Genomic DNA, 53,171 nt, shown 5'->3' with positions numbered 1-53,171 from the left:
CGACGGTGCTGCTGCCGCACTCATTGTGACTGATTGGGAGGAAATCACTGAGCTTGACGCAGAATTCGATGCGATGACAACGCCCGTTGTGATTGACGGTCGGCGTGCTATCGATCGCCGTGACGGAATTGTCTACGAAGGCCTGACCTGGTAATACCTCGAATGTATCTACGGGTACCACTCTGTCTGCTCCGAGTCTGAGACTAGTTGACGATCTTAACCAACGTCAGCGCGATTGTATCCCCCAAACGTTGGTTAATATATTTTGAATTAGCAATAAGTTATGATATTAACTGGTCGCCAGAAGACACTTACCTGTCTTCCAGCTATCGCGCCCATATGTACCGGGGCGCAGCCGGTACATCACCACCCCGCACATATGATCACACGGGCAGTCACCATCGAAGACATCGATGACCTGTACCTGACGTGGAACGGCCATATCAACGGCTCTGCCCTCTATCGCCGCGCCCTCCGAGAAGAGATGGAGCTTCGCGACGTCGACCCGAACGAGCTTCGTGACCTCTTCGAACGGGCTCGCGAACAGGGCTACACGAAAGACGAGATCGTCGACGAGACCAACCGCTACGCTGATCTCAAAGCACTCGTCGACGACGCAGAGGAGTAACCCGCTATGTCACAGGACAATACGCCCTCCGATTCCACGAGCGACGCACCGACACCTGAATCACCCGCCACTGACGACCAGGCGTCCCAGTCCCTGATCAGCCGTCATCTCAAACCGACGCTCAGTCGTATCCCACCGCGAGTGCTCTCCCTCGGTATGGGGCTCGCGTTCCTCGTCGTCGCCGTCGGCCCAGCTGCTGCCCAAAGTCAGGTCGGCGACGTCTACTGTGACACGGGCGTCGCGACCGGCATCGACCTGGTCTTCGGCGCGGTCGCTGGCCTTGGCCTGCCTGCAACCGGCTTCTATACGGGGAAGGCTGGCCTCTCGTACATGCGCGCCGGCGGCAATCCAGAGAAAAAGAACGATGCGAAGGAGAAGCTCGTCATGTCCGGCATCGGCTTCGGCATCGTCGTCCTGGCGCTCATCTCGCCGACGCTTATCGACAAGGTCGGCAGCCAGATGGGGTTCGGCTTCTCAGATTGTGTCAAGCCATTTTGATAGTATTTCGAATAGATAGCGAACTGTCCCCGCGATCCCCCTCCATACACTATGTCCGCCCGCCGCTCGATGGCCACCGTGTGTGCCCTTCTCCTCGTGAGTGCCACCGCTGGCATCGTCGCTGCAGGAGGATTCAACGCCACCACCACACCAGAGGCAGGTGACGCTGTGCCCGACGATGGTCCCGCCTACGGCGTGAACAATAGCACCTTCCAGCGACTCTGGTCGGAAGACATCGACAACAACAATCTGTCAGTCGATGATTTCGACGACGCCAACGTTTCATCCCGCGCCGAGTTCGCTCATCGACTGGCTCGGTCGACGGATATCCCGTTTGCTCGCCCACCGCAGGCGGCCGACGACTGGAACAGCGGGGATTTCGGCGATTACACGCCCGGTGGCCGAAGCAAGTCAGTCCATCCGGCTGGTGCCTCACTTGTGGACGGTGTCTACATCAAAGACGCGTACGTCAGCATCTTCGCCACGCAGCCGTCGACGATCCTCCACCACGCGAACGGAACGACTCGGTACGTTGCTCCGGACGGCCATGTCCGAACGATCAGTGACTACCGCGTTGCCGTCCCCCAGGATGATCGCAATGGGTCACATCGTGAACGCTGGTCGGTCGACCGAACGCGTATCAAGTCTGTAAATCTCTCCGCAGCAGGACGAACGCTTGATTCGGGGAGTGGTCATCAGGCCACACTCCAGTACACCAATCTCTCAGGCGATCCACAGTTGACCGCCGAAGCCACCATCACGGTGACGCTTCGTCACGTCACGCTGGACTGTCCGGATTGGAACTCCTCGATATCGAGTTGTGACGGCGACTGGACGCGCACCGTCGAAACGCCCGAAGCGTCGCAAACGGTCTCGACGTCACAACGTGTCGTCGTCAACCGCCTGTCGGATATTGCTGGCAAACGTGTCCGATTCGACGCCACCGAAGATCGGGTCGGCGCTGCCGTCCATCCGAACACCGAGTGGTCGACGATTACCGTCGACGGCGACGTTCGCGCGCGGAGCACTTGGTGGTTCTACACAGCCGGTCGAGCCGGCTGGCAGACGATGGTCACGAGCACCGCAACTGACACAGTCCATTCCACGTCGTCGGTGCGGCCGGTCCAGATTCACGCGTTCCCGAGTCAGCAAACACCATACGTTCCGACCGACCTGACCGACGATGGTGAGCGTCCACTCACTATTGCAGAAACGTGGGGTAGCGAACAGGCAGGTCCGTCACTGCCGCCGAACATCGACCTCGAGTCTGCTGACCCGTACGTGAACGCCGACTCGATTGCAGTGACGTCCACAACCCTCGACAAGACCGCCTTCCGTGATGTCACCGTGCATGGGATCGTTCGCGGGCAATCGCGGACAGTCACCCTCTCCGAGCAGCAGACCGTCCGCGAGACGGATCTCACTCTCACGGTCACCGACGCCAACTCGACCCACGCGGTCGTCCGTGCGACAGTCACCGGAAATTCGACCGACGCATCTGTGACAAGCGGTCGCGTGACGATCCGCAACCAGACCACGGCGCTCAACAGCAGTGGGATGGCCACGCTCACGATTTCGAACCCTGGGACACTCGTACACGGTCAGTACCAGCCGCCCGCGTGGTGGCGGACTGACCGTCCCTACGCAGCGTCCACGGACATTGCAAAGACGCCGGCGAACTACCCCGACCTCCAGACACTGATCCAACTCGTCGTCGTAACGATCCTCTGGTTCATTCCGCTCGCAGTCCTGATCTTCGGATTCGACTACATGTCCGATGGCGCACTACTCGGTCTCTCAAATCGAACATGAACGACACCACAGACCCATCCAGCCACGACAGGCGTATTGGCCGTCGAACAGTTCTCACTGGGCTCAGCGGAACGCTCGTCGCACTCGCCGGCTGTACAGACAACTCTGAAACTGGCGACACCCCCACGAACAGTACTGATACGACAACTGAGCCGCCTGCAGCACAGTCAGACGCGTTCGCCGGCGTTAGCGTTGACGCCGGCCAACTCGTCGTCACACTTGCTCGTGATACGTCCGCCGGGTGGGTGCATCGCTTTGGACCAGATGGGGATCTTGCGGAGAAGGCAAAGGTAGCACCGGACGGCCGGGAAGCGCAGTTCGATCTCGTCGGGCAGAGCGTCGACGGCTATACACCTGGAGAGCATCGCCTCGCAGCCGTCAAGAACGACAAGTCAGTCGGCGAAGTGACGCTCACTCTCGAGCCCGAAGTGACACTGACCAACTTCCGGTGGGCGGAAAACTACCCGGATATGGAGTGGGACAAGTCAGCGAACAACTGGGAGACACACGCCGCATTCCGCTTGGAAAACACAGGCAGTGGACCTGCTATGCTCACTCGCACCCGGTGGCGGAATGCACCGTTCGTCCTTCGCACTGATGAAGACGAACAAACGTTCGACCATCCAAAGGTGCTTCCACCAAGTGAAACGACGACAATCTATGCGATTCCGCCGGTTTACGAGACCAGCGGTGGTCTCGTCGGTGCGTCGTCCGTCGAATGCGGGAAGATCGACACGAAAACGCTACATCTGGAGGCTATCGTCGAACCGGGTGCCGACTCATCGTTCTCACAGATGATTGAGTACGGAGGCGAGGAGGGCGCTTGCGAACTCACTATCGTCGATAGCGAGACTACCGGCTCTCCACAAACTGCAAGCAACGGGAGTGGTTCCTGAATATGGGGTGGCTGGAAAAACAGGTTGAGAACGCCATCAACGATGTCCTCACCCGGATAAAGGAGGGGCTGCTTGGGTTAGCAGAAGACATCTTCCAAGCTCTCTTAGAGCCGATTGTCGGTGTTCCGGCTCCGGAATCCGATTCTCGGTACATCGTCGTTGGAACGCCATCGAACGATCCGTGGCAGTCCATCTACCAAGATTTCTATCTCCCGTATATCCTGCCACTGACGGTTATGCTGTTAGTCATCGCCCTCGCATTCGTCGGACTTCGAGCGGGGTCAATTAGCGAGTATCGGCGGAAGCGACTCCTCCGTCGTATCGGCATCGTGTTCATGGGATCGTTCGTCTGGTTCCCGCTCATCTCGATTCCCCTCCAGTTCGTGAACGCGATCGGGATGACGCTCGCACCCATCGAGGAGATGTCCGCCGGGTTTGGCGGATTGGCGAAAGCGGGACTCGGAGGGCTAATCGCGGCACTAGTCATGGTGTTCGTAGAGAACATCCTCCTACTCGCAGCCGCGTTCGTCTATGGCCTCCGATGGCTAGGTGTGATCGTATTGACGCCGCTGATGCCGTTACTCGGCGTTTTGTGGGCTGTCGACGTCTGGCCCCTCAATTCGATGTCGAACATCGCCCGGCGCGGAGCGAGTATCTATCCAGGGCTCATCATCGCAGGGATTCCAGCGGCGGTTCTGTTCCGACTTGGATGGCAGACCGACCCGGCTAGCGGGTTGAGTGCGCTGTTCGCGTTGGTACTTGGTTTATCGCTCATCCCGGCAGCCTGCATCGCGAGTATTCTAACCGTCTACTGGAGTGCCCCCACACTACAGCGGATAGCCAGCTCAGGCGCAGGTGCAACCGCGAAGGGCGCACCGAAAGCGAAGAACGCCGCCAAGCGAGGCACCGGGAAAGCCGCCCGTGGTGCCCGGAACGTGCATCGAGGATACGCTCAGAACAAAGCTGGCCCGGTGACGAAAAGCGGACAATCCCAGCTCGGGAGTGGCGACTCGAACGCATACACACTTGGGTCCTCCGCGCAGTCGGCGAAGGGGCATGCAGGCCGCTACAACAACCTGCGGCAGTCGAAAACCGGCCGGATGCGCGACAAGGCCAAAGTCGACGCGAGTCACGCCACGCAGGCAGCCAAAGCCCGGTCGAAGCAGGCGTTCAGGAATACGAAAGAGAAAGTCTCACGGTGGTAATCAACGATGAGTACGAATACTGACGATCACGAGTACAGCGCCCGACGAATCCATCAGTCACTCGGCGGGACAACTGCGTTCTTCCAGGGGTACACGATCAGCGAGCTCATGCTGTTCGTCGGCGTGGCGTTCATCACGCTCGTCGGCGCAGCACTCGTTCCAGCTACCTTGACGATCCCTATTCTCGGGTTCGGCCTCATGCTCGGACTCCTCCTTGGAATCCTCCACAAGGTCAAACCCTCCTACCTGTGGCTCACCGAGTGGCTCGCGGCCCGTCTCGGCTGGGCAGTCAAGAACAAGGAATACACCCACGGCGAAGACAACAGCGAAGTCCGCTACCTGACCCGTGTTGGCCAGGTCTTTCCGCACGCTATCGAGCGCTCTGACGGCGCGCTCGTCGGCGCGATGAAGGTCGAACCGGCGAACATGGCCCTCGAGGACGACGACGCATGGGCGAAAGCCGTGGACTCGCTCTCCGAGTTCGTCAACGCGACCGTCGACTTCCCCGTGAAGTTCTACATCACCAGCCGCGAAGTCGACCAGGACGACGTCGTCCGCGACCACCAGCGTCGTCTCGGCGACGCCGACGTCCGCTCTCGGCCAGTCCTCAAACGGCTGCTCGACGAGTACATCACCACGAACACGGACCAGAACGGCGATATCGACTCCGAGACCACGACCATCCGCGAGTACTACATCATCACCGCAGTTCGCGACGAGGATGTCGAACAGCTCAACGAAACCGGCGATAGCGTCCTCACCTACCTCGCCAACATTCCTGTGCTGGGACGTGTATTTGGCCGGTTCCAGTCTGACGGTCTCTCCGAGGCCGAACGCGACCGCCTCAAGGAAGACAAGCTGGAGTCCCGGCTCGGCCAGCTCCGCCGCGGTGGGTCGTCGCTCTATCGCTGTTCGATGAGTCCCGTCGACGCCTACGACCTCACCCGAGTGACAAAGGAATACTGGACAGGACACACCGAAGAGTACGGGGAGATCACTGATGCAATCGGCACGTTCCCGGTCGTCGCACACGGCATCAGTGACGACGTGCCAGCAACGCCCGACCCGGACGACGTCGTCGACGCGATGGACGACAGCCAGTCCAGGAGGCAGACTGCGACGACCAACAGCCAAGATCAGGAGAGCGACGAGTGGGACGTCTCCGTCGACGACCTCGAAGGGGATACCGACAGAGCAGAATCCCCCGGCAAAGCCGATGTGTCCGCCGAGGATCGCCTCGACGATACGTCGACGCAGCACCAGTCGGTGATCGCGCCGTCGACGGTCGATTGGGAAACGACCCACGCCGTCATCAACGACGACACGTACGTTCGGACGTTCTGGATCGAGCAGTTCCCCGAAGAGCCAGCCGACGGCATATTCGAGCGCTTACTCCTAGAGACCGACCTGCAGACGGACATCAGCATCCATCTCGATCCCTTCGACAGCCAATCGGCTGAGGACATGATGGCTGACTGGATTTCGGATCTGAAGGTCAACCAGCACGACTCGAACAGCCTCAAAGCCGAAGACCTCCAAGAGGATATCGACCGTGGGAAGTTCATGCGGTCGCTCGTCCGGGCGAACAAGGCGTCGTTCTACCGAGGTGGCGTCTTCATCCGCCTCTCTGCCGAGAGCAAGCAAGAACTCGACACCCAGACCACCCGCCTGCGCTCAATCGTAAAGGACGCGCCGGCGAACTGTACGCTCAAAGTTGCGAACCGCTGGCAGGAGAAGGGATTGGCGACGGTCTCACCGCTCGGTGCGAACGAACTCGGTCGCGACCGCATGTCGACGCTGACGAATCAGGCGGTCGGCGCGATGTTCCCCTTCAGTTCGAACTACATGATGATGGACGACGGCGTCGAATACGGCTACCACGGCCACAACGGCTCACCCGTCCAGATCAATCCCTGGAACCTCGAAACTGGCCATAGCGAACTCGTCGTCGGGATGCCCGGCGCCGGGAAGACGTTCGGCGATATCATGCGCCACTTGCGGATGATGAAACGCCAGCAGGACACGATGCTCGTGATGATCGACCCGGTCGGTGGGTTCAGGGGTATCGCCGACGCCCTGGATGCGAAGACGATCACGGTGGGTGGCGATACACAGCTGAATCCGCTGGAGATCCGGGAGACACCGCAGGAAGTCCTCGATGCCGATGACGGTATCTCACCGCTGTCGGCGAAGAAAGACGAGGTCTACGCGGTCCTCGAGAACTTCCTGACCGCTCGCGACATCGACCTCGGGACGGAGACGGGTGTGCTCTCGTACGTCATCGACGAGACCTACCGCCAAGCAGGCGTCGTCGAGGACGATATCTCGACGCACACGCCCGAGAACTCGCCGACGATGACCGATGTCCATCGGATTCTCGCCGATATCGCGGAGAACCCCGACGAACACAATATCGCTGCGTCCGAATCGGCCCGCGAACGCGCCGCCCAGTACGCCGATGAACTTGCGATCGCATTCCAGCCGTTCCGCGAGGGCGGGTCGTACGACAACCTCGCGGAGCGCTCGGAAGTCGACATCCTCGAGGGCGATAACAAGGTCGTCTACATCGACCTCGGTCAGATCGAAGGCAGTGCGTCGGGGATCGACCGCCAGACGTTCCTGATGCAGCTACTCCTGTCGACGGTCTACCAGCAGGCGAAAAAGACCGACCGGAACGTCGAACTCGCCATCGACGAAGCCCACTACCTCTTCGAGGATCAGGCGAATCTCGATTTCCTCGAAACGGCGTTCCGCCACCAGCGCCACGCCGGCCTTCGGATGGTGCTGCTCTCCCAGACCGCCCAGGAGTTCTACGAGACCGACCAGGCCGAGAAGATCCTCGGCATGTGTCCGATCAAGGTCTTCCACAAACTTCCCGACCTGGACGACGAGACGGCCGACAAGATCGGATTGACGCGCGAGCAACGCCAGTACGTCCGTGGTGCCGACGCCGGCAAGGAGGACCTCGGCTACAGTCAGGCGCTCGTCCGCGTCGAAGAACACGGCACGTATCCACTGCACATCGTTGCAGACCCGTTCGAGAAACGGGTCATCGACTACGAACCAGCGGATCAGGAGTTCATCCAGCAAGCCATCAGCGAGCAGTCCGAGGAACTGGTCGATTTCGAGGCGTTCGTGGAGGACGAAGCGGGGATGAACGCCCTCACTAACCGCTACGACCTTAGCGAGGACGAGGCCACGCGACTTCTCGACGGCGAACTCTCCGAAGCGGACATCATCGACGCAGTCGTTTCGAACGCACAGCGGAACGGTACGGTAGAGGGGTCAGCCCGTGCCGACGGTGGCGAGAACGCCAGCGAAGCCGACGAGGAGGTGAGCGACGATGCTTGACGGACTCTTGGGTGGCAACCCGCAGTACGACGCCACACAGCTACCGATCGAAGAACCACTCGTCCAGGACGCTGCGGATGCGCCGGGTATCTTGCTCCGGATTCGCCCGTTCAAGGAGAATCGGGGCGTCGTCGACGGCGCCGGGCTGCTCCAGTCAGTCCACGACGTGACGACGAACTTCCGAGGGAAGAACACGAGCGACCACCACTCATTCGAAGTCTGGTTCGACGAGGGCAAGGTCAAATTCTTCATGCACGCCGCGACCGAGGCGGCCGCCGACAAGTTCCGTCGCCGCGTCGGGAACAACTACGCCAACAGCGAAGTGTTCCCCGTCGACGGTGGGACTGCCTTCCCCGTCATCGACCCCGACGAGTACGTCGCTGGCGCGTCCCTAGAGATGCAGAAAATCCCGTACTACCCGATTCGCAATCACAACAGCGAGGAATGGGCGACGGATCCGTACGGCGAAATCACGAGCGAGATGCTCTCGCTCGATGATAGCAAAGTCATCACGCAAGTCGTGTTTCGCCCGGCGAAGCAGTCCTGGACGGACGGCGACCGCTTCAAGCACAACAGCGTCGACGACCTCGCCCACGCGCTTCGGCAGGGAACGTCGGTCGGATGGCTGAATCCCCGGACGCGGCCAGCGAGCGAGAAGGACAAGCAGGCCGCCAAGACTATCGAACAGCAGCGCGGCCAGCAGGCGTTCCACGTCAACATCCGCGTCCTCGCAGTCTCTACGGACAAAGACGAAGCCGAGGCGCGTGCCCGTGGGGTCGCCGGGATGTTCAGGAAGTACTACAACGCCATCACCGAGCAGGGCCTCGACGATACGCCAGTGTGGCACCGCAAGGACAGCAAGCGTGCGAGACAGCTCCGCCAGCACGTCTCTCAGATGGCTGACCGCGAGTGGACCGACCGACGCATGATCATGACCGTCGACGAACTCGCCGGCGTCGCCCACATCCCGAACAACGATATCGAGACGCCGAACATCGACTGGCGCTACACCCAGCGTGGCGACCGCGTCCCTGCCGATACCGACCAGTACGAAGACACAGCAGCCAGGCAACGTTCTGGCGATCGTCCCACCGAACTGGGAGGGGAGGATCGTGTTTGATCGCTTCTTCGGTCGCGACGAGGACCAGGACACTGCGACGGATGCAGACGCATCTAACGCATCACCCGACACGGATTCCCCGACGGAAACGGGGGGAAACGGGAACGGTGCAACCAACGGGGATACCGCATTCGAGAATAGCCTAGGTCCGCAGTCACTACTTGGCGAATCGTACGATATCACTGAACAGGACACGGACTACGTCGGGAGCAAGCCCGTTATCACTGAGACGCTGAACGAGGGCACCGTTGCTGGCGCTCACGTTCGTGAGATGCTCGAATCGGGCGTCGATACCGCACCATCGCCGCTCTGGATCGGCTACGACGAGGACGCCCAACGTGGGTTCCGCGAAGCCCCGCTCCAGTTCGAGTCGCTCTTCCGCCATATCTGGATCACCGGCACCACCGGCTACGGGAAGACGACGGAGCTGCTGAATATGATGATCCAGTGGGCGTATTCAGGGTACGGATTCGTATACTTCGACCCGAAGGGCCGTGACTCTCGCGAACTGCTGCGGATGCTCCCCGAGGACCGGCTCGACGACGTCGTCTGGATCGAACCCGGCTCATCCGAGCACGACAAGACGGTCGGGCTGAACTTCCTCGAAGTCCCCGACTGCGAGACTGAAGAGGAGCGTGAAAACGAGATCGAGAATCGCATTGAGAACCTCAAGGCGATTTTCGATACGGACGAGTACTGGGGGATCAACATGGAGTCGATCACCGAATCGATGGGCCGGGCGATGATGCAGTCCGACCAGCCGTTCTCGGTGATCGATATGTACTTCACGCTACTGCACGCCGAGCGCCGCGAGGAGTTTGCCTACGATGTCGACGATCCGTACGTCAGAGAGTTCTGTCTCGAAATTGCACGGATGGACGACGAGACAATCCGCCCGCTGCTCAAACGCATCAAGTCGTGGGTCGAAAACTCGGTCATCCGGCGCATCATCTCACACCGCGAGAGCACCATCGACTTCCGCGACATCATCGACAACGACCGGATCGTCATCGTCCGCACGCCCGTCGAGAACACGGACATCAAAAAGATGGTCACGCTCGGCGTGATGCGGAACCTCTGGAGCGCCATCCAACAACGGTCCTACGAACGCGATACTGATCCAGAGCCGTACTTCGTCCTCTGTGACGAGTTCGACGACATCGCAAGCGAAAACCTCGATATCGAATCGATGCTCGCTCGCGCCCGGTCGATGCGCCTCTCCGTGACCTTGTCGTCCCAGTATCCCTCACAGTTCGGTGAGGACACGCGCAAGGCGATGCAGAACAACTGCGATAACCTCATCGCCTTCTCCGTGAACGACGTCGACGACGCCCAGCTCCTGATGAAGCGGTTCCGTGACTATACGGCGGAGGACCTGATTTCGACCGACCAGTACCAAGCATGGACAAAGCTCCCGTTAGAGGGCGGTCGGTACTCCGAACCGGTCCTCCTCCGAACGTTCCCGCCGTATCCCCCGCTCCGGTCAGCGGATGCCGTAGACGACATCATCGAGACGAGTTTAGATCGCTACGGGACTGACCCGTTGACCGACGCGGAGATCATGCAGAACCTCATCTACAGCGACGCCAACGAGGCAGCCAACCCGACACAGATACTGGGCGAGACGATGGCCGAAGCGGTTCGAGCGGTGCAGCTACGGGAGGGCGTTCGGGAAGCGAATAGGTGGGTGGACGTCGTCGATGTCGACGAAGAACTCTCGACGCGTCTTGAGAACAGCCATCCCGATGTTGAGTATGCGGACGACGACTTGCCGGGGGTGCGTGACGCGTCGCCGTTGATCGACGTCGAGTTACAGGACAGCGATATCGTGGCGCGACTGTCCGAGGAGGGCGAAGCGGAGGTTCAGCCTGAGACAGGCGGGGTTGAGTCGGCAGGCGGGTCCGACCACGATGCGGTGCTCATGGATACCGAGCGGGCACTCACCGAGCGCGGATTCAGTGTCGATGTTCTCGAACAGGACGGGAGCGAACAACCTGACGCCACCGCGACGCACCCAGATCATGATGTCGTGTTCAACATCGAGGCCGAGACGACGACGCCTGACCGGCCTGCGAAAGTCTTGCAGAACCTCACACGAGCGCACGACGCAGACCGCGTCCCGCTCTTTGTCGTCCGCCCTGGCGACCCCGAGACGGAGTGGGCGACGCGACTCGAGAATATTCTCTCGGTGCCGCTGCAAGAGCGGGCGGACGGTACCGAGCAGTTCTACAACTGTGACGAGGTCGTGACCTTCGGCGGTGGTGCTATGGCCCACGGCGGGGTAACTGCCGTTCGACCCCGCACATCCGAGACGAATCGGACAGTCTGGACGCGTGACGACGGTGAACGTGTGCTATCAGATGGTGAGACGGAATTCACTCGCGTTCCAGACGAGGGAACACTCTCGAAAGACGGCGTCCCGGCCTACTACAGCTACGACCACGAAACCGGACAGTACACAGTGCATAAACCCGGTGAGACGCAGGCGTATGGCTCGAAAGACGAGTTCGAGGCGGAGTGGACGCCGATCAAGCGACCATTCATTCCCGATGTCGAACTCCCAGATCCGGACTATTCGCGCGACAGCTACATCGTGTTGCTGCTGCCGGAGGACGATGCTCCCACGATATTCCAGCAGGGAAAATCGTATACACTCTCCGAGAGCCCAGACGAGGAGGACTTGTGGCCGGATGCTATCACCAGTGAGAACGCGCAGGCCACCATATCGATGGATGCCGGTGAGGAGACGCCATCGACGGAGTCTACCGCACCATCAGATGAGTCGGGGGAGATCGACCCGAGTGGTGACGGCATCGAGGCGTTCGCAGCGATGTACATCAGAGAAGCTGAGGGAGCACAAGTACCAAAGGAAACGCTGTTTCAGGCGTACTCGGCCTGGACTGATCAGCACGATATTGATGGGACAAACGCGAGTTGGTTCGGTCGAAAGCTCGCGAACGTCGTCGAGTATGAAAATGATCGGGTCAGAGATGGCGACGATCTGGTGACGGTCTACAGCGGTGTCGACCTCACGCCAGACGGCTCGAAGTTCCTTGAATAATGAGAGATATCAGATATATGGATGAAATCCAGGTGGATGGTGTTCAGGTCAATCATACCCAATCACCGAAATCTCAATTGTCGCGATATGTCCGTTTTATCCCCGGATATCGAGTTCATACCATAGATTGTTCAGGGCAAAATTACTGTTCAGGTCAAGATATTGATGAATGTTCAGGGGAAAACCGCATTACGGGAGCAGTGTTCAGGGCAAAACCCGGGTCAAAACCAACTAGTATACAACGGGTAGCACCCGTTGGACAGGGGACTGGACAAGCCACCGGTCGCGAGGACTTCTATCAGGATAGTGAGAAAGAGAGTGAGATGACTCACTGGAGACTCATCGAGAGGGATGCCGATGGAATCTGAGCCGCCACTTGTAGTCTCGGAGTGTCCCGAGAAGCTACGCGAGCGCGAGCAGTGGGTGTGCTGGCGGGAAGAGGAACGGGACGACAAACTGACGAAGATCCCGGTGATACCAGCGACAGGCGGGTTCGCGTCGTCGACGGACCCTGAGACGTGGGACAGCCTCGAAACGGCACTCGAATACACCGAGACGGAGCACGCCGATGGCGTCGGGTTCGTGTTTACCGACAACGACCCCATCGTCGGCGTCGATCTGGACGACTGCCGCGATCCCGAAACCGGCGACGTCGACGACGTGGCGCTGGACATCATCGAGCGACTTGACTCCTACACGGAGGTGTCGCCCTCTGGAACCGGCTACCACGTCCTCATCAAGGGTGACCTCCCAGACGGCCGGAACCGTCGCGGGAGCATCGAGCTGTACGATACGGCGCGGTTCTTCACCGTCACTGGCGACCACGTCGGGCGAACGCCCACACGTGTTGCACGCCGACAGGACGCGCTCGACGCGATTCACCGCGAGTACGTCCAGAACATCGAGCGTGACACGACTCCCGAATCCAGGCAGCGTGGTGACGCTGACGGCCAATCAGCGACGAATGATGCAGACGACGTCGACCTTGAGGACGAGGACCTCCTGGAGAAAGCAACGAATGCGTCGAACGGTGAGAAGTTCGGGCGCCTCTGGAACGGGAACACCGTCGGGTACGACAGCCAGTCGGAGGCCGATATGGCGTTGTGTTGTCTGCTGGCGTTCTGGACCGGCGGCGACCGGACGCAGATGGAGCACCTGTTCCGGCAGTCGGGGCTCCATCGCGAGAAGTGGGACGAGGTTCACTACGCCGATGGGTCGACGTACGGGGAGAAGACCATCGAGCGTGCGATTGCGACCACCTCGGAGTTCTACGACCCGGACGCCGGCGACGATACCGAAGGCCGCGACACCACCTCTGCCGAATCGTCTGCCGACGCCCGTGACGATTCAGAGCGGAGTCGCGCGTACCTGACCGAGAAGAACCGGCTCTTGAGCGAGCGCGTCGACGAACTCGAGGCGACACTCGCAGAGAAAACCAAGCGAATCGACACCCTCGAAGCAGAGATTGAGCGGCTCACCGACGAACTTGCCACCCGTGACCAGCAGGATGGGCAGTCCCAGGGCGAGCAAGTCACTACTGCGAGTGAGAACAGTGGTGAGTCAGAGCCATCCTCCATGTTGAGTCGGTTATTCAGCGGTCGGTCCGAGTAGCGTCGCGACCGCAACGTCACGTCTATCACCCCGGTAGGGGTGCGGGGTAATTGAATTCTCCCCAGGACCAACGCATGTATTCTGAGCGACAGCGCAACCGAAACCGTCGTATCGACCACCATTCAGCCGAATCCGACGGAGCAACCTCGCCTTGGGATGACCTCCGGCTTGACGTGTCAACGACCGGAGTGACGAGTCGATAGTGGCATTCGTCGAGTGTGTCCTCGTCGAACTCACTCACGAGAATGTCGGTACCGAGTACCGGTCCTCGAACGTGTGGGGTGCAACAATCGATCAGTACGTCGCCACCGGTGGGACAGAACAGCGGTTCAGGGAGCGTCGGTATGATGAACCCCTCGACTGGGACGAGAATCAAATCACTCGTGCCGATGTTCGCGAAAAGCTGGTCTGTCGGCTCTCACAGTCGGCGTCAGTGGCAACGAACCGAATCCACGCGGACCCGGTCACCGAACCCGATACATTCGTTGTGAAGCCCATGCAGCAACTGCGAACGGATTTAGGATACGAGGAGAGTTAACCAACAAATGCGATAGAGTTCGGCGATTGTTGGTTAGTCATAGTGAGAGCCCGAGTCAGTAACTTACCTGTCGGCTCTCTTCAATTGCTAGTGTCATAGAATTCTTCCCAGGATATTGATTATATCCGCTTCTACAATGAATTGGCTGGTAAGTGTGTATGAAAGTCAAGCAACGTAACCGAGGTCTCGCAGATCCTCCGTAACACGCGAGTCGGCGACCGACTCCGTTTCAACCGGCGGTTCGGCGACAATGCGACGACGCGACCCACTCTCATACGTAAGCCACGGGACTTTGACGAGTTTGTCAACGTAGATACCTCGGGGGTGTCCATAGCGACGGTTTGGAATCGGAGCTTCGCGTTCCCCGAATAGCTCGCCGTGATCTGCTGAGACGACAAACCGGCCCTGTAATTCTTTGAACAGACGTGTTACTTCGCCAGTCACGAGGTCTAAGTTGTCGAGATAAGCGTCCCACATTTCAGAGCGGGTGACATCAGTCTCGCGGAACGTTGTCTGGAGATCGCCGCCGGTATGGAACTTGTCGGCGTCGGCGCGAAGATATGGGAAATGGGGCTGCATATAGTGGACGAGAATCCGTTTGTTCGGATACTCCTCTGCGGCATCAAGCACGGCACTCGTCACATTATCTGGCTCGAAGTCGCAATAGATGTGGCCGTGAACGCTCGCATTGATTGAGTCTACGAGGCGTTCAAACCACGGATTGGCAGTGACGTAGACTACATCGTGCAGTTCGCGGTCGGCGAAATTCCCGTGAATGAACTCCACACTTGAACTGCCTTTTGATGTTTGGGATTCGAGTTCCCCTGGAAGGTCAACGTGTTCACTAAATGCATCGTAGCGGCATGCATCAAGCAGAATAAGATAATCCCAGTCCTTGCTGAAGATGTCGACCCCGTCTTTGTTGTGTGAGTTGAGATTACCTCGACGGTTAATGAGGCGGTTCACTTCAGTGATGATCCGAATGGGGTCTTTCACAGCACGATGCAGTCCAGACAAATCATACATGTTCCCGTTATTTATCCCATACAATATATTTTTTCGGTGTTTCTGTCTTATGCTGGTGTAATCGTGTCGCCGGACGCGGAGTACCAAGTGCCATTGTATCAGACGAACTCTTCGGGGTTTGTGCTGGTGGTGTTTGTTCCATCGTCGATTCTCGTTTCGCCGTTCATCGTCCCGTTGTAGAGTGATAGGTCGGCCGGTGGGATGGCCGGGTTAACCTACTCAGTAGCAAAGTTGTACGGATTACCGCTGTTGTTCGTCCCTGCGGCACGGTCGTGCCCTGTGTGTGAAGATGACGTTCCAATCTCCTGCTCCACTCCCCCATTCCCATACCGTAGTAGCACCGCCAGTATCGGCAAACTTCCCCTGTGAGGATATACGAACAGTTCTCTGACACCCACTATCTCCAGTCTGTACGTTTGTCTGCGCCGGATGGCGTGAGGCGTGCTCGAAGCGCGTCCCAGCGTGAGTTCCCATGACTGGACCTGATATCCTCGACGACACGACAGACGATTACGAACGACTCGAAACCGAACTCGTTGCACAAGACCGGGATGCGGCCCGGGTCGCGACGGCGGACATCGACGAGCGGAGTGCCCGTCGTCTCGTGAATGATCTCCTCGAGGACGATATGGTGAGGCCGATCCCTGACCAGCGAGTCCTCGTTCACGAGCCCAGTAGTGAGGCGTTCGACTCGATCACCCAGCTCGCCGTGTTCCATCGCGGCTGGCGGGCCGCCAGAGACGCGGAGGACGACTGATGCAACAGACGCTCGCTGGGTGTGTCTTCTGCGATTCATCACCAGGAACAGAGATGGGCGAGGCGCATACCTGGAGGAAAGACGAACGGGTGACGCACCCGATCTGCGTCGACTGTGCGCTCCAAGAGCGGCCTGATCCCGAGGAGCGCGATCACCACGCCTGCGACGGGTGTGGCCTCGTCGTCGACGCCCTCGCGGCGCTCACGCGCTTTCGCGTCGAACTCGGGCATCTCGAGGGGCCGCTCCAGCTGTGTGCGCGATGTAGTCTTGGCGGGCCCGCGACGTACTGGACGCGAGATTTCGAGTCACACGTTGTCGAGTAGCCGTTTAATTCGGTGGAACGTCCCTCGGCGTCCGTTCACATAAGCCAGTAGCGCGTCACTCGCCGCACCGATAGTGTGAAGTACACAGACTTCGGACTATCTACCATGGCTCCTGATCACGATCACGTTCGTCCGGATGGTGGGATCGATACGCTGGACCCACCACCGATCGACGTCCTCACCGAAGACACACTCGAGCCGGAGACGCTGGCCGAGAACGCGCCCCGGCTCGAAACAGTCGTGGAACTGCTCAACCGCCCAGCACTCGCCCGCGTCTACGTCTACATCTGCTACTGGGGCCCGGTCACCCCACCGGAAGCTATGGAGGCGCTCGAGCTCTCGAAATCGACGGCCTACGAGTACGTCGACCGACTGGTTGATCTCGGCCTCGTCGACCGCGACGACTCGACACGCCCCCAGCAGCTGACCGCCGACCCGATCATCATCGTCGAGCAGTACGTCCCGATCGTCATCACGCCGACCGTCCTCCACGCCCTCGGGCTCCAGGAGGTCGACGAGGACATCGAGTACTTCGTAGACCGGTACGGTCTCGGGAAGCTCATCGCCGCGTTGCGCGGCGCCGGGCTCCACTTCGCGGGCAAGACGACTCAGCGGATGGTCGCCAGCGACATCGACGTGCGCGAGACGGAAGCGATGATGATCATCTACGCGCTCAAACCGGCACTAGCCGTCGGCCGGGAGCACGATCCGTTCTTCGAGTACCTCTTCCCGGACGTGCATGACGAGATGGACCTCCCCGATCTCGATGACGTGGCTGACGCTCCGACGGACTCGTCGGACCCCGATAGGTGAGTTCATCGGATGGGTCGAGACACGCCATTATCCGCTGACCAGGACGTCCTCGTCGACGCGAACATCTTCTACGCGATCGGCCAGTCCTCGAATCCGCAGTACCAACGATTTCGCCGAGCCATCCAGTACGCCGGCGTCGTCTGCAAACTCCCCCGGCGCGTGATCGGCGAACTCGGCGGCTCAGAGACGGATCGTGTCCGGACGGCGCTCGACGAAGGATGGGCCGAGATCATCGATGCGCCATCACCAACGGACGGGGACGCTGTCGCGGCAAGCGATATCGCCAGACGGACCATCGCGAGTGAAACGACTAAAGCCGAACACGACGTCGAAAAGACCGATGCAATTCTTGCGGGCCTAGTCATTCAGTATGTGAGAGACCGCTCCACAACGGGTGTTGTTGTACTCACAGACGATCAACCAGCTAAGAAGGGTATCGAGAACGCCGTTCGAGCGCAGGGATACACGGACGCGATCACGGTCTACGGCTTGGCGGACATCATCGGCGACGACCCGGGCGACTCGATGCGGCTGATCTAGACCGAGTAGTGACCCTCATTCCGAAAGCCCTCGGCCGCTCGGCATCCCGCGCCCCACGCTGCGCGCCTCGTCCCTCGGTGCTTGCGGAGTCGGGGGACGACCGAGGCGGCCTCGCCCTTTCTGAGTCCACCAGGACATCGACTGCGTCACTGAGCGTCGAGAGTGGATGGCCAGGTGATTCGTAACGGCTCGCCCCGCTCGCCGCTGCCGCCCTCCGCGTCGCTCGCGACCGACCATTCCGGGCATGCGGGCGCTCTCCGCACCGCCCGCGCCCGTTCCGGGCTAAAATGAATCTGGTCTCGACGCCAGCGCTTCACCCGTCCGGGTCCTGCGGACCTCGGCTCCGCCGACCGCGACGGACGGTGGTTGCGTCGCGGCGAACGGGGAATGCGCTGGCCGCTCGCTCCGGGCGGGTCGGCGCGCGCGGCTGGATGGTTGGCCGCCTCGGGCGCGCTCTCGCTCGCGCCCAAGAGGGCGCTCGCGAAGGCGCGAGCGAGAGCGCGCAGACGAGTCTATTGGCCGTTGTCGTCGTAGAGAAATCCGCGATGTAGCAGCATCGCGGAGTCGGGCGCGTGAGCGCCTTCAGGAACAGGTAAGTTCCAATGTCTAGTACAAACTCGAGTCGCAAGGTCGTTTCGGTCGATGAACAGGCGTTCGAACAAGCGGACAAGCAGGCAGTCGATGAAGAGGGCTTCCCGATCGTCGACGAGACGCCGGAGTTCGAGGCGACGGTCGAAGAGGAAACGCAGGCAAAAGTGGATGCGAATCACCCGGACGGAATCGCGGACACGAGCGAGGACCGAATTCACGGCGTCACCCTCGAACAGGAGGAGCGCATTCAGGCGCGGGAAGCCGAACTGGAGCGCATCAGTGCCCAGGCCGAGCTAGGAACGCAGGACGGTCGCGAGGAGCGCACGCGGGAGGTCGTCGTCGAGCAGTGTGGCCGTGACGAGCCCGAGCCGGTGGAGCGCACGGATCCACGGGAGAAACTGACGCAGGAGAACCTCGCGGCCGTGAACAAGCAGGCGATGCGGATCAAGGAGGAAGTCGATGGCGGGTGGTCACGGGCGGTCGTCGCGAAGCAGCTGGCCGAGAAGGTGCAGCGCGGCCAGGACGTGACGAAGGCGGTGCTGGAGACGCTGGAAGAACTGAAGGCGGTGCCGGGTGCAATCGTGCCCATCGCGGATGTGCCGGACGTCCCGGTTGGGGAGGTGGCGGTCGAAGGAGAAATCACTGAGCTCTGGTCTCCCTCGGCCTCAAACATCCAACAAGTCGGGTTGATCGAAGACGAGAGCGGCCGAACGAAATTCACGGTCTGGGAGAAGAGCCGGAAAACGATGGTTCGAGAAGGGCAGACGGTTAGATTCAGGGCTGTGAAAAAGAATTGGTATCAGGGTCGTTGCAGTCTCGCTATCACGGGCTGGAGTCAGATCGAATTCCCAGAGCGCGGCCGCTGGTGGGAATAGCCGGAGCGGAGCCCCCTTTTTTGCTGGTGTGTACGCGGTCACCGCCACCTCCCACCACCTCCACGGTCCGGGCTGCTCACGGCGCTGCGCGCCGTTGCACTGCCGGGCTTTCGCCACCGCAGCCCATCGGTGTCGGCGCCGTCCCGCGGAGGTGTATATGTGCCCCGTAGTGGGTGAGGGGCATTCCGAGAGACGCGATCCGCGTGAGTCCCCTCGTGCGTATTCATGGCAACCAGAAACATCTACGAGACGGCGTTCGACGAAGACGTCCAGACCGAGAGCGACTCGAATCAGTGTCCCGAGTGCGATGGCCGAGTCACTACCAATGCGGTCGAAACCGTCTGCGAGGACTGTGGGCTCGTCATCGACGAGCAGCGGATCGACCACGGGCCCGAGTGGCGAGGCTTCGATGACGACGAGCGCGAGCGGACAGGCGCTCCGCTCACGGCGGCGCGGCACGACCGGGGATTGTCGACGGAGATCGGGCGCGGGACTGACGCGAACGGGAACGCACTTTCCGGGCAAAAGCAACGGCGGCTGTCCCGGATGCGGCGTGAACAGACGCGTGGACGGTTCCAGTCGAAAGCCGAACGCAACCTCGCACATGGGTTGGGCGAGGTCCGCCGGATCGTGAGCGCGCTCGAGCTGTCCGAGACGATCCGTGACCAGGCGTGCCAGCTCTTCCGCAGTGCTCAGAACGAGGATCTCCTGCGGGGACGCTCGATCGAGGCGATGGCCGCCGCGAGCGTCTATGGCGCGTGTCGGTGTAACGGGCGGCCGCGAACGCTCGACGACGTCACCGAGTCGGCCCGCGTCGAGCAGTCGCGGATTACGAACGCGTACACGACGCTGAACACGGAGCTTGGCCTGCCAGCCCAGCCCGTGACGCCCAGTGCGTTCGTTCCGCGGTTGGCGTCGGAGCTCGATGTCTCCGATCAGATCCGACAGCGGGCCCGGCGATTGGCGGAAGCGTCCGAATCAACCGGAGCCACCACGGGGGTTCGGCCGTCCGGGTTCGCCGCAGCCTGCCTGTACAAGGCCGGGCGCGAACAGGGGCGGTGGATCACCCAGTCGGACGTCGCTGAAGTTGCGAGCGTCTCGGCGGTCACCGTGCGGACCCACCGCGACGCGCTGGACGAACTGGCTGTGTAACGTCCCCACTGTTGATTCTCGGTTGTCTGTAGAGGGTGTCATAGAACGCTTCTAACAGAGTGATTTCATCTACCTCTACAGTGAACACGCCGGTAAGTAGGTCTGCGAACGGCTAGCCCTAGCTACATTAAGCGAAAGAACCGTTAGAACTCTGGAAGTGAACCAAGGTTGTCCTCCTTTACTCTGTTGCCGTCCGTTCGAATAAATTTCTCCCCATCAATAGGTATCACCTCCACACTATCCCCCCAAGTGTATCCTCCGTCTCCATCTGGGGGCACAGTATAATAGTCGTCTCCAGACTCAATTGAATCTACCACAGACTGTCTAGATGTCTTCGAGGGCGTACTGAACTCAGTCTCCGAGTTGTCATACCCCCCTCGTTTGACATCAGTAATTCGACTGTGGTCACTATCATATGAAACCTTAGTAATCACATAGTCCGGATTGGGCATATATTCTCTTATATTCCCATTCCGTCATAAAACCCTAGTGAGGATGAAGATATCTAGTTACAATCTCTTCTCGATATGATCTGAGCCTTTCCATAACCTATCCTCCGGATAGTGGACTCGCTGTACTTATCGATCGTCGGAGAGTCGCGAAGAACGTATGCGAATCGTTCTACGACACCCTCTGTCTGTAGGCTAATTGATGTGGGAGCTATTGTTTAAACCTGAAAACGAAGCATGCTACGGCTAGACCACTCTATGACCGACCAGTACACCGACTACGAAGCTCTTCGGCCACTCGGCGAAGCCACCCACGTTCCCGACGATCAACTCGCCAGTGGTAGCGACCCCCGGCGGCAGCGATCTAGTGACGTCGACGCGAGCTATCCAGATGACCCGATAGCGGCTGTCCCCGAGTGCGAGTCCTGTGGAGCATCGATTCCCACGGGGCAGTCGAAATGTCGGTTCTGCCTGACGAATCATCTCGGTGCCGACGTCACCAGGACGGACGAGTCAATGAAGACGGCGCTTCTCGGCATCGTCCACCTTGTCGTCGAGTCGGCCACGTTCTACGGCGCCGTCGCGAAGGGCGGAGCCGCCGCGAACCTCCTCACCTCGAACAACGCGGAGCTGGCCGTCGACGAATACACCCTGGTCTACGATCTCGACGAGCCACCTGCGCGCCAACTGGCCGACCGATGGCCCTCGCTCCCCGCTGCGGTACAGCGTGACTCAGCCGAGGGTGAGCAGCTGCTCGCAGCCGCCCGCGACCGAACAGGATGGCACGGGCAGGAAGCGGTCGAGCACCAGCAGCAAGCACCGACACGGCTCTACGACCAGCGAGGGAACGGCATCCGTGACGAGGCGAGCCTCAGAGAAATCGTCGACGACGCCAACGACGAGATTTGGCTGGTCCCAGCGATCGCCCTCACCGCGACAACAGCCAAGCGTGACTCGGACAGCCGACCGTCGTCGATTCCGACGACGGCCCGTCTCGACTGTCAGGACTGTGGGAGAGCGACCGATCATCAGTTCGAGACCCACGAATCGATCCCTGACGAGACGTGGACGGGACAGCCGATCTGGGAGTGCCAGGTGTGTGGAACGGCTCGCTACGGCCCCGCCCCCGAGTAGCGCAGCAACCAGACGAGTTAACCAACACAGACCGGGCGTCTTCGAGGTTTGTTGGTTAACGGATTGCCCGCCGTCGAGACCGGCGAGAGTGGCAGCGTGGCGTCTATCTGCGCCGGCGAGCCGTGAGGCGCTTCCGATGGATCAACAGTTCAAACAGGGCTACCGGATGCATTGCGTGCTCAGCAACCTCAATCGATTGGATATCGACCAACTGGACGATGCAGATCAGGAACGAGTCGAGACAGCGAGGGACCTCCTAAAAGAGGTGAGTCTCCTCACTCGACCGGCCAACGGTAACGGGGAAGACGCCCGAGCAGACTCCTAACCGACGTCTCCGTCCCCGGTCACAGGGGGTACTCCTGAACGTGTTTTTTCGCCCCCGAAAGGGGGTGCGGGGGCTACCCCGTGAGGTCCAGACATGGCGACACTACAAGCGGCGACAACGTCGACCGGCGCGATCGTGTCGGATCCGCAGGCAGTTCGTGAGCTCTGCGAGACCTACTGCTTCGGGACGCTCAACTGGGAGGTCACCGAGGAGGGCGATCTCACCATCTGGGGACACGACGACTTCGAGGTGTACGAGACCAGGGAGAACGGTCTCCCGGACTACGAGGGCGGAATCGTGACCTACGAGTTCCTACAGGCACTAGCCGACTACCTCGAAGCTGACGAGGAACTCGATATTCAGACGGCTGGGTTCACGAAGTGCCGGTTCCCGGTCCTGGCGAAACGGTACGTCGTTCGCGACGGTGAGGTCCTTCACGCGGACCTCAGCAGCCCCGAGCCGATCACCGAGTAGCTGCTGGCCAGCCTCCGCCTGTGTCCAGGAGGGTTTATCGGGGGCCGAAGGGCTGAGCCCCCTCGCGGGGGCCGGTCGTAAAACCATGTCCGAACAATCTACCGACGACCCGTTCGAGGACTGTGAGCTAAGCCCCGAGGCGATCCTCGGGACCCAAACCTACGAAGACGTCCTGTTCACCGACGGCACAGAGACACCCGTGAACGTCCTGACCGGTGAGACGCCCAAGCATTCGCAGGCCACCGTCGACGAGGCTCGAGCCTTCGCATCGAGTATCGACAACGACACGCCGCAGATCGCCTTGCCGGCATCGGTCGAGACACAGATCGAGACCGCGAGCAAACCGTACACGGCAGCGGCGTTCTTCCACTTCAAGGCGACGGGGTCACTCCAACGCCACCGCGCCTACCACGCCGCCGAAGAGTCGGATGGGTTCGTGGTTTCGTTCGAGGCGGACTACGAAACCGGCGACCTGACGATCACCGTCGAGGAAGTGAGTGAATCGGAGCGAGACAACCGCTAGCGAGCGCTGCTTCTGGTGGCGTTTGTCAAGCGCCGGCGATGGGTGCCGGCGCACCCGAGAGTGAGGCAGGGTACAGTCAGGGGGCGTCGGCAGCCCAAGGTGAGACCCAATGCACATGGTCATTTACACGCTCGTAGAGGCATCGACAGAAGACGACGCACTCGCCACCGGAAAGACGGTGTTCGATCGACTCGTCGGCGCCGTGCCACACGCCAGCGCCGTCTTCGACTACTACGTCGCGTTCGATGAAGAAGGGACATCGGTCGCTGGCACGGCTCGGTGGGGCGACTTGCCGGTAGCTGCGCCCGTGGAATCGGACGAGGGTGAGGAGCTACTCGAACGCGGGTGGGAGGCGACCGAGGAGGAGTTCCAGCGGAATCTCGACCGCGTGAAGGAGGCGCTCGACGAACTCAGCGATGAAGAGATTATGCGCGACGAGGATCTCGCCCGGCACGCCTTCCACCAGGTCGGCGCGTACGACGGCCCCTCGGTCTTCCTGTACGATGAACACGGGAGCGGCATTCGGCATCGCGGCCAGCTAGACCGAATCCTCGACGAGAGTGACGACCTCTGGATCGTGCCCGCAGACGTCCACTTCTAACAACAACCCCCGATTCACAACAGGTAGTGCGAGAACCACCCACCCACACTCAAACTCAAGTACCCGAATACTGGGACAGAAGCACGAACGGTTCTACACCGCACCACCGACAGAGTTTTTAGGTTTCCGCGAAAATTGAAATGTATGGCAGAATCCGCTGTCTCACATTCACATCCCCTTGATACGATGCTGGCCGTCTCCGACGTGATTCGGAACGACCGGCTTGCCCAGCTCTATAGCCGTGTCCTCGAACACGACTCTCCAACTGTCGAGGAACTGGCCGAGGGCATCGAGAGCTCGACGACAACCGTCTACGAGGATGTCAAGCATCTCGTGGAGATTGGCCTTCTGGAGCGTGTCACGGAGACGCAGCCCCACCGCTATCGAGCGAGCCGCGTCGATATGACGATCCAGGCCGGCGGGGAGACCTTCCAGATCACGCCGACGCTTCTGGTCGCCCTCGCCGACCGCCAGTCGAACGAGAATATTAGCCTCTACATCGACCGCCACGGTGTCAGCGGCCTCGCAACGGCGATCGAATACGCTCGAGCGTATACGCAGTCGGAAATGAACGCCCGGATCATGGCCCGTGAACAGGATATCCCTGTTCTCGAAGCGGAAACCATCCTCCAAGAACTCCAGGAAATCATTCTGGAGACCGAGCCCGATACCGCTACGAGCCTCGATATCGAGGAGCTTGATGCTGCCGTCGATGAACGCTTGGACAAGTAGTAACCGTGTCAGCGCAACTTTTTCCATCTGTCGAGAGTCATATCATCGACGCAAATCTCTTCATCCGGTTCGAACGCCACGACACCGTCAATCTGCTTGAACGTGCTGTTACTGAGCGTGATGTCGTCCTCCTCCTGCCCACACGAGTATACGAAGAACTCACGCCCGAATCCTATCCCCACGGGACTCCTCCAATAGAGGATGCAATCGAAGCTGGCTGGGTACAGCTTCTTGAGGAGGTTGACTATTCTAATCCGGTCGTTTCAGCGACGATGGATATGGTTCGCCAGTATATTGCTGCCGCCACCGACCGTCCCGAGCACACGATCGAGCAAGCAGATGCGGAAGTTGGTGGGGCGGCAGCAACACTCCTCGAACAAGGGCAGACAGAATCGATCGCCATCTACACGAACGATTTACCGGCGTTCCGCGGGATTGAGCGGGCACTCTCACAGCACGGCTACGAGGACCCGGTTCAGCTCGTCAAAGCCTTCGACTTCGTCAAGTCTGTCGAAAATCGGTACCAGTTCTCTGGGTGATCGGTTCTCGCTATACTTCGCAATTGAACTGCGATAAATCACTCTGTAGCGGTTTTGCAAAAGCGGCCTCGGGACGCTAAGCATCAAGAAAATCCGTAGTTTGGTTTTCCATCCGTGTCGACATATGATTCCTCATCGCATCAAGATTCGCTAGAGTTGGCTCAAAGAACACGACATATCGTCGGCCCATCTATACGAACAGCAAGCAAACAGGAGTATAAAACCGAGTGTTAGAATTCGGCCTTGAATTCGTCTTCGTCAGGCAGCATCTCAAGTGCCTCCTCAGCTGAAACAGCTTCAGGAGACTCCTTACCGTCTTCGTCTCCGGCCGTGGGAGCGGACATACAAAACCGCACACAGTGTAGTCTGATAAACTTTTACCGGCAGTACAGCACTAAGCAACATCCCTGACGACGAAATTCCTGAAAAGTGCGTACACTCACCCAGACCAACGCTCAGTACAACACAGTCGTGATAGTCAGCAACTGAGAGGTGGATCTATTTTCAGCGTCACTGCGGTGACGTCTATTTTGGGCCGGGAGGGGTGGCCCGTCTCAATCGGGCCAGATCCACAGATGAGTCTGGAAGTCATCGACCGTCACAGTGAGGCATTGTTCGAGTTCCTCTGGTGCCCCGTTTGCGGGCACGAGGTCTTCACCCACATCCCATTCGAGGGCGTGTTCTGCAAGAACTGTAACACGCAGGTCGAACTCCAGGAGTCCCAAGAGACCCGCGGCTACGAGGAGGCCGTCCTCGCCTGCTTCGACACCCACTCAACGTGGAACCTCCACGTCGACGAGAAACTGCGTCGCGACCTGCCCGACGGATCGGCACGAGTGAAGATTCTCGGCGCACCGGGCGCCTACGACGTCGACTGGTGGAGTCCAGAACCTGGCGACGATTGGGAGCCAGTCGAACGAGGCGAGTTCGACGACATCAACGAACCGGCAGAGATCTCCCACCTCGCGTAGGGAGAACGCAATCACCGTGGCTGTTTGTTGCCCCCAGAGGGGTGCGGGGGTGCTCGACCGAGCATCGCCCGAACAGACCAATGAGTCGAACCAACAACACGCACTCGATCGAACAGATACGCCCACCGAGCGACCGCGATGTCATCTATGTCGGGTATCGACATCGAGGAAACGCCGTCGTGGAGAAACGCCCCGGCCAGGAACGGCTCACGCCAGACCGGAGTCTTGAGCTGGTGAATCACAGTCCCTCGGGCTTCGAATGGGGATACGGCGGCAGTGGGCCGGCGCAACTCGCGCTCGCTCTCCTCCTCGACTACACGGGAGACGAGGCGTTCGCCCTTGACCACTACCAGGAGTTCAAAACCGAGGTCGTGAGCCAGCTGGACTGTACTGGGTCCGACGAGTACTGGCGACTCACCGCCAGCGAGATCGACGCAGCTCTGGACATAACACCCGACGAGCCGGTCGCACCGACCATCTAAGCACCAATCATCGAGAGCAATCCATGTCAGAACACACCCAGCCATCTCGTGCGGATGTCGAATCGGCCAAATCCAGTGAGCAGCCGAAACAAACGGAGTACGTCGAGCGCAGTGATGTCGGCGTCTCACTTACTGTGAAGCTCACTCGTGGCACCGGCACCCGTGACCAGGACAAGATCGTCGCGAAGGCGAAAGGTAAGACCCTCGAAGACGCCCGCGAGGACATGGAAATCCTCCGAGGGTACATCCACGATCTCGCCGAGGACGCCCGTCAGATCCAACCCAAGGAAGCAGACGAGTAGCGGGCGCGCTGTTTTTCGTCGCCTCAGCAGTGACGGAGGCGATCATCAGTGAGCAACCCTGACGTCCAATCGACAGACGCAAGCGAGCTTTCGCCAGAACAACGCCTCAAACCCGCGAATACGCGACTCATCAACGCCGGCATCGTGACGATTCACGATATGGAGATGCTGCGAGCGTGCGTCGCCTACGAGAACGCGAACCAGCAGCGCGTCCCGATCCTCCGCCGACTCGAAGAGCGGGCCAGCGAAATCCGCTCACAAGACGACTGACGCGACAGCAGGGGGCTGTTTGTCGGAGCCTCAGTGGGTGGAGGCTCAATCCAGATGAGCGATCGACCCGAAATCGATATTCAGCGACAGACCGCGTTCGGAGACGATGGCCAACTCGAAGTGACCGAAACAAGCGTCGAAACCTCACTCGAGGACTTCGGTGCCGACGTGGATCATCGCGACCGTGATTCACGGCTCGATCGACCGGAAGCGAGTGAGTTCGGCGTCGACGACCGGCCAGAAGTCGAACGATCGTCTGAGAGCGATCAGGCCAGTCTCTTCGCTGATACGGCCGAGGACCAGCAAACGCTCGCCGGCGACGATGCGGCCGCTCGCTGTCTCTTCGAAGAGTAACTATGACACGACTCACCAATTGGACGCGAAAGAGCCGCACACCGGCCCTGGCGTACCGACATATAGAGACCGACGCGCGAGCAGTCCTGCATCGAGCACCAGATTCGTACGTGCACAAGTGGCGGGCCGCCATTCTCGTCGAGGGCTATCCGGTGTGGTCGCGCGGCTTCGCGACGAAGGAAGCTAAATCGCTTCGCGACGAACTCCGAAAGCGTCCCGAGCCTGCACTTCCTTGTCCAGAGTGTCCGAACGACGAGGTCGTCGTCGGACAGAAGAGTGCTGACGGTGCGAAGGTACAACGATGGTTCGAGTGCCGGGAATGCGGCTACGAAAGCCGCTCAGCAATTATCTACGGTCCTGAGCGCTGAACGGACAATCGGAGCCTGCGCGTGCTCGCTAGTGTGGATTCCGCGGGTATACTCCGGCGATGAGCAGCTATTCAGCCACCACTGGCGAAGCACGAGGTAGTTTTTGAGCGCCCGAGAAGGGCGCGGGCGCAGGTAACTGTGCCCGTGAGGGAATTCAGAATGAACGATGCAAATCAGACGGCAGCGTACAGGCTGACGATCACCGTCGACGGCGCCGATCTTCCCATCGACGAAGACGGACGCCATGCGCTCCTCGAAGATCTTCGCACAGCGATCCGAAACCGGCTTGGGGAGCGCCACGGCGTTGAGACCGACCAAGACGACATCACGGTTGCTACGGGCTACCGCTACGCGCAGGTGCCGGCAGACTGTCCACTCTGCAGTGAACGACTCGACCTCCTGAGCGTCCATCTCGACGAGGAGAACGGCGCGTACGCACACGCTAGTTGTTCCAGCGAGGACTGTGACTGGAGCGGTGACGCCGTCTACCGAATCGTCGACCTCGAGGGCAGCGAGACCGATGCCATCGAGAGTAGCGTTCTGACCGGCGATATCGCGCCGACCTATTCCTCGTACTGAGGTGAAATCAATGACCGACACACCGACATTCACGCGTATTGAGCCGAGTTGTCCCCGCGACGACTGTGACTCCCAGCTGGGTATTGGCAACCCCGTGTACGCTGGCGAGCAGACCGACATCGCCTATGCCGACGTGTGGTGTCTCGATGACGAGTGTTCGTTCACTGCCTGCGGGCAGTTCGCGCTCGTCGATCTACTCACTGGCGACGGAGATACCCAGACGAGTCTCGTCCACGCAGGACAGATCGAGCCACGAGTGGCACGATACCACCGCTGAGGTAGCGGTGAACGCGGTCGCGACGTTCTGAGCGACACGATTGTACTGTTCTGATTTGATTAACCAACAATAGAAGCAGCTACACTGCTATTGTTGGTTAATTGTGCCGCTGTCAGGGGTTTGTCGCGCCCCGAGAGCGGGCGCGGGGCGAGAGATTCCGCGTGCTCCGGGGTGATTCGACATGTCGTTCACAGCGAGTACGACCTCCAGCAGCATCGCTACCGAAATTATCGCCGCTCGGCAGGCTGACCATATAGCGTTCCTCCATCGCGTTCCCTTCGCGCTAGAGGCGTTCCGACTCGGCTTTCTCACGGGCTTTCGCGAGGACTGTAGCTACCAACAACAGCAGTATACGGAGTTCGATCTTCCGGTCGGGATGCTCGACAACGACTTTCGCAATCCTGACCTCGAGCGGTACGTCGCACGCTTTTTCGAGTGCGAACCACGGGTCGGCGTGATCGGCGACGCCTACGACGTCGACGAAGTCGAAGATTACGTTGCTGCTGCCCGCGAGATTCAGGGCAGTTACCCAGAGGCGGACCTCATCATCGTCCCGAAGTGCCGCGCGGTGATCGACTCGATTCCCGACGACATCGTGCTCGGCTACTCGCGGGGGTACGCCGACCGGTTGGCTCACGAGTTCTCGGAGCCGACCGATTGGCGTGGCCGTCGCGTTCACATCCTCGGCGGAAGCCCACCGAAACAGCTGAACGTCATCGAGCAGCTGACCCGGCCGACGCTCACAGGTGAGCCACCGGCCGACATCGTCGGTCTCGACTGGAACGGGCTGCATCGCGGCGCGCAGTTCGGGGAGTTCTGGACAGCTGAGGGGTGGGACGACAGCGGTCGCGACGCCGACCACGTCACTATTCGGAAGACGGTCCGCCACAGTCTCGCCCGGGTCAAGGAATTCTGGCAGTCCCACGGCGTCTGGCCCGAGTCGACACCGCAGGACGACTCCTTGGAGGTCGAGTATGAGGGCCCATCACCGAGCGGTATCGATGGTGCCGCTTGTACCGAATGCGGAGCGAACGTCTGGACGACTCGCCGCGGTCCCTTCGTCGCCGAATACGACACGGGCGCCGTCTGTGGCTACTGCAGTTACGACTGCTACTTCACCCATCGCCATCGAAACAACCTCGAGGAAATCGGCGGCGAGCAGAGCGTCTACATCCCGCCGACGTAACGCAGCGTGCTGTTTTTCGTGCCCCCGGAAAGGGCGGGGGCTCGATCCAGAGAGTCCTCCAAGAAGGTGATTTTCCGTGAGTCAACAACAGCATCCGAACGACGTCTCGATCGACGACATCCCAGTCGACGTAGCGAATACCCAATCAGAAGAAGTCGATCCCGCTGAGGTACCCGAAGAGATCGAATCGATCACCCGGGGGCTCGCCGGTGAGCATCCACCGACAAATCCACTCGTCGTGCTGAAGGCAGCCCGCTGGTGGTACATCCATGGAAAGGGCGGGTCGGATCCCGCCTTCCGGTGGGCCATCGAGTGGGCGCGGCACCTCGCGACCGACACGCCCAGCGACGTTGAACGCTTCGACGACTTCCTCGAGTACCTCGTCACGGTCGGCTTCGCTGACGAGACCCACGACCTCCGGTAACCGCGAGAGCGGTTTTTTATGCGCCCCTGAGGGGTGCGGCGCGTCCTGCACTGCCGCAGTCGCGGTGAACTCGATTTGGTGACTACGATGGCTACAACCAGTGACTCGTCGGTGTCCTTCGAGGAGACCGACACCCGATCGGACGAGATGAACAGTACGATCGAACAGTGGATCGACGACCTCGTCGCCGGCGTCGACGACGCGCAGGCCAGTGAGGAGTTCCAGGAGTGGCTCGACGTCCAGTCCCGGTTCCACGACTACTCACATCGAAACACACTCCTCATCAAACTCCAGTGTCCCGAGGCGACGAAGGTCGCGGGCTACAACACTTGGCGAAATGAATTCGACCGGCACGTCCAAGAGGGCGAACAGGCGATCTGGATCTGGGCACCGATCATCGCCAAGCAGTGTCCGGAGTGCGAGAACTCGCCGAGCTACCACGAGCAGAGCGACTGTGACTACGACGAGACACCGTCGGAGGAGTGGTCCAAAGGCCTGGTCGGCTTCAAGCCCACAGCTGTCTTCGACGTCTCCCAGACCGAAGGCGAGCCGCTTCCCGAGCTCGAAACCGAGGCCACTGGGGACGGCGACGGGGTGGTGCCCGCACTCACAGATGCCGCTGATGACCTCGGCGTGACTGTGGAGATCGTCGACGCTGTCGAATGGGAGCATGGCGACGCGAAGGGTATCTGTAGACATCGGAATACAGACAACGACCGGCCTGTCGTCGAGGCGAAAGCCCGTGAGAATCAGGCCGACCTTGCGGTGACACTCGTTCATGAGTACGCTCACGCGCTGCTTCATGACGATGTCGACGACGCGACTGAGCGCGCGAAACGGGAGGTAGAAGCCGAAGCTGTGGGATACATTGTCGGGCGGTATTTCGGCCTTGATACGAGCGGATCAGCGTTCTACCTTGCCGCGTGGCAGGACGACGACTCGGAAGTCCTCCAGGAGCGTCTCGGTCGAATCAGTTCGTCCGCACAGGAGATCATTGGAGTAGTTGCTGAGGACTGATCTAACATTTCTGATTTAACCAACAGTCGGAGACAATCACTGCTCTTCGTTGGTTAAGTCTATCTGCGCCCGCCGAGGGGCGGAGGCGCAATCCTGTCTCCACGAATTATGAGTGACCCGTATCTGTCCGCTATCCTCGACGAGGCGGAACGAGTTGCAGAACAGCACGACCAAATCGCTCGCTCGACGGATCATCCAACACACGAGTACCTGCGGTACGCCGTTCTCCGGCTGCTCGAAGGCGAGGCTGACGAGACCACTGCGAACATCCCCGAGATCGACGGCGTGACTGTTGGGTATGGAGAGGACGAAGCGATGTTCGACAGCTGGGGTGACGACGTCGAGTGGTGGGAGACGGTGCCGACCCGAGAGGAGTGTACCCGTTTCCGGATCTTCTACCCTGACGAGTACAAAATCGTCCCCCGGGTGATCGTCGACGTGATGGCTGTCCTCGGCGCGTGGCGCGTGTGGGCTGGGAACGCCGCAGCCTGTGGCTCCTACGACCATCGCGAGCGCCGCGAAGTTCACTACCTCTGGCCAGAAGGCCATCCGGTCGAGGAACGACTCCACGAACGGCTCGCTGGCCCTGCCGCCGCCGTCGCGCCGGACGGTGGCCGAACGGGCGACATTCGTGATCGAATGGTTGTCACGGAGGACTCGAGCCAACTTGCGGACCTCGAACCGCGAACCCGACGCGCCGTCGACGAAGCAATGGCAGTTTCGCTGCTGGAAAAGGGCGGTCGCTACGAGGTGCAGTCAGCCTCGGGGAGCTGGTACGAAGTCGACGTGATCAGCGAATCCTGTACCTGTCCGGACTGGCAGCAACGGGCGCCCGAGGGCGGCTGTAAACACATCCGCCGGGTGGACCACGAAATCAAGCAGGGACGAGTTCCCCGCCCGGATGGGCGACTCCCGACCGGGTTGAATCAGACATAATTAACCAACAGAACTATGAATTAATGGCTTTTGTTGGTTAATACGAGGCGACAGCCGATGCCCTACGAGCCACCGACCCCGCCGGCAGGACTTCCAGCCGAATTAGTCGATACCCTCAACAAGGCCTCGCCGGAACAGCTTCAGGACGTAGCCCGCTATGCCGACGAACTCGCCGAGTACCGGGAGCGTGAGGCTAGGCTTGCCGAGGAGAATGACGAGGCCGAAATCAAAGAGCGCCCCGACGATCTCCCTGATGACGTCCCCTCGAAGGCGACGATCACAATCAAGGAGATCAACGACAACCGCTACTACTACTGGCAATGGCGGGAAGGAGATACGGTGACCTCGAAATACAAAGGACCGGTCAACCCTGACGAGTGATTTGGACGAGAGAGCCTGTATTCATCCCAATTCATTTGCGGGAGCGATTGTTCAGATTGGTCGCGAATCACCAGTGGTGAGACGGTACCACTCAATTCTATGATATTTTGTCAGACACTCCACTATTTCCAGTAAAAACGGCGCACGATAGCACGTCACTGAATACTGGCAACAGGAGTATTCGTACAATTAGTCACACAGAAGTCAGAAAGATGTTACTGGCAACACCGGAGAGGGTACTGGAGAAACTGGCACTGACGGTCGAGGGGTTACTGGCAAAAGTGGAGAGGGTATTGGCAGTACTGGTGTGGTCGGTCCTGAATTCACTCCAAAACCCGATGCCGCTTCGCAGTTTCACGAATCTCATCGAGTTCCCCCAGCTCACTCTCGAGTGCATCAAGGGCTGACGACAGAGAGACATCAAGCTCATATTCGTTGTAGTTGCCACGTCCACTCGAAGAGTCGACTAACCGCAGGATTCCGTGGAGGCTCAAATCTGACAAGTGGTCGTGTACCCGCCTGCGTTTCAGCGGTTCACTGCCGTGATCACGAAGAACCTCTTGATACCGTTTATAGATCAGTTTCGTCCGTTCAGGTGTTTCACCCTCTGCTGCCAGCTGGCAGACTGTTAGTAGCACATACTGTCCCTGTCGGGTCAGCGAATGCATTCCCTCGACAACCTGTTGGCGCTGAATTTGATGTTCGCCCTCCCGAACGTGCTCCTCGGTGATCTTCGCCTCCCCGTCGGCCATTGCCTCGTTTTCGGCGATATCGGCTGCTTTCCGGAGTAACCGTAGCGCCTGCCGAGCCGATCCCGAGTCCTGTGCAGAGAACGCTGCGCACAACGGGATTACATCTGTCTCAAGGACATCCTCATAGAACGCGATATCGGCGCGCTGCCGGAGAATATTCTGTAATTCCGTCGCGTCGTAGGGAGGGAATAGAATTTCCTCCTCGCAGAGCGTGTCCTTGACTTTCGGAGAGAGGTTTTCGCGGAATTTGAAATCATTCGAGATGCCGACTACACCTAATTTCACATCGAGATCCAGCTGTGAGCGTGCTCGCGGAAGCTCGTACAGGATATCGTCATCCGAGCCGATATTATCGATCTCGTCCAAGACCACGAGGATAGTCCCACCGATCGACTCAAGGTCGTCGTAGAGTTCGTTGAAAATGCGTTTTTGTTGATACCCGGTTTCGCTCATGGGTTCACGTGTAGACGAGACAGTAGTGAGAGGGTGAGAAGGAGAGCGAATCTCGTTCACGAGATTGACCGCTACCTGATAGGAAGTAGTGCAGCCAGTACAGTTGAGTTCGATAACATTGAGATCAACGTCATCGTACTCTTCAGCGGATTCCTGCAGCTCCTCAAGAAGATCGTGCGTAGCAGCTGTCTTCCCGACGCCGGTAACGCCATAGAGAAAGACGTTGTTCGGTTGCCAGCCCTGAATGACAGGACGGAGAGCGGCCGCATATTCGTCGAGTTCTTCGTCCCGCTCTTCGAGTGCCTCTGGCTGGTAATCATCCCGGAGGACATCTTTGTCTTGGATGATGAACGATTCTCGATTGAATCGGCCCATAGGCGGACTCAAGACGAAGAACCATCATAAAACCATGGGTTCCAGTATCACCAATACCCCACCACTTGAACTAATTATGCCAGTATTGCATCTACTTATAAAACACACACACACCACTATTGCCAGTAAACCTTCGCAACAACTGGAGGGGTCAACGACCCCTCTCTAGTTATCGATACTTTTATTACAATATGCGGAAAACCAGAGCCGCACTAGCGGAAACTCAAATAGCTGTAGTGAGTGAAGTGATAGTAACTATACAAGATATGTGACCAGTTCTGTCCTTCCTTTCATCCTCTCTTCGTTATTGGCAATGGTGGAGTGAGAGAGGTATTTAAAAGATAGCAATATTGGCAATACTGGAAACGTCGGTCGTCTTCTCCGTGCTACCATCGTTGCCTCTCCAACATTCCAGTTGAAATCCACCTCTCTCGACACCATCAATCGAGGCCCGTGGGAGTTACACGTCTTTCTACACGTTCCGCTCGTCCCAATTCCCAATGACGACCGTTTCTGAATCTACTCCCCGTGATCCCCGTCGTTCATCGTTGTTCGAATTTCGACCGATACAGACCATCGATTAACCAACAAAACGCATGGATTGACGGTCCGTTGGTTAACCATTCATGGCCTATACTCGATTCGCGGTCGGCACTCAGTACTAGTATCCCGTGATTTCGGCGTTTCGAGAGTCCGAGCTTGTTCCCTTGATTGCCGCCCGATCCCACCCAATCGGAGTCAGAACATTCTCCCCGCTATCAAGTTTATCGTCGTTACTGCATCGGCGACGCAGCTGCCGAGTCGACGAGCGAGTATTCCCGATCCCGGCTCGTGCCCTCCGCCTCAAGGAGGTTGTACTGAGACATCTTCGAGAGGTACGTCCGGATGGTTCGTTTTGTCCGTGGGTCGTCGACCTCCTCGGTATAGTACTCGTGGATCTCGCTTGGTCCGAGTGGGCCGTGTTCGCGAACGATCTCGTAGACGACCCACTGATGCGGGGTGAGTGAATCGAGGCTCTTCTGTTTAATTTGGGCGCGAGCATCCTCGGCAGCGTCCAGGAGGGTGTCGTCGGTGATCCGTTCGTGGTTCTCGCGAGCTGCCTTGCCGGCGGCCGTTCGGAGGATGCCGATGGCGAGGCGGGCGTCGCCGGCTGCCGCGTCGGCGATGCGATAGAGCTGGTCGTCGGTGATGATGTCCTCGTCGAGGCCCCATTTCGCGCGGGCACTTAGGATGTCGAAGAGTTGCTCGTCGTGGTACTTGTCCATCCGGACGTGTTCGCTGGAGCGCAGGCGGCTCACGAGGCGGTCGTCGACGCGGCTGAACAGCTCCTCTTCCTTGTTCGCGATACAGATAATGGCGAACTGTGGGAGGCTGTGGAGGTCGTAAATGACGCTTGGGTCTTCGAGTTGGTCGACTTCGTCGAGGATGACGACGGTTCGAGGCCCGTCGTGCTGCTGGAGACGGTCGACGAGTTCGTCGTGGGGTGTCGACTGGCGGTGGATGTCGATGGTCGCACCGAGACCGTCGAGGATTTGATAGAGGGTTCGGAATCGAGTATAGTTGCGCCAGCAGTTGACGTAGGTGGTCTCGACGTCGAGGACCTCTTCCCGGAGCCGTTCGGTGACAAATTGTGAGATGCACGTTTTCCCGGTCCCGCTGGGTCCGGTAACGATAGCCGTGTCGGCGGGCTCCCCGTTCGTGATTGGTTCGAGGACGCTGGAAAGGTGATTGACTTCGGCGTCGCGATGCTCGACTTCGCGAGGAACGAACCCGGCCCGGAGGACGCGAGCATCGCGGATCATCTTTGCTTGATTGACTGGTTTTCCATCAAATTATAAAAGCGTAACCGGGTTGTTTCCGGAAACTGATTCTCACGTTTCCGTGATTGGCTTCCTCACGTTGTGTATGTCCCTTTTACCCTATAACAGAGATCTGTTTTCCGGATATTTCCGGAAATTCAAGGTTTCCAGAATCTGCGACATCTGAGCCTCGATCAGAAAGTTGGCTACTTGACGGGTTCGCGTTTCGGGAAACGTCCTCGGAAACTCTGTATTATGGTGGTAGATCCAGCCACGGGAGCCCCTCGACACCGTATTGTTGAAACTCGGAAACGACCCGGATTCGCACTTTAGGACGACGCACGTAGTGCGATATTGCCATGCCACTATGATCGAGTTCGAGGAGCAGATCTCATCGATACTTGCTGCCGATACTAGCGACCTCTATGAGCGTGATCCGGAGACGTTTTTTGCAGCCCATATTGGCTTCTGCCCCCGTCAGCTGTACGTGAACAAGCTCGGACTCTCGAAATCCGAAACGTACTGGGGCAAGTATCGCGCGTCGCGCCTAATCCAAAACTACTTTGAGCAGCAACTCAGCGATCGTAATCCAACACTGGAGACCGAAGTAAGCTTGAACATAGACGAGGGTCCTGTCCGATTTCTCGGTCGGTGTACGCTGTATGATCCCACCGACGAAATTGTGTACGCGCTGAAGGTACGGAATGGCTGGTACAAATTCTCCCCACCTATTGACCGCCATCTCGACCAACTCCACATCTACATGCAAGGATTGGGAGTTGAGCGTGGAAAACTCGTGTACGTTTCGAAAAACGATCTTAGTGACATTCGGGAGTGGCCACGTTCAGACGCTGACTCGTCAGTCATCCAGTTCGACGAATCACGATATGAAGGTTTAGTCACGAAGGCAAAGCGGATTCGCAACCAGATCTGGACGCATGGCATCGCGACGACCGAGGCCGAAATCCCACTCGAGAAGTGCGGCTGCTACTTTTGCCAAGAGGAATCGCTGGCCCTTCCAGATACATTGAGTCCGGTGTCGGATGGGTCTGCTGAGTTAGTTCCCGATCCATCTGGAGATGAGGGATGCGTGGCAGAGAGAGCTGTAGAGACTCGTGTAACTGACGAAACTGCACAATCATCCTCTGTAGAAGCGGACACCAGGGATCTGCTTGACGTGCCTACATCGGACGACGCACGTAGTTTGGACGTGGATCGCCACCATATCCCGGAGGGACTGCGTGACTTGGATATCTGGGTTGTCTGGGATGGTCGGTCGAAAGTCGCTCTCGCGCCATGGCAGGAGGATACAATGTATCCGTGTGAATGGGCTGCCTCAAAGGACGTGAATCCACGCCGGAGCTTCGAGAAAGCGAAGATGGTTGCAGACCTCCCACTTCGAGAGGTACATCGTGCGTGGCCATTCCCGGACGGTGAGGATCTTCCTGAGGCCGTACACCCGGCGGTTCTCCTTCCGCACGATCCGCCTGATCCGCCGCTTTCATTTGTGGATTTCGATGATGTTCGGGATCCAGAGACAGGAATGGTATCAGGAGAAGTGGCAGCTCTTGTTGATTCGCTTGACGGATACACGGAGGTGAGTCAGAGTGGGACAGGGCTCCACGTGTATGTACGCGGTCGTCTTCCGGAGAGGGTCGGGGCCTTTGCGACGGCGCTTTCCCAGCGCGGCGCCCTCGAGATCTACGATCACTCGCGATTCACTGGTGGGACATGGCGCCACGTCGCCGGGACTCCGCTCAATAGAGTTCCTGAGGCGACGGATGTCCTTGCTGCAATCGTTTCCCAGTACTAGACGTCGTTGAGAGGCTAGATGAATGTTCACCCGACCTACTCCGGCATACCGGTCGTTACGCCGTGGAATTTGCCGAGTATCGGGAATGCGAAGCACGCCTTGGTAAACTACCCCACGCTACTTCGCTCGGTCTGACGACCTCGCTTCGTTGAGGGTGGGGCTTTCGCGTGGACTCCTGCTCTGGCCGGACTCTCCGGCAGGAGGTTCATATTCTCCGTTCGCGTTCAGCGTCCCGCGATTCAAGCGCACGCCTACGGGTGCGCCTCCGCCGTCCCCAGTTTGGTTCCGGCGGAGATACCGCAAACCGATGTTCTTCGCCGCGTTGTAGTCGGCGTGGTTCTCGTAGCCACACTTCAAACACTCGAAGTCCTCGCCGTGACGGTTGTCGGGGTGGGTGAATCCACAGTGTGAGCAACGCCGACTCGTGTTTTCCGGGTCAACCTGTTCCACGTCGATACCGTATTCTTCAGCCTTGTATTCGACGTACTCGTACAGCCGCTCGAAGGCCCACTTGTGCTCCCACGACGCGCCGGGGAGTCGATCGCGGATGCCGGTCAACTCCTCGAACGCGATGACCGTACAGCCGTTCTCGGCGGCTTCTGCGATGATACCGTTCGCAATCCGGTGGAGCATCATCTTGAACCGACCAGTCTCTTTGCGCCCGACCGCCTGTATGTTCTCGTGAGCGTGGCGAGTTCCACACTGCTGGAGGTCGCTACGTCGCTTTTCGTACTCTCGTCGCCAGTGGTCGAACTCGTGACCGCTCCAGAACACGCCCGTCGAAGTGACTGCGAGTTGGTTCACGCCGAGGTCAACGCCGAGGACCGTTGGGTGCCCGGTCGTCGCCTGTTCCGGCGTGTCAGACTCCATCTCCGCCTTTGTGCGAAGGTGAAGGAACCACTCGTCGTTCTTGTGGTGGAGTTCCGCACCCGTCACTTCGTAGTCGTCGTTGTCAAGATACCGGCTGTGGGGTGTGTCCCGCTCTGGATCGGGCAGGACGTACTCGATTTCGATGCGTCCGTCCACGGTCGCCAGCGACACGTACTCCTCGTGAAAGGTCGCACATCGCTTGTCGTAGACGGCGGTCGGTTGCGAGAAGTGCGGTTTTCCCGCGTACTCGCTCTGTTTCCAGCGGGCGACAACGCCCTGTACGGCGTCGGCGGCCTTGTTGCGGGCGTTCTGGACGAGATTCGCGTGCAATCGCGTCTGATCGCGTACCTCGTCGTATGTTTCCTCTTGTAACTGGGCCTTGCTGGTCGTCTTGTAATCGCCTTGCCAAGCGTGGTCTACGACGTAGTTAGCGGCCCACAGAAACTCGTCTACTGTTTCGCGGAGAAGTGCGGCGTCATCCCTATCCACGTCGAGTTTTATGGAAACAGTACGCCGCACCTCCATATGTCAGATGTACTCCCGGTGGTTTATGAACGTTGGGGAGAAGGAGCGGCAACAGTTCGTGGAACGTGGCGGGGTTGTCGGCTTCCTCTCCGGCCTACTCGCTTCGTCCTTCCGACTCAGCGTCGGAAGTCCTCGCTCCTTGAGGCCGGAGGCTCCGCCTCGAATATGCTGAACACGAGGACGAGGGGGACCAGGTCGAGGAGCAACCTGAGGACGTCCCAGACGATGTCCCCTCGAAGGCCACGATCACAGTGAAGGAGATTCGATCAAATTGGGGTATAAACGATCCGTGCAATCAAGCGAGTAGGAATTTCGATATTGAAGTGGGGGTAGATGTCGGGATATAAGTTACTCGTCAATTCCGAGTTCAGCTCGGAGGTCCTCTTCATTCTCAAGCACTGTTCGAATGACCGCCGGATAGAAATCCCAGTGCTTCTCTAAATCATCGCTTTTCGATCGGGAGTACTCAAGATCCATGAGTTTGAAGAGATCGTTGAGATCCCGCTTCAGCTCAGGCGGAATGTAGATATTCACATTGTCGTATTCGTCGACGAGACGACCACGAGACGATTCCTCGCTACTCGTGGTAGCGTTGTCAGCAGTTGGCTTGGATTCCCCTTCAACATCTGACGGTACATCTTCGCCAGTCTGCTCTGGTTCCGCTGACCCGTCTCTCTCTTCTATTTCTGGCGTACGGTCTCCTTCTACTGTTGGGGATATTTCTGACGTTTCTAATGCTTCCTCTGCTTCTGATCTCTCATCTCCTTCTTCAGTAGTGGATTGCTCGGCGACGCTTTCACTCTCGTCTTCCTCGTCCTTGTCGTCCGTCTCACCACTCACGCCGAACGCAGCTGCACGCTCTTTCGTTCGCTCCATTTCGTCTTCGAGGTCACTCATGCTTCGATCTCCCGTGATCGGATTTCATCGGTGGTTTTCTGACGCATCTCCTCGACGTCGCCGTTGAAATCAGGCGGTGACGTTTGATCTAACACACGCTTGACCACTGTATCGAATTGAGGGAACTGGTCGTTTTGGAGTGACTCCTCGTGGACATAGATTGAGCCAGCTTCCCATTTTGCTCGATCAAACGCGGCGCGATCGTCGATTTTCACTCCGTTCTCACCAAAGGTTTCGTCGAACCAGTCTAGTACCTCGCGCATTTGCTTCGTTTCCTTTGTTGAGGTGTACGTCATCGTGAAGGCGAGATACTCGATGTCGAGATCGTGCATCATCCCAAGGGTGTCGTACATATCGAACAGGAGGTTCGTTGAGTGAACCATCTCCGATCGTGGCACCATCGGGACAACCACATTTTCACCAGCGGTGACGGCATTCTTTGCAAAGGCGGAGAAATCGGGTGGACAGTCACAGACGATATAGTGATAGTCTGTTTCCAGTCGTGTGAGTATCTTCCCGAGTCGTTTCTCTCCGGCGTCAGCAGAATCCAACGGGGTCTTGTTTCCTGTGTATGTCGAGTTTGCGGGGATTAAATCGAACTCGTCGTGCTCGATTACGAGGTCGGTGATCTGGTCCCATTTGTTCACGTCGAGCAGTACTTCGTCGAGTGAGAGTTCGTCGTGATCGTCGAACAATTCTCGATGTCCGAGATTTGCAGTAAGCGTCCCCTGGGGGTCCATGTCGATCAGGAGAACTTCAAACCCTCTTGCGGCGAGTCCTCCTGCGAGGTTCATCGCTGTAAACGTCTTTCCGGTCCCTCCTTTCTGAAACGAGACTGCGATAACCTCTGGGTTTGTGTCTGCCATTGCTAACGCCTCAGACAGTACTGGTGTTTCTAACGTTAAAAATCTACGTCAGACATAGGGCGGAGTTTCTAACGTTAGAAATAGAGTCTTCACCACGCTGCTGCTCATTTCAAGCGATTTCTGTATTATCGAAGAAGTCAATTGTAGACGTTTCTGATGGCACTGATGATAGAGACGTTTCTAATGTTGGAAACGGGTAACGCCCGCCTCATTGCCGTTATCGCTTATATCTCTAACGTTAGAAATGCTTCCTATGATAGGTGTATTTTCAACGGTAACTACATTGCTTGCGTTTCTAATATCAGAAATAACGTCTGTGTTGCTAATCTGATGACGAGGGTGACCTTGCTATTAACCAACATTAGCCGTCGAGCGCAGTGGGTTTGTTGGTTAATTTGGTACACTCTTTGTCGTGATGTCTCACTTGATACCGTTACTAGAGACTCGCAGTATCGCTATATCGAAGATTACCGCAAGAGAACAGATACCCGAAATCCTGTAGAAGACTGGTGAGGCGGTTACGTGTACTGTTCGGCGAGATCGCCTTCTTCGACGATTAATTCGATCATGGGTTCGATGAGCTTCTGGCCGAGGATCGAGAGTGAATAGATAGACCGTTCCTGGCCGTCGACGCGCTGTTTCGACTGCGTGATGAGACCTGCGGTCTGAAGCGTATCAAGGTGGTAATTGAGCGCGTTTCCAACCTTGTCCGTCGCGTCGTTCAGCTCATTGTACGTCGTGTCGCCGTCTTCGTAGAGCAGATAGCAAATCATGAACCGGGTCGAATTGGCGATCGCGTCGAGCTGGTCGAGGTGGTCCTCGAACGTGGCGATACGCGGGCCCGCAAAGAACTCGTCCCGAAGCCGAGCCTCGCCGGCGGACAATGCCGCCCCCTCATTGGCATCCTCATTGTCTCAGTCTTGTCGGCGTTCGTCTGTGACCATGGTAAGTTGGTACTACGTAATTTCTGAGATCAGTTCAAATCCGTCTTTGAACGTAATTTGGCCATCAAATCCGTGGGCTTCGATTGCAGTCACGACGCCGTTCCCTGCATCGTCGTCCGTCGTGAGGACACAGATAGCGGAGGTATTCTCGCTGTCCAAGAGGTGAGCTGCGACACCACCGAGTGCGGTATCCGCTTTCTCGATGTTGTCCTCGGAACGGTTCGACTCACGTGCAATGAAGCTACGCACATCGTCCATAACGCTTGACACCGTCGGATTCGTATAGTCTAGTTCATCAGCGACGGTTACCCATTCATTGCTAATCGCGCTGTTAACTGGTGTCTGGCCGGGCGTACTGCGATCTGGCGCACCGCCAAGTTCCTCGTACACTCGCCGTGGAATCACGAACGTAATCTCGTTCCGCTGGGCGAACTGTTCTAGTGCTGTGTACTTGTTCCGCTGCTGGCGGCCACACGCAATGAAAACGCCTGAATCAGCAACCCATACAGCGTTCTCGGGTATCGACTCGTTTGTCCCGTCCATGTGTGAGAGGACTTCTACGCTTCCTCGTCGACCGGCTTGTCATGCGCATTTCGAATCTGGTCGAAATAGGGATCGTACTCCCGCATTTCGAGAATCACTTCGCGGAGTGCTTGGAGTACCGCAATCCCGAACGCGGGTTGGAGGCCGAGTTCGCGCGCTGCGAGGCGTTCAGTCATGCCTCCCTCGACATACGGAATCGCGTACGTAAGTGCTGCAGCGAGTTTCCCGATGCCGTATTTCTCGATTAGTAGGTCAAGATCCTGATCCTGGGGCGACCGGCCGATTGCCTCGATGAGAGTGGGGGTAATCGTGTACGTGTTGCCATCAAGATTTGCAGTGAGCGTGATTGGGATGGCTGTGTAGGTATGCGTTTTCTGCTCTTCATCCCGCGTGAGCACTCCGAGGTCGACGAGCGATCCCGTATCTGCGTACGCGGTCGTGCGGGGCATATCGATGTCGGCAACGATTTCATCAATTGTTACTTCACCCTCTCGGAGAATATACGTATAGAGGCGGGCGAGCCGTGGCTCTTCGAGCAGCTGTGCCACTGACATGAAGCCATTGATGGCGCGTTCAGGGTCCCCCGTCGCTTTCGACATACAATACATGATTCGTGTATTGGGTAATAACGCTTGGGTTGTAATCGGAGCCAGGGTGTAAAGGTGCTACTCGTCGCTTGGTTCGAACGCGGCAGCTAGCTGTTCGCGCATGTACTCCCGACGGAGCTTCCGGGCCCGGGTATCCGAGAGGTAATTTTGCAATACGACATCGGCGCTCGCGCTGCCTTGTTCGGCCACAATTTTATCGAGGCTGACAAGGACAACATCGTTGGTCACCAATTCGAGTTTCACCGAAATGGTCATCCGACCGGGACGCAAACGTTCAGACACAATGTCCCGGCCCGACGCCGCCTCGCTCACGCCAGACGAGAGCACGGCCGGTCTCGATCCGATCGCAGCGTTAAGTGTCCTCGACGACCCGACCCGCGCGAATATCATCGGGACGATCGTCGGCCATCCGAAAGGCGCACCCTCGAAGAAGGAACTCGAGTACTACAACCTGAGCGTCGCCGCGTCGACGCTCACCGACCACCTCATCCGGCTGGAGGAAGTGGAACTGATCGAGGCCATCGAGCGAAATCGTGAAGGGCTTGAACGGGGCCAACCATACCGGTTCTTTCAGCTCACCGACGCCGCCCGCGAGCTGTTCGACCGAAACAACCTCTTCGAGCCCGACGCATATCGAGAGCTGTTCGCCGAAGTCGAGAAAACAGACGAGATCAAAGCGGCCGAAGATGTCAACCGACCAGATGAACGAAACCAAAATTAACCTAGTGGTCGCAGCTGCACCGCGAGTGAGCATCGGCAAACTCGACGAGATACTGGTGAATTTCTTCTGCCAAGTTATGCAGCACCATCGCGAAATCTCGGCCAGGCCGGTCGATATCGTAGTAGAACCGCGAACGATGTTCGGAACGGAAGGCTTCGATTCGACTAGCGATGTCCTCGTCAGAAAAGACGTTTCGCGCTGCGATGTCGTCAAACACTTCCTCGTGGTTGAGGAAGTCTGCTGACTCTGCTGCCGTCATCTCGACAAGGTAGAACTGGAACGACGCTCGATTGCGTTGAATGAGAGTTCGACGATGCTCACGTAATTGTTCGTTCCTTGCCGAAGCTGCCGACACGTCCCCAGCATGGCGCATGCCTTACCGAGCTGGATATCAGCGTCATCGTCAGCCCGCTGCCAGGAGAGTGAGTCCTGTGCCGGACCGGTTTCGCCATCTTCTAACAACTGTTCGGCGCGCTCAAGCGCGTCGACGACCTCATTCAGTCCCATTTTCGAACCCCTCCCGTTTTACTGCATCAAGTGCTGGCGAGTCTCGGAGCGTCAGCCCTTCGGCGAGAATGTCACTGATTCGGTCGTGATTCCCGGCCGACCCTTTTGGTTCGACGATGATGTGTGCCTCGTACCGATCTCCGTCGAACTGTTCGTCGGCGATCTCCTGTTCAATAGTGTGGGCCTCGCGCTGGGCTTGCATTCGATCTTCCTCGACAACGACGAACAGGTCGATGTCGCTCGTTCGGTCAGCGGTGCCTCGCGCGACGCTGCCGAAAAGGATGACACCGACGTCGTCGCCAACCCGTTCTTCGAGACCGGTGAGGATCGCTCTGACCGGTGCGTGATACTCCGATTGTGGAATGGTCGTTACCGGATCGTTAGACTTGACGAGCATCTCTGAATCCATCCGAACAGCATTTGCCCGGCCAGATCGATCGACGGTGATCACGCCAAGTGTCTCGAGCGTATCGACGGCGGCATTCACACTACTCAATCCTTTGCCCGTCACTCGGTGGAGCTCTCGATTTGTGAACTCTCGCTCTGGATTGTCGACGAGCAGATGCAGAATATCGGCAGTTGCCCCGTATCGGAATGCATCCGGATCACCGAGTGGGACGGGGAGTCGAACGTATGATCCCTCTGTTCTCCCTCCATACTGAACCGTCTTACCGTTCATGACTGTCCTAATGGTTCAAAACAACAAAAATCCTCGGTAACAGCGATACATGGAGTTCTTGGAGCCGTCTTGACTTACTGCATCGGCGATGCAGCTGCCGAATCGGCGAGTGAGTACTCTCGATCCCGAGTTGTGCCTTCCGCTTTGAGGGGATTGTACTGTGCCATCTTCGACGACTTCGAGCCGGTGGATGCTGACGAGACGAACGCAGTCGAGGTCGAGAGCGAGTTCGGAGCGGAGTAATGCCGGTTGCCCTTCTGGACACCACCATCCTCTCGTCCTCTTCGCCAGTACTAGCGCCCGTGACGACTACTGACCGCGCTCAGAATGCCAATCGTCGGTCGGTTCGAAGGCGGTAGCGAGCTGCTCACGCATATACTCCCGCCGGAGCGTTCGGGCTCGGGTATCCGAGAGATAGTTTTGGAGGACGACGTCGGCGCTCGCGCTGCCCTGTTCGGCGGCGATCTCATCGAGGCTTCCGAGGACGACGTCAAGCGACGCAGAGTAGGCGTCGTACCAGTACCGTCGCCCCATCTTCGGCGCGGGCGACACGCCGTCGATCTCGTCGGGAAGGCCCGCTCGGTCAGCGAGCTGTGTAAATCGGTTCCATACTGTCCATCGTGAAATCGGGCCGCTAGAGGCGTGTGGTGACGGGAACAGGTAGCCGTCCCAGTCGTCGTGATCAGCGAACCCCGCGAGCCACTCCTCGAGAACCTCCCGCCCGTAGAGCAGCGACACCTCTCCAGGGCCGTTCTTGCGCTCTTCGAACGCGATATACGGAACCTCATCATCGGAGACATCGAGGACGAACTGGTGGGTGTGGAGGCGAGCAACTTCGTTCGGGCGAAGCCCCCAGGCACACAGTGCGAGGACCAAGAGGCGGTCTTCTGGATCGTCGGCCGCCTGGTAGAGCGCGCGGACGTGCTCAGTGGCGAGACACGGCGTATCAGCATCGTCGTCGGTGTCGTTCGACCAGTCGTATTCCTCGTCGAGGCCGTCAGCTGGGTTAACGGCGGCCCATTTGCGTCGGACCAGATGGGCGTACCAATTCGAGACAACGAGATGGATTCGACGTTTGGTCTGGCTGCCATCGAGATCGTCGTGAAGACGGTCGAACGCTGCCCAGCATGCGTCGACCGCCTTGTAGGCCGGGACATCGCTATCGCGAGCGACGGGTGTCACGAGGTCGTCTGTGTCATTCTCGTCGCAGTAGGCAGCGACGTAGCGGTTCAACCGGTAGCGAAGGGTGTCGATCGACGAATCGGCAAGCCCCTTCCGCTCCCGCCGTGACGTGAGGAAGGATTCGAGTGCCTCGATGGTCCGGTCGTGGTTGGTCGCCCAGTCGTACCCTATCTCCTCAGATTCGAGCTCGAGCGCTTCGTGCCAGAACTCTCCGAACGTCATGTCGTGATACTCCCGCAGCGCGTAGAGAAGGGGGCGGAAGCCGTGCTCGCGGAGCCAGCTGTGCGTCGGCTTCTCCTGGTCGGGATCGAGACCGTCGGCTTTCATTGCGGGGGCGACGACGGCCCAGTACGCGTCGACGAGTTCCTCGCGGTCCAGCAGCGTCCAGGAGACGTCGTCGACGTCCTCCCAGTCGGGGTTTGTCACCGGCGTCGTCGCGTCACTCATGGTGGACACACCACCGTTTCCAGTATTCGATGCGGTGAGACGCGGCATAGAGGGCTCGCTGAGTGGGTTTCCGATTCTAAGTCCGGCATGTTCGGGTAGTAGCGCGTTTCTCACAGATAGGATATAGGTTTTGGGGACAAACAGACTGGTGGAGTCTGTGTGAACACCGAAATGACTGATCAGAATATGCTTCTATGAATAAACTGTATACCACTATATCTAAATCGTCTTACAGGCGGTCCACAGTTTCGGAGGATGGGCCCGTTTAGGATTGAACCGTCGGCTCGCAATGACAAACGAACGCGTTTATTACTATACCACCGCTCGAAATTGACAACGTGGCGATTAGACCTCTATGAGTACTGACAACACTGAACCAGTCTCAAGACGCGAAAAATTTGACGCTCTCCTTGACATCGCACGCTACAATCCCCGGTTCACAACTGGGATCGTCTTACTTGGCATCTTAGCGGCGGTCTTGGAAGGGGTCGGGTTGGGCTTCATCCTACCGATTGTCGAACTCGTCCAAATGGATGACCCGGCGTCACAGGCGGAGGGTCTGCTCGGGATGTTCGTCGTCGCCTATCAGACGGCTGGAATCCCGTTCACGCTTGGATATGTGGTGCTTGGCGTGTCACTCGTGATGATTGCGCGATACACGACGAGTTTCGCTGTGGCGTGGCTCCGTGAGGCGGTTCGAACCTACTACATTCGGGACCTCCAAGATCGGGCGTTTCGGAACGCCCTCAACGCGAAGGTTTCGTACTTCGACGAAGAGGGATCTGACGACATTCTGAATGCGATCGTGACACAGACGACGTACGCTGGACGAGTGATTCAGCGGGTGATCCAGTTCCTCCAGCAGGGATTCCTCGCCGCGGTATACTTCGTCGTTGCCTTGATGATTGCCCCCGTACTCACGATTGCGACTGGTGTCATCCTCGGTGGATTCACGGTCTTCTTCCGACGGGTAATCGAGTCCGGATACGATGTCGGAGATCGAGTAGCGGAAGCGAACGAGGAACGCCAGGAGGCGGTTCAAGCCGGAACACAGGGAATTCGGGACGTCCGTATCTTCGGCGTCGCGGACGAATTGTACAACGATTTCCGGGACGCGATCGAGAAATTTACCAAAGAGCGGATTACGCTCCGGCGCAACGAGGCGGCGATCAACAATTTCTACAACCTCGTCGTCGCCGTGTCGGTGTTCGTGCTCATCTACTTCGCATTGACGTTCGCGGACCTCTCTTTGGGCTCGCTCGGTGTGTTCCTCTTTGCGATGTTCCGTCTCGGTCCACGTGCCAGCAACGTGAACCGATTATTCTATCAGGTCGAAAACGACCTCCCACATCTCGTCCGAACAATCGAGTTTGTCGAAGAACTCGAAACACGTCAAGAGCCACGGGAAGGCGGGACCGATGCTCCAGAGGAGGTCACAAACGTAGAGTTCGACGACGTTCACTTCTCGTACGACGGTGAGGAGGACGTGCTTCGCGGGATTAACTTCGAAGTCGAGAAGGGCGAATTCGTCGGGTTCGTTGGACAGTCCGGAGCTGGAAAGTCGACAATCGTCTCGTTGCTTGCGCGGATGTACGAAGTTGACGAGGGAGAAATTCGCGCGAACGGCGTGCCGATCCACGAGATGGCTATCGAGGGCTGGCGCGATCGCATCTCCGTCGTCAGACAGAGCCCGTTCGTGTTCAACGACACGCTCCGGTACAACCTCACGATCGGGAATCGCGACGTGAGCGACGCCGAATTAGACCGAGTCTGTAAAATCGCGAAAGTTGACGAATTCCTCAAGGAACTACCGCAAGGATACGATACTATGCTTGGTGACGAGGGTGTTCGACTATCTGGAGGACAGAAACAGCGCGTATCGTTGGCTCGGGCGTTACTTGAGGACGCGGATCTGCTGATCCTCGACGAGGCAACCAGCGACCTCGACTCGAATCTGGAAAAACAAGTACAGGAGGCCATTGAGGGAATGGATCGCGACTACGCAATCGTAACAATCGCACATCGCCTATCAACGGTGAAGAATGCCAATCGGATCTACACTGTCGAAGAAGGACAGATCACGGAAGTAGGCGGGCATCAAGAGCTAGTCGATAATGGAGGAAAATACGCCGAATTGTACGGAATTCAAACAAGCACATCACTCAGCTCTGAACGTTGAGGAGCCAACATATTAGATTTTCGAACGCGTGCGAGAGACGTTCTTCCGGTGGATTGTAGCATTCGGCGAGACAGCACGTCGGCCTCTACTAAAGCGCCTGACCGACCGTTCGGCGTCAATCAGAGCTCCACCAGAGGAGTTGCCGTCCAACCGGTCTTCCGAATATCCTTCGATAGCCGCTTCTCCCGTGTTTCGACCACATCTATGTAAGACAGCCAACGTTCAAAGCTGAGCACATAACCAGGGTAGAGCGTGACTCCATATCGTACTTCACACAGACTTTTCAGCGGGATTCTCATAGAGTCACGCTCTACACACCTTGGAGAAAGAATCGGTGCTCGATGCTGTCAACGATGTCATCGAATTGGTGGCAATGACGGTTCTTGACCTGAAACACAGAATACAAGATTGGCTTTTGCATAACTCAGCGAAACACGTTGACGACGAAGCAGTCAACAAGGCCGTGTAGCGGTGTTCCGGCGAGGTTTAGCGTCCGTTCGAACCCGTAGGTTCGGACGGACTGCTGTAATCCGCGCTTGGAAAGGCCTCGGAACTTCTGTAGCCACGGATTCACAATTCTCAGGGTGCTGTTTCACTCAGTTCGGTAAGAGCTAGAACCAAATATGAGCAGGTGTATTAAGGAAATTTCTTGCGTTTTGTTTTGAGATTACTGGTCACCTGTACACACCGACGTGTAGAACTCTTCAAGCAGTGGTTCAACTGTATCTCGACTGTACTGCTGGACGGATTGCTTTGTGTTTGCTGCGAAACGGTTGAGGGTGTCTGTGGACAGTACCTGAACAATCTTTTTCACAAGTGCCTCCGGATCTGGATCGGTTGTGCTTCCCGCATCGCCAATTATCTCCGCTACTGCGCCGACGTTTGTCCCGACCACCGGTGTTCCGGCACAAAGCGATTCTAGAAAGATTCGACCGAACGGTTCCTCCCACACACCTGTATAGACGAACAAGTCGTGGGCTGCGTAAATTTTGGGGAGCTCTTCGTAGGGGACGTGCCCACGGAACTCTATACAGTCGGTTGTCCCTGTTCGTTTTGTTTCCCGTTTGAGCCCCTTCATCATCGGCCCGTCACCGACGATAGTCATCTGGAACTCAAGGTCAGTTTGCTTAAGCCGTGCTGCAATCTCGGGAAGCATTTGGACGCCTTTGTGTTCTCGCAGATAGCCGACGTAGAGTAACCGATAAGGACTCTCGAAATCACTTTGATGTGGTATCAAGAATGAGTCATCAATAATATTGGGTATCACATCTATCTTCTGCTCTGGGTAGCCAAATGTACAATATTTGGTCTTGAGATGGTCTGACAGCGCGTGAAAGCCATCGATTTTTATTTCTTCTTCGTTCATCTGGCTGATAAGCCGATAATTCCCCAATAGGCTTACCGAATTGTAGACATTTTTGACAAACGAATTTCTGCTACTCGTCTTGGAAATACACCTGGTACATCGTCCAAATCCGTTATTCGTACAGTTCTTTGTGCCCATGTAACGCAGATTGTTTTTTGCGCAGATGCCTCCATACGCGTTAAGTGTAACCGCTGTACTCGTTGACGTCTTCTTTGATATCGTGTTCAGAGCGGGAATCGTAGACGGCAAATAAGTATGTATGATATCGAATTCCTCAAATTCGCTTAGACGAGAGCGAATCTCTGTGTTCAGATTAGTTTTTGAATGGTACGGAAACCCCGAAGTGTCGAATGATCTGCAACTGTACTCACTTTCGGGACTCGGCTCGCCGAAAGCACAGTAAGTTGTTACATCGTGTCCCACCTTTTCAGCCATCTGAATGATTTTTGTCGCACTGTGGGTTGCCCCTGTCCCCTCCGATGAGGGAGAATTTGGATGAATAAAGCCTATCTTCATTTGTGGTTTCACACTAGCGCGACACTGATGTCGATTTCGATTCTACAGTCTTTCTGCTTGATAAGACTTGAACTGCGTCTGTCCTACACTAAATTCCTCACGAGTTCAGTGTCTTTTTCAGTAATGATTCGAGTTCGTCGTTCAATACATCTACATCGAAGTTCTCGGCGACAAATCTGTGCCCTTTCTCCCCCATTTTAGATCGGAGCGATGGCTGTCTAATAAGTTGGGAAAGCTGTCTGGCAATTTGGTCCGGACTCCTCGGGGGAACAAGAATTGCGGAGTCACCAGCAGCAACGGCCTCAGGAATCCCGCCGACGTTTGTCGCCACCACCGGTATCTCGGCGGCCTGGGCTTCCAACAGTACGAGGCCGAACGCTTCATCTACACTAGTAAGAAGGAATACATCTGTCGCCGCCAGAAACTCAATTACCTTCTCTCTCTTAACCTGTCCCTCAAACTGGACGACGTCCTCAAGATCGAGCTTTCGGGTCAGGTTTTCCAAAGACTCCCGTTTCGGTCCATCGCCGACAATTTGATACCGTATATCTGATTCCAACGCTGTCAAAGGTAGCGCTGCTATCGCTCGAATAGCCGTCTCAACGTCTTTCTCTTCGACTAAGCGGGCTACGGTAGTAATCACCACCATGTTATCCTCACTTCCCCCATCATGTAGTGTATGAAACATATCCGGATTGACCCCAACGGGGTGCCAGTGAACCTTCGAATAGTCGGCACCAAGTGAGATAAGTTCATCCATAGTATCCCGAGAATTTGCAAGGAGAACATCACTTTCTTTAAATGATGGTTTATATATATTTTTTGACCCAGAATTAGCTTGGCGAACGTCCGCACCATGGAACATCGTCACGACTCGCACGTCTACACCCGTCCTTTTGAGTAATGCTCCAAGGTTCCCGTTATGACCGAAGTGACAGACAAGTACATCGACATCTTCGTGGTTGAATGTACTTGAATAGTGAAGCATACGTAATGAGAAGGCGTCACGGTGATATCTACTAAAACGGAGAGATTCGAGGATTCGACGTGGCCTTTTAAGTATCCCTTTCGGAATTAATAAACCCGCGCTGATTAGCCGGTGGAGCTTATTCTTCGGCGGGTCGGCAGTTGTTGTTTTCTCTATTAATCCGTATCGGTCCACATCTTTATGTTGATTTTCTTCGGAAGACGACTCCCTGGCAAAAATATATACATCGTGTCCTCGGTCGATCATACCCGTTACTTGACTTAGGATGAACGTTTCTGATATCTTCGGGAACGAATTAACAAGAAATGCTATTTTCATAACTTTATATTTCCAGTTGTGTCTTCACGCTGGGAGACCCACACAGTAATCAGTATCGATACATAGCGTGGGTCTAACTGATACGCGACGGGATTGCGTCGCCCCTTTCCGCTGTGACTTCCAGTTACTGCTGAGAATTGACCATCCTCCCATCCAAGAGCGTTATATTCATAAAGCTGCTGGCCCGCTAACTAAATCAATGACGGATGTATCTCTTGACTACAATCAACCATCAAAACCAATAATACTTGGTTTAATTCTAACTTTACTTTTAATTATCATGTCTCTAAGTCGCGGGCTGCCACCGTTGAAGGTATTACATATTGATATATTCCGCATTTGGTCGGTAATCATCCTCGGTATATCCTCAGCTTTTATTATCCTTCGGTTCAGCAAACGCATCACTATTGATATGAATGTAATAATTTTTTCTATTTTTACTGTGTATGTCTCACTTTCACTTGCTTGGACTATTACTCCCTTCCGAGGCCTGTCTCGTCTATTCACTTTATTTGAGGCGGCAACTCTGATTTTTGCTGGAATAACTTTTGTGACGACACGCCGCCGATTTAATGCGATCATTGTAATCGTTCTTGGAGTTGGGGCTGCGACTATGTGTATTGCAGCTTGGGAACTAATGACTGGATCGCATCTTCCAGCTAGTCGGCTATCATTATCAAAATTCTACGCGCCTGATGCTGC

General features: G+C 57.6%; 54 protein-coding genes and 4 pseudogenes. 41 read left to right on the top strand and 17 right to left on the bottom strand.

Annotated features, from left to right (window positions below):
• The first annotated feature begins 379 nt into the window (after window positions 1-379).
• The 10 genes from ACFQEY_RS15135 (at window position 380) to ACFQEY_RS15090 (ending at window position 14,720) form a co-directional block, all read left to right on the top strand.
• Window positions 380-628 carry a hypothetical protein gene (locus ACFQEY_RS15135; RefSeq protein WP_379770129.1) on the top strand — a complete coding sequence of 83 codons (249 nt, stop codon included), beginning with the start codon at window positions 380-382 and terminating at the stop codon, window positions 626-628.
• A gap of 6 nt (window positions 629-634) precedes the next feature.
• On the top strand, window positions 635-1,126 hold the full coding sequence (locus ACFQEY_RS15130; RefSeq protein WP_379770127.1) for a pilin: 492 nt from the start codon (window positions 635-637) through the stop codon (window positions 1,124-1,126).
• Window positions 1,127-1,177: 51 nt separating this feature from the next.
• Window positions 1,178-2,938 carry a DUF8186 domain-containing protein gene (locus ACFQEY_RS15125; protein WP_379770125.1) on the top strand — a complete coding sequence of 587 codons (1,761 nt, stop codon included), beginning with the start codon at window positions 1,178-1,180 and terminating at the stop codon, window positions 2,936-2,938.
• Complete coding sequence (locus ACFQEY_RS15120; protein WP_379770122.1) at window positions 2,935-3,834, top strand: hypothetical protein; 900 nt, start codon at window positions 2,935-2,937, stop codon at window positions 3,832-3,834. The genes ACFQEY_RS15125 and ACFQEY_RS15120 overlap by 4 nt, the downstream gene beginning before the upstream one ends.
• A 2-nt stretch (window positions 3,835-3,836) precedes the next feature.
• On the top strand, window positions 3,837-5,039 hold the full coding sequence (locus ACFQEY_RS15115; protein ID WP_379770119.1) for a hypothetical protein: 1,203 nt from the start codon (window positions 3,837-3,839) through the stop codon (window positions 5,037-5,039).
• A 6-nt stretch (window positions 5,040-5,045) separates the two neighbouring features.
• Window positions 5,046-8,390, top strand: a complete 3,345-nt coding sequence (locus tag ACFQEY_RS15110) for a VirB4 family type IV secretion system protein (protein WP_379770116.1) — start codon at window positions 5,046-5,048, stop codon at window positions 8,388-8,390.
• Entirely contained in the window at window positions 8,383-9,510 is a 1,128-nt protein-coding gene (locus ACFQEY_RS15105) for a DUF8128 domain-containing protein (RefSeq protein WP_379770114.1), read from the top strand. Before ACFQEY_RS15110 ends, ACFQEY_RS15105 begins: the two co-directional genes overlap by 8 nt.
• Window positions 9,503-12,571, top strand: a complete 3,069-nt coding sequence (locus tag ACFQEY_RS15100) for a TraM recognition domain-containing protein (RefSeq protein ID WP_417448643.1) — start codon at window positions 9,503-9,505, stop codon at window positions 12,569-12,571. The genes ACFQEY_RS15105 and ACFQEY_RS15100 overlap by 8 nt, the downstream gene beginning before the upstream one ends.
• 357 nt (window positions 12,572-12,928) lie before the next feature.
• Window positions 12,929-14,182 (top strand): phage NrS-1 polymerase family protein, encoded by a 1,254-nt coding sequence (locus ACFQEY_RS15095; protein WP_379770112.1) that lies wholly within the window; start codon window positions 12,929-12,931, stop codon window positions 14,180-14,182.
• 202 nt (window positions 14,183-14,384) lie between these two features.
• On the top strand, window positions 14,385-14,720 hold the full coding sequence (locus ACFQEY_RS15090; protein ID WP_379770110.1) for a hypothetical protein: 336 nt from the start codon (window positions 14,385-14,387) through the stop codon (window positions 14,718-14,720).
• 165 nt (window positions 14,721-14,885) lie between these two features.
• Here ACFQEY_RS15090 and ACFQEY_RS15085 read toward each other — a convergent pair whose 3' ends face one another.
• Complete coding sequence (locus ACFQEY_RS15085) at window positions 14,886-15,716, bottom strand: alkaline phosphatase family protein (RefSeq protein WP_379770108.1); 831 nt, start codon at window positions 15,714-15,716, stop codon at window positions 14,886-14,888.
• 502 nt (window positions 15,717-16,218) lie between these two features.
• Here ACFQEY_RS15085 and ACFQEY_RS15080 point away from each other — a divergent pair.
• From ACFQEY_RS15080 to ACFQEY_RS15055, 6 genes are all read left to right on the top strand, one after another.
• A complete protein-coding gene (locus ACFQEY_RS15080) occupies window positions 16,219-16,503 on the top strand; it encodes a hypothetical protein (protein ID WP_379770105.1) in 285 nt (94 codons plus the stop codon).
• The gene (locus tag ACFQEY_RS15075; protein WP_379770103.1) at window positions 16,503-16,826 is read left to right on the top strand and encodes a DUF7558 family protein; all 324 of its coding nucleotides are present in this window, start codon (window positions 16,503-16,505) and stop codon (window positions 16,824-16,826) included. The genes ACFQEY_RS15080 and ACFQEY_RS15075 overlap by 1 nt, the downstream gene beginning before the upstream one ends.
• A gap of 105 nt (window positions 16,827-16,931) precedes the next feature.
• On the top strand, window positions 16,932-17,639 hold the full coding sequence (locus ACFQEY_RS15070) for a DUF7437 domain-containing protein (RefSeq protein WP_379770100.1): 708 nt from the start codon (window positions 16,932-16,934) through the stop codon (window positions 17,637-17,639).
• Window positions 17,640-17,648: 9 nt separating this feature from the next.
• Window positions 17,649-18,179, top strand: coding sequence for a hypothetical protein (locus tag ACFQEY_RS15065; protein WP_379770098.1), 531 nt, complete (start codon window positions 17,649-17,651; stop codon window positions 18,177-18,179).
• Window positions 18,180-18,781: 602 nt separating this feature from the next.
• Window positions 18,782-19,645, top strand: a complete 864-nt coding sequence (locus tag ACFQEY_RS15060; RefSeq protein ID WP_379770096.1) for a DNA-binding protein — start codon at window positions 18,782-18,784, stop codon at window positions 19,643-19,645.
• A 225-nt stretch (window positions 19,646-19,870) separates the two neighbouring features.
• Entirely contained in the window at window positions 19,871-20,797 is a 927-nt protein-coding gene (locus tag ACFQEY_RS15055) for a transcription initiation factor IIB (protein WP_379770094.1), read from the top strand.
• Between the two features lie 143 nt (window positions 20,798-20,940).
• Here the strand turns inward: ACFQEY_RS15055 and ACFQEY_RS15050 are convergent, their stop codons facing one another.
• Window positions 20,941-21,249 carry a DUF3892 domain-containing protein gene (locus tag ACFQEY_RS15050; protein ID WP_379770092.1) on the bottom strand — a complete coding sequence of 103 codons (309 nt, stop codon included), beginning with the start codon at window positions 21,247-21,249 and terminating at the stop codon, window positions 20,941-20,943.
• Window positions 21,250-21,504: 255 nt separating this feature from the next.
• Here ACFQEY_RS15050 and ACFQEY_RS15045 point away from each other — a divergent pair, with 255 nt between their 5' ends.
• From ACFQEY_RS15045 to ACFQEY_RS14950, 20 genes are all read left to right on the top strand, one after another.
• Window positions 21,505-22,380, top strand: coding sequence for a biosurfactant protein 1 (locus ACFQEY_RS15045; RefSeq protein WP_379770090.1), 876 nt, complete (start codon window positions 21,505-21,507; stop codon window positions 22,378-22,380).
• Window positions 22,381-22,516: 136 nt separating this feature from the next.
• Window positions 22,517-22,705: a hypothetical protein gene (locus ACFQEY_RS15040; RefSeq protein WP_379770088.1), complete on the top strand. Its 189-nt coding sequence runs from the start codon at window positions 22,517-22,519 to the stop codon at window positions 22,703-22,705.
• Between the two features lie 93 nt (window positions 22,706-22,798).
• A complete protein-coding gene (locus tag ACFQEY_RS15035) occupies window positions 22,799-23,179 on the top strand; it encodes a hypothetical protein (RefSeq protein ID WP_379770086.1) in 381 nt (126 codons plus the stop codon).
• 85 nt (window positions 23,180-23,264) lie between these two features.
• The gene (locus ACFQEY_RS15030; protein WP_379770084.1) at window positions 23,265-23,702 is read left to right on the top strand and encodes a hypothetical protein; all 438 of its coding nucleotides are present in this window, start codon (window positions 23,265-23,267) and stop codon (window positions 23,700-23,702) included.
• Window positions 23,703-23,811: 109 nt separating this feature from the next.
• On the top strand, window positions 23,812-24,303 hold the full coding sequence (locus ACFQEY_RS15025) for a hypothetical protein (RefSeq protein ID WP_379770082.1): 492 nt from the start codon (window positions 23,812-23,814) through the stop codon (window positions 24,301-24,303).
• A gap of 186 nt (window positions 24,304-24,489) precedes the next feature.
• Window positions 24,490-25,035: a DUF7437 domain-containing protein gene (locus ACFQEY_RS15020; RefSeq protein WP_379770080.1), complete on the top strand. Its 546-nt coding sequence runs from the start codon at window positions 24,490-24,492 to the stop codon at window positions 25,033-25,035.
• Between the two features lie 5 nt (window positions 25,036-25,040).
• Window positions 25,041-25,574 (top strand): hypothetical protein, encoded by a 534-nt coding sequence (locus ACFQEY_RS15015; RefSeq protein ID WP_379770078.1) that lies wholly within the window; start codon window positions 25,041-25,043, stop codon window positions 25,572-25,574.
• 575 nt (window positions 25,575-26,149) lie between these two features.
• Complete coding sequence (locus ACFQEY_RS15010; protein ID WP_379770076.1) at window positions 26,150-26,545, top strand: DUF7567 family protein; 396 nt, start codon at window positions 26,150-26,152, stop codon at window positions 26,543-26,545.
• 80 nt (window positions 26,546-26,625) lie between these two features.
• Window positions 26,626-27,027, top strand: coding sequence for a DUF6166 domain-containing protein (locus tag ACFQEY_RS15005; protein ID WP_379770074.1), 402 nt, complete (start codon window positions 26,626-26,628; stop codon window positions 27,025-27,027).
• 23 nt (window positions 27,028-27,050) lie between these two features.
• The gene (locus tag ACFQEY_RS15000; protein WP_379770071.1) at window positions 27,051-27,329 is read left to right on the top strand and encodes a DUF7389 domain-containing protein; all 279 of its coding nucleotides are present in this window, start codon (window positions 27,051-27,053) and stop codon (window positions 27,327-27,329) included.
• A gap of 48 nt (window positions 27,330-27,377) precedes the next feature.
• Entirely contained in the window at window positions 27,378-27,599 is a 222-nt protein-coding gene (locus ACFQEY_RS14995) for a DUF8129 domain-containing protein (protein WP_379770069.1), read from the top strand.
• A gap of 54 nt (window positions 27,600-27,653) precedes the next feature.
• Window positions 27,654-27,953, top strand: a complete 300-nt coding sequence (locus tag ACFQEY_RS14990) for a hypothetical protein (RefSeq protein ID WP_379770066.1) — start codon at window positions 27,654-27,656, stop codon at window positions 27,951-27,953.
• Window positions 27,954-27,955: 2 nt separating this feature from the next.
• Window positions 27,956-28,321 carry a DUF7568 family protein gene (locus ACFQEY_RS14985; protein ID WP_379770062.1) on the top strand — a complete coding sequence of 122 codons (366 nt, stop codon included), beginning with the start codon at window positions 27,956-27,958 and terminating at the stop codon, window positions 28,319-28,321.
• 159 nt (window positions 28,322-28,480) lie between these two features.
• A complete protein-coding gene (locus ACFQEY_RS14980) occupies window positions 28,481-28,900 on the top strand; it encodes a hypothetical protein (protein ID WP_379770060.1) in 420 nt (139 codons plus the stop codon).
• 10 nt (window positions 28,901-28,910) lie between these two features.
• Window positions 28,911-29,177 carry a hypothetical protein gene (locus ACFQEY_RS14975; protein ID WP_379770057.1) on the top strand — a complete coding sequence of 89 codons (267 nt, stop codon included), beginning with the start codon at window positions 28,911-28,913 and terminating at the stop codon, window positions 29,175-29,177.
• Between the two features lie 181 nt (window positions 29,178-29,358).
• Entirely contained in the window at window positions 29,359-30,363 is a 1,005-nt protein-coding gene (locus ACFQEY_RS14970) for a DUF6610 family protein (RefSeq protein WP_379770054.1), read from the top strand.
• 76 nt (window positions 30,364-30,439) lie between these two features.
• Window positions 30,440-30,787, top strand: coding sequence for a DUF8013 domain-containing protein (locus ACFQEY_RS14965; protein ID WP_379770052.1), 348 nt, complete (start codon window positions 30,440-30,442; stop codon window positions 30,785-30,787).
• 87 nt (window positions 30,788-30,874) lie between these two features.
• Window positions 30,875-31,804, top strand: coding sequence for an ArdC-like ssDNA-binding domain-containing protein (locus ACFQEY_RS14960; protein ID WP_379770049.1), 930 nt, complete (start codon window positions 30,875-30,877; stop codon window positions 31,802-31,804).
• A gap of 108 nt (window positions 31,805-31,912) precedes the next feature.
• Window positions 31,913-32,740, top strand: a complete 828-nt coding sequence (locus ACFQEY_RS14955; protein ID WP_379770046.1) for a hypothetical protein — start codon at window positions 31,913-31,915, stop codon at window positions 32,738-32,740.
• Window positions 32,741-32,797: 57 nt separating this feature from the next.
• Window positions 32,798-33,121 (top strand): DUF6788 family protein, encoded by a 324-nt coding sequence (locus ACFQEY_RS14950; RefSeq protein ID WP_379770044.1) that lies wholly within the window; start codon window positions 32,798-32,800, stop codon window positions 33,119-33,121.
• Between the two features lie 323 nt (window positions 33,122-33,444).
• Here ACFQEY_RS14950 and ACFQEY_RS14945 read toward each other — a convergent pair whose 3' ends face one another.
• Window positions 33,445-34,701, bottom strand: coding sequence for an orc1/cdc6 family replication initiation protein (locus ACFQEY_RS14945; protein WP_379770042.1), 1,257 nt, complete (start codon window positions 34,699-34,701; stop codon window positions 33,445-33,447).
• 773 nt (window positions 34,702-35,474) lie between these two features.
• A complete protein-coding gene (locus ACFQEY_RS14940) occupies window positions 35,475-36,503 on the bottom strand; it encodes a Cdc6/Cdc18 family protein (RefSeq protein ID WP_379770040.1) in 1,029 nt (342 codons plus the stop codon).
• 364 nt (window positions 36,504-36,867) lie between these two features.
• Between ACFQEY_RS14940 and ACFQEY_RS14935 the strand changes: the two genes are divergently transcribed.
• A complete protein-coding gene (locus ACFQEY_RS14935; protein WP_379770038.1) occupies window positions 36,868-38,313 on the top strand; it encodes a hypothetical protein in 1,446 nt (481 codons plus the stop codon).
• A 117-nt stretch (window positions 38,314-38,430) separates the two neighbouring features.
• On the opposite strand, the gene ACFQEY_RS14930 is transcribed toward ACFQEY_RS14935, so the two are convergent.
• From ACFQEY_RS14930 to ACFQEY_RS14900, 7 genes and pseudogenes are all read right to left on the bottom strand, one after another.
• Window positions 38,431-39,708, bottom strand: coding sequence for an RNA-guided endonuclease InsQ/TnpB family protein (locus ACFQEY_RS14930; protein WP_379770036.1), 1,278 nt, complete (start codon window positions 39,706-39,708; stop codon window positions 38,431-38,433).
• 348 nt (window positions 39,709-40,056) lie between these two features.
• Window positions 40,057-40,605 (bottom strand): hypothetical protein, encoded by a 549-nt coding sequence (locus ACFQEY_RS14925; protein WP_379770034.1) that lies wholly within the window; start codon window positions 40,603-40,605, stop codon window positions 40,057-40,059.
• Window positions 40,602-41,471 (bottom strand): ParA family protein, encoded by an 870-nt coding sequence (locus ACFQEY_RS14920; RefSeq protein ID WP_049909961.1) that lies wholly within the window; start codon window positions 41,469-41,471, stop codon window positions 40,602-40,604. Before ACFQEY_RS14920 ends, ACFQEY_RS14925 begins: the two co-directional genes overlap by 4 nt.
• A 518-nt stretch (window positions 41,472-41,989) precedes the next feature.
• Window positions 41,990-42,355, bottom strand: a complete 366-nt coding sequence (locus ACFQEY_RS14915) for a winged helix-turn-helix domain-containing protein (protein ID WP_379770031.1) — start codon at window positions 42,353-42,355, stop codon at window positions 41,990-41,992.
• Window positions 42,356-42,427: 72 nt separating this feature from the next.
• Window positions 42,428-42,958 (bottom strand): hypothetical protein, encoded by a 531-nt coding sequence (locus tag ACFQEY_RS14910; protein WP_379770029.1) that lies wholly within the window; start codon window positions 42,956-42,958, stop codon window positions 42,428-42,430.
• Window positions 42,959-42,972: 14 nt separating this feature from the next.
• Window positions 42,973-43,557, bottom strand: coding sequence for a DUF7437 domain-containing protein (locus tag ACFQEY_RS14905; RefSeq protein ID WP_008451753.1), 585 nt, complete (start codon window positions 43,555-43,557; stop codon window positions 42,973-42,975).
• A 66-nt stretch (window positions 43,558-43,623) separates the two neighbouring features.
• Window positions 43,624-43,785, bottom strand: a pseudogene (locus ACFQEY_RS14900) (tyrosine-type recombinase/integrase); the annotation flags it as partial.
• 64 nt (window positions 43,786-43,849) lie between these two features.
• Between ACFQEY_RS14900 and ACFQEY_RS14895 the strand changes: the two are divergent.
• Window positions 43,850-44,287, top strand: coding sequence for a helix-turn-helix domain-containing protein (locus ACFQEY_RS14895; protein ID WP_379770027.1), 438 nt, complete (start codon window positions 43,850-43,852; stop codon window positions 44,285-44,287).
• A 1-nt stretch (window position 44,288) separates the two neighbouring features.
• On the opposite strand, the pseudogene ACFQEY_RS18810 reads toward ACFQEY_RS14895, so the two are convergent.
• Together ACFQEY_RS18810 and ACFQEY_RS14880 are read right to left on the bottom strand one after the other, a co-directional pair.
• A pseudogene (locus tag ACFQEY_RS18810) lies at window positions 44,289-44,794 on the bottom strand (DUF8154 family protein).
• Window positions 44,781-45,473: a nucleotidyltransferase domain-containing protein gene (locus ACFQEY_RS14880; RefSeq protein WP_379770022.1), complete on the bottom strand. Its 693-nt coding sequence runs from the start codon at window positions 45,471-45,473 to the stop codon at window positions 44,781-44,783. Before ACFQEY_RS14880 ends, ACFQEY_RS18810 begins: the two are co-directional and overlap by 14 nt.
• Window positions 45,474-45,638: 165 nt before the next feature.
• Between ACFQEY_RS14880 and ACFQEY_RS14875 the strand changes: the two are divergent.
• A pseudogene (locus ACFQEY_RS14875) lies at window positions 45,639-45,716 on the top strand (AbrB/MazE/SpoVT family DNA-binding domain-containing protein); the annotation flags it as partial.
• 66 nt (window positions 45,717-45,782) lie between these two features.
• On the opposite strand, the gene ACFQEY_RS14870 reads toward ACFQEY_RS14875, so the two are convergent.
• Window positions 45,783-47,102 (bottom strand): tyrosine-type recombinase/integrase, encoded by a 1,320-nt coding sequence (locus ACFQEY_RS14870; protein ID WP_379770019.1) that lies wholly within the window; start codon window positions 47,100-47,102, stop codon window positions 45,783-45,785.
• Window positions 47,103-47,457: 355 nt separating this feature from the next.
• Between ACFQEY_RS14870 and ACFQEY_RS14865 the strand changes: the two genes are divergently transcribed.
• Window positions 47,458-49,281 carry an ABC transporter ATP-binding protein gene (locus ACFQEY_RS14865; RefSeq protein ID WP_379770016.1) on the top strand — a complete coding sequence of 608 codons (1,824 nt, stop codon included), beginning with the start codon at window positions 47,458-47,460 and terminating at the stop codon, window positions 49,279-49,281.
• A gap of 424 nt (window positions 49,282-49,705) precedes the next feature.
• On the opposite strand, the pseudogene ACFQEY_RS14860 reads toward ACFQEY_RS14865, so the two are convergent.
• The 3 genes and pseudogenes from ACFQEY_RS14860 to ACFQEY_RS14850 all read right to left on the bottom strand — a co-directional run.
• Window positions 49,706-49,858, bottom strand: a pseudogene (locus tag ACFQEY_RS14860) (IS1595 family transposase); the annotation flags it as partial.
• A 90-nt stretch (window positions 49,859-49,948) separates the two neighbouring features.
• Complete coding sequence (locus tag ACFQEY_RS14855) at window positions 49,949-50,647, bottom strand: glycosyltransferase family 4 protein (RefSeq protein ID WP_379770013.1); 699 nt, start codon at window positions 50,645-50,647, stop codon at window positions 49,949-49,951.
• A gap of 613 nt (window positions 50,648-51,260) precedes the next feature.
• Window positions 51,261-52,469 carry a glycosyltransferase gene (locus tag ACFQEY_RS14850; protein WP_379770011.1) on the bottom strand — a complete coding sequence of 403 codons (1,209 nt, stop codon included), beginning with the start codon at window positions 52,467-52,469 and terminating at the stop codon, window positions 51,261-51,263.
• A gap of 199 nt (window positions 52,470-52,668) precedes the next feature.
• Between ACFQEY_RS14850 and ACFQEY_RS14845 the strand changes: the two genes are divergently transcribed.
• Window positions 52,669-53,171: hypothetical protein (locus ACFQEY_RS14845; protein WP_379770009.1), on the top strand; the 503-nt coding region annotated here is incomplete at its 3' end.

Origin of the sequence: Halorubrum trueperi (assembly GCF_042662525.1) — an archaeon.
In the GTDB taxonomy this organism is placed as follows: domain Archaea; phylum Halobacteriota; class Halobacteria; order Halobacteriales; family Haloferacaceae; genus Halorubrum; species Halorubrum trueperi.
This window is presented reverse-complemented; position numbering and strand designations above follow the sequence as displayed.

Coding starts and splice junctions, on each gene's coding strand:
- ACFQEY_RS14950 (WP_379770044.1), top strand. CDS start 32,798: ATGCCCTACGAGCCACCGACCCCGCCGGCAGGACTTCCAGCCGAATTA.
- ACFQEY_RS15020 (WP_379770080.1), top strand. CDS start 24,490: ATGCTGGCCGTCTCCGACGTGATTCGGAACGACCGGCTTGCCCAGCTC.
- ACFQEY_RS15045 (WP_379770090.1), top strand. CDS start 21,505: ATGACCGACCAGTACACCGACTACGAAGCTCTTCGGCCACTCGGCGAA.
- ACFQEY_RS15135 (WP_379770129.1), top strand. CDS start 380: ATGATCACACGGGCAGTCACCATCGAAGACATCGATGACCTGTACCTG.
- ACFQEY_RS14940 (WP_379770040.1), bottom strand. CDS start 36,503: ATGATCCGCGATGCTCGCGTCCTCCGGGCCGGGTTCGTTCCTCGCGAA.
- ACFQEY_RS14865 (WP_379770016.1), top strand. CDS start 47,458: ATGAGTACTGACAACACTGAACCAGTCTCAAGACGCGAAAAATTTGAC.
- ACFQEY_RS14980 (WP_379770060.1), top strand. CDS start 28,481: ATGAACGATGCAAATCAGACGGCAGCGTACAGGCTGACGATCACCGTC.
- ACFQEY_RS15110 (WP_379770116.1), top strand. CDS start 5,046: ATGAGTACGAATACTGACGATCACGAGTACAGCGCCCGACGAATCCAT.
- ACFQEY_RS14945 (WP_379770042.1), bottom strand. CDS start 34,701: ATGGGCCGATTCAATCGAGAATCGTTCATCATCCAAGACAAAGATGTC.
- ACFQEY_RS14855 (WP_379770013.1), bottom strand. CDS start 50,647: ATGAACGAAGAAGAAATAAAAATCGATGGCTTTCACGCGCTGTCAGAC.
- ACFQEY_RS15050 (WP_379770092.1), bottom strand. CDS start 21,249: ATGCCCAATCCGGACTATGTGATTACTAAGGTTTCATATGATAGTGAC.
- ACFQEY_RS15125 (WP_379770125.1), top strand. CDS start 1,178: ATGTCCGCCCGCCGCTCGATGGCCACCGTGTGTGCCCTTCTCCTCGTG.
- ACFQEY_RS14850 (WP_379770011.1), bottom strand. CDS start 52,469: ATGAAAATAGCATTTCTTGTTAATTCGTTCCCGAAGATATCAGAAACG.
- ACFQEY_RS14935 (WP_379770038.1), top strand. CDS start 36,868: ATGATCGAGTTCGAGGAGCAGATCTCATCGATACTTGCTGCCGATACT.
- ACFQEY_RS15030 (WP_379770084.1), top strand. CDS start 23,265: ATGTCCGAACAATCTACCGACGACCCGTTCGAGGACTGTGAGCTAAGC.
- ACFQEY_RS14930 (WP_379770036.1), bottom strand. CDS start 39,708: ATGGAGGTGCGGCGTACTGTTTCCATAAAACTCGACGTGGATAGGGAT.
- ACFQEY_RS14880 (WP_379770022.1), bottom strand. CDS start 45,473: ATGAACGGTAAGACGGTTCAGTATGGAGGGAGAACAGAGGGATCATAC.
- ACFQEY_RS15095 (WP_379770112.1), top strand. CDS start 12,929: ATGGAATCTGAGCCGCCACTTGTAGTCTCGGAGTGTCCCGAGAAGCTA.
- ACFQEY_RS15035 (WP_379770086.1), top strand. CDS start 22,799: ATGGCGACACTACAAGCGGCGACAACGTCGACCGGCGCGATCGTGTCG.
- ACFQEY_RS15120 (WP_379770122.1), top strand. CDS start 2,935: ATGAACGACACCACAGACCCATCCAGCCACGACAGGCGTATTGGCCGT.
- ACFQEY_RS15080 (WP_379770105.1), top strand. CDS start 16,219: ATGACTGGACCTGATATCCTCGACGACACGACAGACGATTACGAACGA.
- ACFQEY_RS14910 (WP_379770029.1), bottom strand. CDS start 42,958: ATGGACGGGACAAACGAGTCGATACCCGAGAACGCTGTATGGGTTGCT.
- ACFQEY_RS14925 (WP_379770034.1), bottom strand. CDS start 40,605: ATGAGTGACCTCGAAGACGAAATGGAGCGAACGAAAGAGCGTGCAGCT.
- ACFQEY_RS15060 (WP_379770096.1), top strand. CDS start 18,782: ATGTCTAGTACAAACTCGAGTCGCAAGGTCGTTTCGGTCGATGAACAG.
- ACFQEY_RS14985 (WP_379770062.1), top strand. CDS start 27,956: ATGACACGACTCACCAATTGGACGCGAAAGAGCCGCACACCGGCCCTG.
- ACFQEY_RS15010 (WP_379770076.1), top strand. CDS start 26,150: ATGAGTCTGGAAGTCATCGACCGTCACAGTGAGGCATTGTTCGAGTTC.
- ACFQEY_RS14970 (WP_379770054.1), top strand. CDS start 29,359: ATGTCGTTCACAGCGAGTACGACCTCCAGCAGCATCGCTACCGAAATT.
- ACFQEY_RS15070 (WP_379770100.1), top strand. CDS start 16,932: ATGGCTCCTGATCACGATCACGTTCGTCCGGATGGTGGGATCGATACG.
- ACFQEY_RS15130 (WP_379770127.1), top strand. CDS start 635: ATGTCACAGGACAATACGCCCTCCGATTCCACGAGCGACGCACCGACA.
- ACFQEY_RS14870 (WP_379770019.1), bottom strand. CDS start 47,102: ATGAGTGACGCGACGACGCCGGTGACAAACCCCGACTGGGAGGACGTC.
- ACFQEY_RS14920 (WP_049909961.1), bottom strand. CDS start 41,471: ATGGCAGACACAAACCCAGAGGTTATCGCAGTCTCGTTTCAGAAAGGA.
- ACFQEY_RS15000 (WP_379770071.1), top strand. CDS start 27,051: ATGTCAGAACACACCCAGCCATCTCGTGCGGATGTCGAATCGGCCAAA.
- ACFQEY_RS14960 (WP_379770049.1), top strand. CDS start 30,875: ATGGCTACAACCAGTGACTCGTCGGTGTCCTTCGAGGAGACCGACACC.
- ACFQEY_RS15075 (WP_379770103.1), top strand. CDS start 16,503: ATGCAACAGACGCTCGCTGGGTGTGTCTTCTGCGATTCATCACCAGGA.
- ACFQEY_RS15025 (WP_379770082.1), top strand. CDS start 23,812: ATGCACATGGTCATTTACACGCTCGTAGAGGCATCGACAGAAGACGAC.
- ACFQEY_RS14905 (WP_008451753.1), bottom strand. CDS start 43,557: ATGTCGAAAGCGACGGGGGACCCTGAACGCGCCATCAATGGCTTCATG.
- ACFQEY_RS14975 (WP_379770057.1), top strand. CDS start 28,911: ATGACCGACACACCGACATTCACGCGTATTGAGCCGAGTTGTCCCCGC.
- ACFQEY_RS15115 (WP_379770119.1), top strand. CDS start 3,837: ATGGGGTGGCTGGAAAAACAGGTTGAGAACGCCATCAACGATGTCCTC.
- ACFQEY_RS14895 (WP_379770027.1), top strand. CDS start 43,850: ATGTCCCGGCCCGACGCCGCCTCGCTCACGCCAGACGAGAGCACGGCC.
- ACFQEY_RS15040 (WP_379770088.1), top strand. CDS start 22,517: ATGGATCAACAGTTCAAACAGGGCTACCGGATGCATTGCGTGCTCAGC.
- ACFQEY_RS14955 (WP_379770046.1), top strand. CDS start 31,913: ATGAGTGACCCGTATCTGTCCGCTATCCTCGACGAGGCGGAACGAGTT.
- ACFQEY_RS14990 (WP_379770066.1), top strand. CDS start 27,654: ATGAGCGATCGACCCGAAATCGATATTCAGCGACAGACCGCGTTCGGA.
- ACFQEY_RS15055 (WP_379770094.1), top strand. CDS start 19,871: ATGGCAACCAGAAACATCTACGAGACGGCGTTCGACGAAGACGTCCAG.
- ACFQEY_RS15065 (WP_379770098.1), top strand. CDS start 17,649: ATGGGTCGAGACACGCCATTATCCGCTGACCAGGACGTCCTCGTCGAC.
- ACFQEY_RS15105 (WP_379770114.1), top strand. CDS start 8,383: ATGCTTGACGGACTCTTGGGTGGCAACCCGCAGTACGACGCCACACAG.
- ACFQEY_RS15005 (WP_379770074.1), top strand. CDS start 26,626: ATGAGTCGAACCAACAACACGCACTCGATCGAACAGATACGCCCACCG.